We start from the raw sequence: 57,671 nt of genomic DNA on the forward strand, positions 1-57,671 counted from the left end.
ATAAGTAATGAGTGTATTGGTTGCCATTTCATTAACAACAGGCATACTTTCTGGTCTTTGGGGCTGGATTGCCATTTCGTTAGGTTTGCTGTCCTGGGCTGGTTTTCTTGGCTGTACAAGTTACTTTGCCTCTCCTAAAGACGGTATTAAAGGGCTAGGCCAAAGCTTGATTACTAACTTAACGGGTGTGTTTTGGGCTCTCGTTATCATCCATGCGTCGTCAATGCTGAGTCTAGAGATTCTCGGGTATGTGATTACTGCAATCGTTGCGTTCTTGATGTGTATTCAAGCGAAACAGAGCTGGCTTTCCTATATTCCAGGAACCTTTATTGGTTCATGCGCGACGTTTGCTGCGGATGGAAACTGGAAACTCGTGGTCCCGTCATTAGTTTTGGGCGGTATCTTTGGTTATCTAATGAAAACCAGCGGTTTATGGTTACACCAAAAGATAGATCAAAGTGATTTGATGACAAAGCCGCTCGCTTAATCTGATCAGTCTGATTAGAGTCTAATTGCTAATTGGCTTGAAGATACGATGGCATTGATTTCCGAGGTGGGCGCTCATTTTTCTAATGCGTTCCTCTCCCCACCTAGGTATTACCATTTGCCATCGTAATAACCCTTTTTAGAGTCCACCTTATAAGAACAGGAATAAAATCAACCCCTTGTTCTTCACAGTACGAAACAATGGCTAGTGCTAAATCGGGCTTCGCGTGTTTTTTTAGAACGCGTGCCACCACTTTTTTCGCTGGGATCGGATGGTCATAGGGGATTCTAATCATGTCTCTGAAGAAATGCTCAAATCCATTTGCGTACAAATAATGCTCAATATCTCGATCTGGCAATTCTGTTAACCGATGACGTTCTTGGTCTCTACCCAACTGTCCGCGGGCGGTTGCCGAATATTTTTTCCCCGCAGGATCGCCATCAGTCACTACGTGCCAGTCAATGCCAAATGCCTTGGCAACCTTGATCAGTGACTTAAGACCCGACTGCGCAAACTCAATAATCTGCACACCTTCAGCCGCAAGGTTATAGCCACATTGATTGGCCAGTTCGTTAAAAAGCCATACCTCAGTTTCCCCTTCAACGAGTAACCAGCAACGGGCAAATAGAGCACCGGAGCGGTGAAATCGTATATGGAAGCCAATACGGCGAAGCTCATCTTTAGTGAACCCTTTTTCAGGCAGTGAGGTGGCAATAGTTTTGTCTGATTGACGAACCAAGCGTCTAATCGTGTAAAGAGGGACTTGAGAAAGCAACTCACCGCTGTTGGTGGTGAGTATTTTTTGCATAGGGAGAAGTTGAAGCAAACTCCAAGCTCTGGCGAGATGAGTAGGGTGCAGTCTTCCTTCTGGGTCTTCTAAAATAAGCAGAGGACGCGCACAGCGGCGAAGGTCATTTGGCCCTTTCGCTTGAAGGTAGGCATTGAGTAGCCCCATCATCAATAAGCGTGTTTGCTTGCTCTTCGTTTCTTCGACCACTTGTGAGAGGCTTTTCTCATTGGCACGAGTGTTAAAAAACAACCCATCTCGTTGTTTTCTCGGACTCTTTCGACTGGTACTCTTAAAGGAAAAATAGTGGTCTACGAGCATATTCATCGAATTCAGACTGCTGCGCATTTCTCCCTTGTTTACGTGACCAGGGGTGGCGAGTAAACGGCGGCAAGTATTATCGATGCGTTTTTCAATCCGTGTGTTAACCCCGTTGGTTTGATCAAACGGGCGATCAAATCGTCTAGAATCTTTAAGTCGAATTACGGGATGCAATGACATCAGTTCTTGAGCTAATTTTTCAGAGTGGTGCAGATGCAGCGGATTACCTTGGCAGTCTAAAAACGCAAATTGAGTCGTTACCTCATACTGCTTAAGTGTGGCACTGATTCGGTAATAGATATGCGCGTTGCTGTCTTCATCATAGACCCAAATGGGTTTTATTTTTCGATACCGACCCGCTCTGATCTCATGTTTGTCGGTGGATTTTAATGCAATGATAATTTGCAAATGTTGGGTTTGTGGATGGGCGATGGAATAATCGACATGAAAATCTTGCATCTCAAATCGGTATGGTTGCCCATTAGCGGGTAGTGCAACGGATAGGGCATCCAATAACGAAGACTTGCCCCATGTGTTTTCCCCAATAAGTGTGGTGAGTTCGCCCAGTGGCAGTGATAAGCGTTTTATTCCTCTAAAACCAGAAATCTCTATTCGTTCTATTTGCATAGGCAGGCTCCAATGCAGTTAAGTATAAGATAACGTGACTGTGTGCGCTGTATTCTTATCTCACTTGTTTTTATATCACTTAACCATAAGCATAATAGAAAAGTATCGAATAAGCAGACTGTTAGCTCACATAATCATTTTTGTCGATCAATACATCTCTGCAGAGTGAGCTGGGAAAAGTGGAAAAATAGGGGAAAAGAGACGTTTCTTTTTCAAGAATGTTTCATAAAAGTCACGATTCTGTCATGATTTGCACGCTAGGATGAGCGGGAATAGATGATAAATGATGAACAAAAACATGAAGAATAGACCAGCTAAAATGATTCTGGCGCACATTAACGATACCCACTCTTATTTCGAACCGACGTCATTGCATTTAAACTTAGATGTGCAAGGTCAGGCGCTAACCCCGTTCGTCAGTGCGGGGGGATTTGCACGCATCGCCACTCGAGCTAAGCAACTGAAACAACATGCGACAGAAACGAAAACGCCATTTGTGTTCCTGCATGCAGGGGACTGCTTTCAAGGTACGCTGTACTTTTCTCTTTTTAAAGGTAAGGCGAATGCAGATTTATTGAATGCACTAGACATTGACGCAATGGCTTTGGGTAATCACGAGCTTGATATGGGAAACGAACCGGTTGCTCAGTTTGCTCAACGCATCAACTTTCCTTTGCTCTGTGGTAACTGGGACCTTTCCAACGAAAAGAAAGAGAAAGTGTACCGAGTGTCCGACTCAAAAAATGTATTGAGCTTTTGTCATCAAGAAAAAATTGCCCCTTGGATGATTAAGGATGCAGGGGGAGAATCAATCGCAATATTCGGTCTTTCGTTGGATAAAATGGCGGATATTGCTAACCCCGATTTTGATACCCCCTTTGTTGACGCGACAGAAACCGCAAAAAGAACGGTGGCTGCGATACACAAACAGGGAATCAACAAGATAATTTTACTTAGCCACTTAGGGTATGAAGCGGATATCGAACTCGCAAAGCAAGTCAGTGGTATCGGCGTTATTGTGGGTGGGCACAGTCACCGATTACAAGGTGATTTTAGTGCTCTAGGGCTAGAAAAAGACGATGACTACGGAATAAAGGTAAACACAACCTATGTTGTACAAGCGGGCTTCCATGCGCTAAGTATCGGCCATTGTGAAATCCAGTTTAATGAAGTAGGGGAAGTGGTTTCATTGATAGGTAAGAATGAATTGTTGCTCGGGCGTCGTTTGTTTTTAGATGCCAATATGAATCAAACGGGCTCAGATGATCACCATATTAAAGCGTGTGATTTTTTAAAGCAGCATCCAAACGTTGTGGTGTGTAAAAAAGATCAAGGCGTTCAGCGTATCCTGCTAGAAAAATACATCCCCAGAGTACGTAAGCTACAAAAGCAAATTATTGCTCACGCGAAAGATACGTTACGTCATGTTCGTATTCCTGATAGTCAAGGCGAAAGCGAATTGGCGCCATTGGTCGCTGAATCGTTCCTCATGGCAATGAACCGCCGCGGTCATCATGTCGATTTTGCCGTACATAATGCCGGTGGTGTTCGAAATTCATTGCATCCAGGGGATGTCTCTGTCGCGGATATTGCTGGAAAATTGTTGCCTTTTGCTGTGCCGATCGGCGTCTATCATATTAAAGGTAAATACCTAGCTCATGTGCTGGAAGGTGCCATTAATAACGCGACGAATAATGGCGTTGATGGGACCGGTTCTGGATCTTATCCTTACACCCATAATCTTCGCTTTCATTATTCACCTAGCGCCCCTTTAGGTGAGAGAATACAAGACCTTAGAATATATAAACAGGATTCTGGCTGGGTCACGTTGGATCCAGAAATGGTCTATACCGGTTCGTCTTCGGCGTACACAATGAAAGGAAAAGAAGGGTACGACGCGATCCTCAACATGAAAGACGAAGGGGTGGTAACTTCGCTTTCTATGGCCGATTGCTTTACAGAGCTATTAACAGAATTTCCTGACAAGCTGAATCAAATCAATGAAAACGTGCGCTGTGGTGAAGCTTAATCACGCACAAAAGATCTTGGCTTAATCTTTGCTTCTCTTTTGATGTTATTTACGCGTCTTCGTTGGAAGAAGATGCGAAGATGTGGGGGAGGTAATAATGTGGAGTCGTGATTGGTTCGATGTCATGGTGGTGGTATCTTGGGTTTTGGTTTGGGCGGCTTTAGTCTATTTCATGCCATTCTCAGGGATATAGCCCTAAAATACAGCCACTCAGGTGGCTGTAAATATCGTTTCAGTATTTACCATTCCTTTTGAAATCATTTCTTTGCTACTATCAGCCCTAAGTATCGTCACCAAGATTGGTTCAGGGCATTATGAAGTTTCTTCACACCTCTGATTGGCACTTAGGCCGTCAATTTCACAATATTTCTCTGCTCGAAGATCAAAAGGCTGTGCTCATTCAGCTCATTGATTATATTCGTCAGCACCCCGTGGATGCCGTTATTATTTCGGGTGATATTTATGACCGCTCGGTCCCCCCGACTGCCGCGATTGAACTGATGAATATGACCGTGAACACGATTTGTAGCGAATTAAATACGCCGATAATTATGATTCCGGGAAATCATGATGGCGCTATGCGTTTGGGCTTTGGCTCAGAACAAATGCGAAGTTCAGGGCTGCATATCATCAGTTCATTTGAAGACATGATGGCCCCTATTGTTTTAGAAACAGAACAAGCTGGAAAAGTGGCGTTTTACGCCATGCCCTACAATGATCCTGAACTTGTTCGCCATCATTTTAACCAGCCCGTTTCAACACATGATGAGGCTCACCAGTTTTTGACTGGTGAAATCGTGAAAGCGTTCATGCCGAACCATCGACATGTTTTGCTCAGCCATTGTTATGTTGATGGGGCAATAGAATCAGAATCGGAACGTCCATTGTCTATCGGTGGTTCGGACAGAGTAAGTCATAAGCACTTTACGCCGTTTGACTATGTGGCACTGGGTCATTTACACCAGCCACAGAAAAAAGGTGAAGACTTCATTCGCTACTCTGGCTCGCTGATGAAATACAGTTTTTCAGAGCAGCACCAGAAAAAAGGGGTGACTTTGGTTGAGCTTGATCGCAACGGTTTTCAATCGGCTCAGCACATTGATTTGGTCGCGCCGCATCAAATGAGGATCATCGAAGGGGAACTCAATGAGATCATCGCGGAGGGTCACAGTGACCCGCATTCCCATGACTATTTACTCATTCGGTTGACCGACAAACACGCCATTTTAGACCCTATGGAAAAGCTGAGAGCGGTGTATCCCAATGTCTTACATATTGAGAAGCCTGGAATGCTTATAGGCATCGAGCAGCAAATGAGTAAAGCCCGTTTGGCGAGAGGAGAAATCGACATGTTCAGAGATTTCTTTTTGGAAGCCCAGAAGAGCAGTTTGTCAGAACAACAAAACGACACCATTTTGAAAGTGATCCAAGAGCTAACCAATGAACAGAAGGGATAACCATGCAGCCAATTAATCTCACACTGCAAGCATTTGGGCCTTTTGCGAATCAACAAGTGATCGATTTTACCGCTATGGGTAACGCCCCGTTGTTTTTGATTAATGGTCCAACCGGGTCAGGAAAAAGCGCCATTTTGGATGCTATCTGCTATGCGTTATATGGTGAAACTACGGGCAGTGAACGAACCGGCGATCAAATGCGTTGCGACTACGCGGATGTCTCACTGCTCACCGAAGTTAGTTTTGAGTTTAAACTCGGTGCCGTTTCATACAAAGTGGTTCGATCGCCGGAGCAAGAAGTGCCGAAAAAAAGAGGCGATGGTACGACGGAAAGAAAACACAGCGCGACACTGTATCGTTTGAATACCGATGAAGAGCAGCTGATTGCGAACAAGCCAATCCCAGTATTAAAAGAAATTCGCGAACTTATTGGCCTTGATGTGAAGCAGTTTCGTCAAGTGATGGTGTTACCTCAGGGTAAGTTTAGAGAGTTGTTGACGGCGACTTCTAAAGAGCGTGAACAGATATTTGGTCAGCTATTTCAAACTCATATTTATACGGCCATTGAACGCGCATTGTTTGATCAGGCCGCTGGGATAAGAAAAGCGAAAGACGAGTTTGATAATCAAATAAAAGGCGTTTTAGATGTTGCTAATGTTGACAGTGAAAAGCAGTTGGAGCAAAACCTAAATGAGGTGACTGATCGCCTAAGCGAATCAAAGCAGCGCCTTGACCTATCTAAGAGCGTCTTAGATAAAGCCACGTTAGAAGAAAAAGCATCACAGGAACTCAAGCAGAAATTTAGCCATTTAGCCCAGAAGAAACAGCAGCTCAATGATCACTTGAACGAGGAAAATCACGTAAAACAATTACGCGGTCAACGAGATAATGCGTCATTTGCTCTCTCAATGGCGGTTTGTCATTCTCAATTCAAAGGCAATCATAAAGCGTTAAGCGATAATTTGGCTGAGCTAGAGCAGTCTAGCGTGGCATTGGCTCTCGCTAAAGAAACGTTATCTAAATCGGAAGCAAATTTGAAACAAGCTCAGTTAGCACAAGCTGGGCTCGCTGAGATACAAAACCAGATATTTAATTTGGATTCCGTTCGTTCTAAGTTAGTTGAGCGATCTGAGTTCGAGATAAAGTTGATTGAAGCTCAACGCAGCTGTGTATCGGCTGAAATAAAGCGCGATGAGTTGCAAACTGAGATGGCTCGATTGGAAGTGCAAATCGCCAGTAAAAGAATCGATCTCGACAACGCCAAGCACAATCAACAGCAATTGCCCATTCTTCAACAGCAACTCGATACTCTTATCGAGCAGCGCACGTTAGAGCAGAAGAAGTGGAGATTAGAACGTCAACAAAAAACGCAGTTTGAACATCAGGATAAGTTAGAGGCCAAACTAACCGCGGCAAAAGAACAAACGGAAAACGCCATCGCTTATGCAGACAATCTAGAATATCTATGGCATTCAAGCCAAGCTGCGCAATTGGCAAAACATCTCAATATTGATGAACCATGTCCAGTCTGTGGCAGTGTCGAGCACCCAAAACTTGCTGTATTTACTCATGATGAAGTAACGAAAAAAAATGTCGATATCGCACGAGGACACCAAAAAGAGGTCGCCAAAATAGAGCAAAAATGTCTGGATGATTTGGCTCAATGTGGCAAAGAGATCGCAATAACAGAACAAGCTATTTTGGGCATTAACGATCAGCTTCTGGCTCGTCCTTCTCTGACTGCAGAAGAGACAGACAAAACGATTGCACAGTTAGAGCATAAGATAGCCGAGATCAAACAAGTGAGGATCGAGTCTGTTGAATCGTCACTGCGCGAAATAGAGCAGGCGCTACTGGAGGTTAAAACCAATCTAAGTACCCAGTTAGAATATGTGAATATCGCTCAAGTATCGATGGCCCGCATACAGACAGAAGTAGACTCGAGAACTGAGAATATGCCTCAAGAATTCGGTGATTTAGTCTCGGTTGATGCTAAGTTGCGGAGTCTAAATGCTGAAATAGCTCGCGTGGTTAACCAAGAGAAAATAGCGAGGTCACATTTTGACCAGTCGCAGCAGTCGTTTGTGTCGGCACAAGCAAAAAACCAAGAATTAGAAAAACAAAAAGCCTTGTTAATTGTGGCGCGAACCCAAACTGATGAGCAATGGAATACGGCGTTAACAGATAGCCCATTTTCCACTGAAGCTCATTACATAGAAAGTGCATTGAGCAAATCAGCAATCGATGCGTTAGAGCTAAGAATTTCCCAATTTGAGCAAACTAAAACAGCGTTGACTACCGAGTTAATTGCGATAGAAGCTAGCCTGGCTGATAAAGTGTTACCGGATGTTGATCACCTCATACAGCAGAGAGAGGCGGCTGAATTGGAGCATGATGACCTATCTCAGCAACACACGCTGCTTCAGTCGACGCAGCATCGTTATCATGAAGTTCAGAAAAAGCTCAAGTTGCTCAAGCAGCAGAACGAAGAATTAAACAAGCAATATGAAGTGGTGGGTACGCTCAGTGATGTTGCCAATGGCAAGACAGGATCAAAGATCAGTCTACACCGCTTTGTCCTTGGTGTGCTTTTAGATGATGTGTTGATTCAAGCATCATTGCGCTTGCGTAAAATGAGCAAAGGTCGCTACGAACTTAAACGTAAGACTCAAAGAACAAAGGGTAACGCTGGTTCAGGGCTCGATCTTCTTGTGGAAGATGGCTACACCAGTAAAATGCGAGATGTGGCGACGCTATCGGGTGGCGAATCATTTATGGCCGCTCTAGCCCTGGCATTAGGCCTCTCTGATGTTGTGCAGTCATATAGTGGAGGGATTCGTTTGGATACACTATTTATTGATGAAGGGTTTGGCAGTCTCGATCCTGAATCACTCGATCTAGCCATTGAGACCTTGATTGATCTTCAACAAGGTGGAAGAACCATAGGGATTATTTCCCACGTGAGTGAGCTCAAAGAACAAATGACGTTGAGAATTGACGTAGAGCCAAGTCGAACTGGCAGTGTCGTACGAGTCATTCATTGATCGTCGTACGAGTCATTCATTGATCATAGCGGATACTGAGCCGAGCCGTTCGTGATCTGAACGGCTACTTTCATCTTGAGCGTACGTTTCTGCATAGGCTTTCTTAAGAAAAGTTCTTTGAGAATGAGAAATCGACGCTAGGAAAGAGGCTCTATATGCACTCGTAGGCTGTAGAAAAATCGAAGTGTTTATTAGCAGAAGCTGTATGAATACGCTACCGTAAAAGCATAGGAATAAATGAGTAGGCGCGTCGCTTGGTCGTATTGAAACCTGTATCAATAGGAATTGATCGACGGTTCAAGAGGACTAAGCTGACATTAAACACAGTGAGCAAATTTAGTGTCAATGCGCCTTTACTAGGAAGTTGGAATGACTCTTGTTAATAAGATATACAAGTATGCTGAGCCTAATCTTAATATTGTCGGCTGGATGGGTTTTGTAGGCTTTCCGTTTTATTACTATATTTGGTCGTCAGTGTTCCCTCAGCCCTATGAAAACCTACCTTTACGGATTGTTTGTTCGCTCGCGTTATTAATGCTGGCGCTAAGAGACTTTGTTCCTCGTTCATTACATAAATATTTACCGCATTACTATGTGTGGGCAATTGCTCTGTGCTTACCGTTCTTTTTTTCATTCATGTTGATGATGAACGATTGGTCCATTGTTTGGGTTATGTCTTTCATGGCATCGATCTTTCTTCATATACTCCTGGTCCATGAAACACGCATTCTTGTCATGCAATGTGTTGTGTCTATTGGCTGTGCAATACTCGCGAGTTATTTTGTTGGTGGCCAAGTGGAATGGCATGAGATTGATTGGTCTTATGTACCGATTTTTGTCTTTACCTATATGTTTGGAAACATCTTCTATTTTAGAAACCAGATGGAACATGAGTCTAAGATAGCGCTAGCCAAGTCTTTCGGTGCAGGTATCGCACATGAAATGAGAAATCCATTAAGTGCTTTAAAAGCGACGATAGATTTATTAAAAACCATGTTAGTTGACCATAGTGTGTCGGCACCCACGCCATCTGAAAAAGATCAAAAGATAGTGAGTGAGTTATTAGATGATGCGAGTGAAATTATTAAAAATGGCAATGAAGCCATCGACTTGCTGTTGACGTCTATCGATGAAAATCGGGTTTCTCGTTCGACTTTTTCGATACACACCATTGAAGAGGTTCTGTCTGATGCCATTAACAGCTATCCCTACAAATCCCTCAATGCAAAAGATTCTGTCGTGGTATCAAAAAGTGAAAACTTTGAATTCTTAGGCAGCGACACGCTTTTAAAGTATGCATTGTACAATCTGTTCAAAAATGCGTTTTATTATCAGGGTGAAGAAACGTTTCGATTGGACATTCGTGTAGAATCTACGCACGAATTTAATGTACTTTCTGTTCGAGACAATGGGGTTGGCATTGAAAAAGAGAAGATAGGGTCGATATTCAATGATTTCTACACGTTTGGAAAAAATGGCAGCTTTGGACTCGGGTTGCCCTTTTGCCGACGTGTGATGCTCTCGTTTGGTGGGGATATTGTGTGCCATTCCGAAAAAGGGGAGTGGACTGAGTTTGTCTTAATGTTCCCGAAATGTGATTCAGATGGGGTTAAAGATATTAAACTCGATCTTATCCGAAATAAATCCATTCTATCGATTAATGTTGAGCTGCCCATAACAAAAGCGTTAAACGACGGTTCTTTTTATCGCGGCTACTCTTTCCAAACCGTTTCTCTTAGTACTGCTCTGAACAGAGAAGAGTATCAATTTGAGTATGATTTAATATTCGTCGATCTCGATGAAATAGATGAACTGGCTCTCGCTTTACTAGAGGATAAACTCTCCTTTACTGAGGCCAAAATAGTTTACTTATATCAACCGGATAAACACTACCATTCAAATTTTAATCGCTTTCTATCTTGTTGTGCCGTGAGCAAAAAAGACATGACATTATCGTTACCCCAAACGCTAGAACGCTTGTTTTTTGTCCCCAGTTGCGATGATAAGAATGCGATACCCAAAAAAACGATGGCGTACACAAGCACAACGGTGTTGCTGGTCGATGATAATGATTCTCTGCGTTCTTTGACCACTCTGTTACTCACTCAGCAGGGCTTTCAAGTCGTAGAAGCCAAAGATGGCAGTGAAGTGTTTAAGCTTGTCGATAGCGAGGACGTTGATATCATCATTATGGATATAGAAATGCCTCATGTTGATGGTTATAAGGCAACGCAGATATTGAGAGCATCGGGCCATATAAAATCAAATATCCCCATTATTGGGCATACAGGAAATAATAGCCAAGAATGCATTGACCAGATGAAACACGTTGGCATGAATGACTATGTGATTAAGCCGGCAACCAAAGATGCGTTACTAGAAAAAATAGAACACTATGTTTAATAGATACCATGGCGCCTAAAAATGATCTTCTATTTTATGAGCTAATCGGACCAAAAATAGTTTATATTTACGGTTATATGAAATAAAGATCAGGCTCATTAAAAGCATGGCGAAAAATAGAGATAACGTGTTCTATCTGATCTTTCGTAATGCCAGAGTTTATCGAAAGACGAATGAGGTTTTTATTATTAGGCGTCGCAGGGGGGCAGAATACCGACCCCAATACGCCATGCTTCTCAAGATAAGTTCTGACATTTATCGTGTTAGTGGAATCACCCGTTTCAATCGCTATTATTTGAGATTGGCTGCGGATGTTAAAGCCAATTTTTTTCAATCCTTGGATCAGGGTATTTGCATTCTCAAATAACGTTTCTCTTGCCTGATCACATGTTTTGACTACTGAAAGAGTCGCTCTGATTCTTTCTAATTCACTTTCCATCATCGCTGAACTAAAAATAGACGAGTAAGCAGTATAAGGTAGACTCTCGCCGAAACGGTTGTTACACCATATTGCGCCAGCACGATAAGCAAACGTTTTTGCCAGGCTTGCGGTCATAAAGTCAACATCGGCAGAAATATTGAGATGCTTTAGAAGCCCAGCACCTTGCGGACCGTGCGTACCCAATGAGTGAGATTCATCAACAACGGTCGCGCAACCAGCGTTTTTTGCAACGGCAACGATATCGATTAATGGCGCAATAGTCCCCAGAGTACTGTAAATCGAGTCAACGATAACGATACCTGGGCCGTTTCGACCAATTAAACGCTTCAAATGACGGGTGTTATTATGCATAAAAGGGAAAATGTTGGCGCCAGCATATCGAGCGCCTTCCCATAACGACATGTGAGTAAAAAAATCGATATATACATTGGTTTGGGAATGACAAATGGTTTGCATTAAAGCGGTATTAGCAATCCAACCGGATGGCGCAATGATGCAGTGATCAAACTCGGTAAAGTTCGACATTTCACAAGCGGTTTTTCTGCTGAGTGCGTCATTATGTAAAAATACGTTCGACATAAATGAATTATTTTTACTTGATAGTAATGAAGCAACCTGGGCACCGATAACCGATGGGTGGTGACCTAAATTTAAATAGTCATTGCTTTGCAGAATAACATCTCCCGGAGAAGGGGCCTTTCCCAGCACTAAGTTCTTGCCTTTATCGGCAGGAATAATCAAACGGTTGAGATCGTGTTCTAATTTTTTAGCGCAAGCCTCAGGCAGTATTGATGATTTTTTATAATTCATAGTTCCACCTTATTTTTATTATATTGGTTGATTGGGTATTAATAAAAATATCTATGACAGCAAAACATGAACTGGTCGACAACGAAAAACTGTTTTTTTAGTTACGGTTGGAAATAAACGTTTTGAGAAGGAATTAGGAGCGTGAATCCGGACCATCACGGCGTCTAATTAAAATAATGTCTAAGAAGAAAAGAACAGACATTTAAAAAAAGTTAATAATTGACTAATAAATCATTGATAAAATTTCGTGATTAAAATTAGTAGAAAATGGTGTTCGTTTATCTAAAGTGGTTATTCTTGATGCGAAATTTGTCATTGAGGTAGAGAGGGGCGGTTAAGCCCCAAACGATGATCGTTGAAATAATAAACTAAGACTTTTGACCGAGTTGGGGCCAGTACATTTTGATGAATCCGATAGAGACCCAAATAACTAAGCCAGTAGAAATAGTCAGTTCCAATAAACCGAATTTATGAAGCCAATGCCAGTGTGGATGATACTCGTCAAAAAAGTCAGTCAATCGGTACATTGCTACAGAGCTAATCACAGAAGGAAAGGTGATTGCCGCTATTGAAGGCTTAAAATGAAGACGCAGTAATCTGAAATAGCATAAATAGATAAACAGCGTCATAGTGACAGCAATACCCGCTAATGCACCCGTTAAAATAGGGTCTGGGTTAGGAAAGTTGACCAAGTAACTGGCTAGCGATAGGTTGATAGGCGCTGCCATGATTGCCAGAGTTGGTTTAGCTCGAACCGACAATGCGCCTTCAAATACCAAGCGATAAAGAACCACAGGAAGCATAAAGAAGTAGATTGCGATACATGTGTTAACTAGAGTCGAAGAAAACACGGTGTATCCAAATTGAGTCCCTGCAAGTGAGCTACTGATTAACCCTACCGGATACAAGAACCAACTAGGCAATATATGCGACATTTTGAAGTTAGAGAGCTGAAATGTGAAGAACAACGTCATCATAGAAAGGTGAAGTAGTAGAGCTGCGAACCAAATAGGATAAGCGATAATCGGGGAAACCGCGGCCAAATAGTCACATAGCATCAGTAAAGACATACTGATGGGGGCCATTAAACTCCCACTGACAGGATGACGAAGATCACTAATGAACGTTCTAAAATGAGTGATGTATTTTAGTAAGACTGGAAGTAATAAAAGCGCGCCAATGCCTGCAAGGTAAGGTCTAATTAAATCACCATAAAAAGGTAAGTAAAGATCCCATGCTTGACCTAAACCAATCATGCCTAACGCTAAAGAAGCTTGCGATGGTGGTACGCCGCTAAATTGAATAAATCGTTTCCAGTTCAATATTTACTCCGTATTCGAATACTGCATGTGAAAAATCTTAGGGATCAAGATTTTACCCGGCGAATAGTATCAATCTAGTCGGTTGATTTGCAAACAGTATCCGTAATATTTCAATGGTTACTACTGAGCGTGAGGCTTCCATGGTTGAGTGTTCATTGACGGACTGTTTGAAAAGTAAGTGTCCAGTTCTTAATGGATAAGGAATACAAGACGAAATAATGTATGCCTATGAGCTTGAAGTGTGATAGATGTCACTAACTGTGCTTGTGTTTTTGCAGATTTGAACCATAGTTAATGGGTAAGGCAATCTGAACCACCGACTCGCAGGGAGGAACGCAAAGGGTCTTACGCACAATTTGGATGGATTCAATGTAACAAAAATTTAGCTCCTCGTAACAGTTCAAGTTGCATCTTTGATGACTTGATTCGCGAACTCACGATTGAGTAACGAGGGATAGGGCGCACTTAATTCGGTGCGCCTTTCGTCGTTTAGGCATTTTGAAACCGAGCCTTTCTCTATATAATCCCTTAATAACTTCTTATGTAAAGGTTCTTTCATGAACAATCGTGTTCCCACTAATATCATCACCGGATTCTTGGGCGTTGGTAAAACGACAGCCATACTCAACTTACTAAAGAACAAACCAGAAGAAGAAAATTGGGCGGTGCTGGTCAATGAATTTGGCGAAATAGGCATAGATGGTGCGATTTTGGCGGAAAATGGGGCGATGATTAAAGAAGTGCCCGGTGGCTGTATGTGTTGTACCGCAGGTGTTCCAATGTCGGTTGGGATCAATGCATTGTTAAGACGAAATCCTGATCGTTTGATCATCGAACCAACAGGGCTTGGACATCCTAAAAAAGTGGTGGCAACGCTCATTTCACCTCAGTACCAAAACTATGTTGATCTGAAAGCGACGATTGCACTCGTTGACCCGCGAAATTTGAGTATCGACAAATACATTGAAAATCAGAATTTCAATGATCAACTCGCGACAGCAGACGTTGTCATCGCCAATAAGATGGATCAATGTGATAGCAACGACTTAGACGTGTTCGAACGTTGGGTTGCACAGCAGAATCCAACTAAGGTCTTGAGTCAAACCGTCGTTCAGGGGCAGATCCCTTTGGAAACGCTCGATATCACGAGACGTGAAACTGGTGCGTCTGCTCAGATTGAAGAGCATCACCATCATCATGCAGAGATGGAGCCTCAGTTTCAACTGCCACCAGGGCAAGCTTTTGTCAGAAAAGAAAACGCTGGTCAAGGCTATCACAGTTGTGGATGGCTTTTTGGCGCAGAGCACTCATTTGATTTTGACGAACTGTTTTCCATGTTTAGTGCATTGACAGCAGAACGCGTTAAAGCGGTGGTGAATACAAATCAAGGTTGCTTTGCTTTTAACATTGCTAATGGCGTGGTTTCTGTCAATGAGATATCGCTAGAGGGTTTCGAATCTAGAATTGAAGTCATTGATACCGAGCTAATGCCATGGGATCAACTCGAAACGGTTCTACTTAAAATTGCCGGCATGTAACGGTGTGGTACTCAGTGTTTGTATGTAAGGGGTTTTGTGTCTTTGTACCTATGAATCGTTAACTGTCAGAACAGTTCTGAGCGATTACAAGTTAAGCTGTTACTTGAATAATGATTGAAGAAAAGCGCTCATCGGATAATGTCTATCGTTTGAGCGCACAGTACCAGTGTACATTGCTAGGATGCAAAGCTAGCCTCTATTGACCGGCATTCGCTGACCAAAGAGCTAACGCTTATTTCGAAGGTAGCGCTTTCGTCGCTCTTCTTTTTTCTTAATTTGTTGCTCTATTTTTTTCGCTGTTTCAATTTCGACTTCAACCAGCTCTTTGGTGATCATCTCTGGAAGCTCTAGAGTAATTTGCCCCAGTGTTCCATTGCGAAGTTCATGAAGAAGAATCTCAGAGGCTTTATGGAGGTCAACACGACCACCAGAGCGTAAAGCCCCTCGTTTGCGTCCAATCTCTTCCATCAGCTCAACATCCGACTCAGGCAATTCATCGATCATGTAGCGCTGCTTGAGCTTTTCTGGGTATTGTTTTGCAAGATATTCAACGGTGTAGAAAGCCACTTCGTCGTATTCCATTGCGGTGTCTTTTACCGCACCGGTCGCAGCTAAGCGGAAACCACTGTGTGGGTTTTCTACTTTTGGCCATAAAACGCCAGGGGTGTCTGAAAGCACCACACCGTTTTGCAGGTTGATACGTTGCTGACGACGAGTAACTGCAGGCTGGTTGCCCGTGACCGCGATAGTTCGACCAGCGAGTGAATTGATGATGGTGGATTTACCGACATTTGGAATCCCCATGATCATGGTGCGAATATTCTTTCCGATTTCTTCTCGATGGGGAGCCAGTTTACGGCAGAGATCCATGACTTTATTTACTTCATGAGCCTGGGAAGTAGTAATAGCGATGGCTTTTACTCCTTGTTCTTTTTCAAGGTGATCTATCCATAATTGGGTAAGCTCCGGATCCGCTAAATCTCTTTTATTCAGTACTTTTATTACCGGCGTTTCGCCACGTAGCTTGGAAATGACCGGGTTCTCACTACTAAATGGTATACGAGCATCAAGTACTTCGATAATGACATCGACCTGAGGAATCGCTTCTTCAATCTCTTTAAGGGCTTTATGCATGTGCCCTGGAAACCATTGGATTGTGTTATTAACCATTTGAAAATAATGCCTTAAATAGTGTTGTTTTGACCGAGTGATTACCGACGTTCGGTCAACATTCATTAACTTAATCTTGCGCCATTGTACTTTTGCGCGCCTGTACTTTTGCGCAATTGTACTAAAGATTCACGCGGTTGTATTCAATGGATCCATTCATCGTAGACCTATGCGTTATTGTTTAGGCTAGTGTGAAGCTGTGTTTATGAGCTTGTGTTGATAAGTTTGCCCAAGAGGTTTTTGAATCATGTTCTAGAAGTGATACTGACAATAGCGTAGTGTGGTAGGAGTAATCGAAGCGAAATCATAAGAAATACAAAGGGTAATCATGTTTAAGGAAAAACAGTTGAAGAAGGGTATAGTGAAAATGGAACTGGGTATCTATGTGGTGGATGCATTTACCGACGTTCAATTTAAAGGAAATTCGGCGGCAGTGGTTCCATTAGAGCATTGGATAGATTCAGCGCAGATGCAAAGTATCGCGATTGAAAATAATCTCTCTGAAACTGCTTTTATCAAACAAACCTCAGATAACCATTATCAAATCCGTTGGTTCTCGCCAATAACCGAAATAGACTTTTGTGGCCATGCAACGCTGGCTGCTTCATTTGTACTGTTTAACTACCTCGGTTGTGAGGGCGAAATCACCTATGAAACATTGAGTGTTGGTGAGTTAATGGTGGTTCAGCGGTTGGACGGTGGTATTGAAATGAACTTCCCTAAGCAGCCTCTTCAGTCAGTTTCAGATATCCCAGAGCATTTACTAAAAGGATTATCAATAACGCCTCAGCAAGTATTAAAGAACAATCAAGCTTATGTCGCGGTATTGGCTTCTGAACAAGAAGTCAAAGAAGTCAGTTATGACAGCGAGCAGCTCAAGCGGTTGGCGCCTTTTGATGTCGCCGTCACAGCATTGTCGAATGAATACGATTTTGTCTCTCGTTACTTTTGGCCAGCTTCAGGAGGTGACGAAGATCCCGTCACCGGTTCTATGCATACGGGTCTTGCCCCGTATTGGTCGGGTATTTTGAATAAGAACAAACTGGTCGCGTACCAATCCTCTGGTCGAGGGGGCGTCGTGTATTGCGATGTGCAAAGTGAACGAGTGACGATCGCAGGTTATGGCGTCTTGTATCTAAAAGGCACGATTTTTATCTAAGCTCAGGCTTTGATTAAGGGGTTAGTATGAAGTACACAGTTTCGGGATTTGAGGTGCAGATCCCCATCAATTCTGATTTGTTTCATTTTCAACAAGCCGTGAAGGAAAAGTTGTATGACTTCAATTATTCACGTCCCTCAGAGGAACGTTTACGCCAGAACATCATGAAGGAAGTACTGGGGAGCAGCAATGGCGTCCATATCGTCCCTCCCTTTCACTGTGATATGGGAAAAAACATTCACTTTAAAGAGGGCGGTTTTCTCAATTACGATGTTAAAATTCTGGATCTTGCAGAAGTGACCATTGGGCAATATGTACAAATAGGCCCAAATGTTGTCATCAGCACCGCAAGCCACCCGTTGAGTTTGTCTGAGAGAGTATTACCGGTTGCGACTGCAAACCCAATTACGATTGGCGATAATGTATGGATTGGCGCAGGGGCGGTAATTCTTGATGGTGTGAGCATCGGAGATCGTTGTGTTATCGGTGCGGGCAGTGTCGTGACCAAGAGCATACCCGCTGACAGTGTCGCTGTTGGGTCACCTTGCCGAGTGATGAAAACCATTACTCAAGGTGAAATGCCAACAGATCAAGAAATAGAAGAAATGTGGCAAGAAATGAATGAGTTAGAGTGATGGATTAGGGCTCGAAAGAGAGGTTAAATTTTGTATCAACCCAATCACAAAACTTTAAATCTATCGCTATTCGCGCGAATTTCGCTATTTCGTTAATTAATTTCTATACTTATTGTCATGCCTAGATAGGAACAATTAAACATTATGCGTGATCGATTCAACATTGTTTTTTTACTGTTAGTCAGTGTACTTGCTTCATTTTCAGCACTGGCAAAGTATGATATGCACTTTTTCCTGCCAGATTTCCCCCCTTATACCACGGTCGATAATCAGGGTATTCCTACAGGCTTGGGCGTAGATAAAGTGACCACGATACTCGATTCCCTAGACGTGAATTACAACATAGAAGTGGGTTCTAATCATGGTAGAGCGTTGACAGAATTGAGGCTTGGACGTTCAGATGGATTTTTTATGGCATCAAAAAATAGCGAGCGAGATCGATACGCTGTTTTTTCTGAAACGGTTATGGTCAATCGGTGGGTTTGGGTCGTATTGAAGAAGAATATGGATCAGTTTGATCCAAGAAAAGATGTCTTTAAAAAAGAGGCTAGGGTAATGAGTTTACTCAATACCAACACTAACTATTGGTTGTTAAATAATGAATACAATACCTTACCGCATGCCGTGGATATACAAGGTCTTGTTGAAGCATTGGACTCAGGGCAAACGGATGCCGTTTTCGTAGCGGAAGTAGTGTTCCAGCATTATGTAGAAAACAGTGACAAATATCATATTATATTGGAAAAAGAAAAAGAGTTTGGTGTTTATATCTCCAACAATTTTTTGGAAAAATACCCAAGGTTCATGTTTGAATTAAACATAGCGATAAGAGCGCTGCGCTAAAGGCCCAAGCTAAAAGTCGACCCATACGGATGTTACAGAGACATACCGTTTTACCATAAATAATAGTAGGGTTGATAATGGTTATATTAAGCATGAATTATGCGTATAATCGGGGCGTCATCATTATCTCGTCAATAGGGCAAACATGTCACAAGAGCTACAAGAACAGCAAAACAACCCTCTACACGGTCTTAAATTAGAACAGTTACTTACCGAGCTGGTTGATTACTATGGTTGGGATATTCTCGATGCGGCTATGCGTATTAATTGTTTCCACACGAAGCCGACGATAGAAAGCAGTTTAAAATATTTACGCAAAACGGAATGGGCGAGAGAAAAGCTAGAGAACTTTTATCTATCACGTTTCAAGCGAATGCCTAAAGCGAGTGAAGAACAATTTAAGCTGCCTCCACGACAAAGAACCTACCCGTCAGGAATAGAACCACGCGACCCAATGCCACTCACAGTGGAATCGATTTTGTCATCACAAGCGAAGGCTGCTTCTTCCCACAAAGCGCGAGCTTCTGCTGGCGGCCGCTATAATCGCCGTTCGTAATAGCAGCGAATAATCAACCCTTGTATCGACTGTTGCAGAACTGCAGCAGTCTGAATTCTATCTTTTCTACTTTCAATATTATCTTCACCTCATCTGCAAGCATAAGTCTTGGTCGTTACGCCTCTTTTTGGTGTAGTCTTAGAGTTCATATTACTTAAACACACAATGAATCAAGGACTTTGGTTTTTGATAATCATATTAGAACAATAGGTATCGTCGGTGTCTATGTGCATAAAGGCCCATCTAAGGGTGATCACAATATTGCTTGCTGTAGCCTTATGGGGATGCAGTTCAACAAGTCATATGACTTCGGACGCGCCTAAGTCCGTCAGTTCTCACTATGGGTATCAACAGGGCTCTAAGCTTGATTTGGTGTTCCAGCAAACCGAGTATGATACCCGTATTTACACGGGATTTTTACCGTTGAGCCGTGGTCACGATGCATTACTGGCGCGTTTAGCGTTGATAGAGTCTGCGCAAAAAAGCATAGACGTTCAGTATTACATTTATCGGAACGATGAAACCAGTCAACTACTTACATGGCGTCTCTATGAAGCGGCAAAAAGAGGGGTTCGAGTTAGGATACTACTAGATGACATGCAAAAGCGCAGTGATCGAGATATGGCGTCATTGGCGACCCACCCTAATATTGAAATCCGCCTTTTTAATCCTCATCAGTACAGGCAAGCCCGAAGTCTTGCCTTGGTGTCAGATTTTGACCGTTTAAATCGCCGCATGCACAATAAATCGATGACTGCCGATTCTGTTCTGAGCATTGTCGGCGGGCGAAATATTGGTAATGAGTACTTTTCGTTTGAATCGAGTGTTGAGTTTGGCGACTTTGATCTCTTACTTTATGGGAACACAGTCGAGCAGTCTGCAGATCAGTTTGATATCTATTGGAACAGCGATTATACAGTGCCGATGAAGTGGATTTATCCCAATGCTTCTGTTTTCTCTGAAGAAGAGGTGGCCAAAACGGTTGAAGAGTTACAGTTAGAAAGTATGTTTTCTTCTGGAGACTACGACTTTACTCAACTTCCTTTTTACCAAAAGATCGCGAACCGTGAATTGTCGTTGTATTGGGGTAAGGGAAAGCTCTGGTATGATTTGCCTGATAAAGTGTCAGGTGAAAGCAGCCAGTTGGTGGATAACTTAACGACATTGCTAGGCACAGTAGAAAACTCTTTAGTGTTAATCTCTCCTTATTTCGTTCCCACTAAAGAGGGCAGTGCCAGTCTAGTGGATGCCGTCGAATCGGGAAAAAAAATCACCATAATCACTAATACGCTCGCTTCAAACGACGTTTTTGCTGTTCACGGTTGGTACGCGAAGTACCGGCAAGAACTGGTCGAAGGCGGAATTGAACTTTGGGAAATCAAAGCGAGTGCTCATCTTGACAATAAGTGGAGCTTTACTGGTAGTAGCCGGTCAAGTTTACACGCAAAAGCCATGCTATTGGACGGGAATAAAATATTTGTTGGTTCAATGAATTGGGACCCGCGTTCAGCGAATTTGAATACGGAAATGGCTGTCGTCATCGAGCAACCTGAATATGTTCAAAAGTCATTGGAAGCCGTTCAATTAGGGCTTAAGTTGAATGCCTACCAGGTTGTGATAGAAAACGACAACATCGCTTGGTATGACCCAACGACCGATACGACCCTAACCTCTGAACCAGAAGCTACACTCTGGCAAAGGATGGGAGCGTGGCTAGCGGGCTTGTTGCCTATAGAAGACCAGTTGTGATTGATATTATTGCAATACGCTAATGCATCAGTATCTAGCCTCGCAGTCAGAAACGGAACAGAGTGGCAAGCATCGTCACCCTCCATTATTTAGCGTCATTATTTAAACCATTATTAAAAGCCATAAGTTAAGGTAAACCATGAGAGTTGGAATCATTGGATTAGGCGATATCGCATTAAAAGCTTACTTGCCCGTATTAGCGCAATGTAAGGGCATTGAGTTAGTTGTCTGTACGCGAAATCCTGATGTGTTGCATGAAGTGGCTGAGCAATATCGAATTAAAGAGTATTGTACCGATTATCATTCTCTGCCAATGATGAAGGTCGACGCAGTGATGATTCACGCTGCAACGTCAGCGCATTTTAATATAGCGAGCTATTTCTTAAAGCAAGGCATCGCAACATTCGTTGATAAGCCGCTCTCAGATACGTTTCATCAAGTTGAGCAGTTGTATAGCTTATCTCATCAACATTCAGCTCCGTTGTATGTAGGGTTTAATCGCCGCCACATCCCCTTATTCAATCAGCATATTCCTGAATTGCAGCAAAGCGCGGTCGGAAACCTGACTTCCCTTCGATGGGAGAAACATCGTCACAATCTTGCTGGGGAGCTTAAAACATTTATTTTTGATGATTTTATACACCCACTAGATAGCATTAACCTCAATGGTCAGCGTACGTTAGATGACTTGACTATTACTCATCAAATGAACGGGCAATTGTTGACTCGTCTTGATGTGCAGTGGCAAGCGCAAGGCGCTCTTTTGCATGCGTCTATGAATCGCAATTTTGGCGTTACTTGTGAACGAGTACAGGCAGTGTATAACAATAAAGCGATAGAGTTTGATTCCTTTGTCGAAGGAAAAGTATGGCAGGGTAACAATCAATCCCACATAAGCCTTAAGGACTGGACACCAATGCTAACAAGCAAAGGATTTGAAGCGATGATTCTAGATTGGTTTAACGTAATACAAAAAGGGGCAATCAATCAAACCATCATTGATCGAAATATTGCGTCTCACGAACTCGCTGAAGCCATTTATCAGAAAATTACAAAGCAGATCAGTAAGTAGTTTCTGAACGAACTGAAGTGAGGGTAATGACTCACTGAGATTGTGCTAAAAACGGCTTAAGTGCTCATTAAAAAGGCAATCAATGGAATGTTGATTGCCTTTTTTGATAGACGAAACGATTTCTATGATCCTAATTGGAGCGTAACTTTTCGGTTATTTCTCGGCTTGTTCTACCATAGATAACGCAACGGCCTCTGCAGCTTTAATACCATCTATGCCTGCCGATAAGATTCCTCCAGCGTAACCTGCGCCTTCGCCCGCAGGGAAGAAACCTTTTAAATTGATACTTTGGTAATCCTTGCCGCGTTTAATACACACCGGTGAAGAGGTACGGGTTTCAACACCAGTAAGAAGACCATCTTCAATCGCAAACCCTTTGATCTTTTTATCAAAGGCCGGGATCGCTTCACGAATTGCTTCGACAGCGAAGTCGGGCAATGCTTTCGATAGATCTGTTAGTTTAATTCCAGGCGTAAATGATGGCTCAACATTGCCGAGCTCGCTTGGATCGCGTCCTTTAAGGAAATCACCGATCTTTTGTGCTGGTGCATCGTAGTTTTCGCCGCCTAGCTTGTAGGCTCTGGCTTCTAACTCACGTTGTAGACGAATGCCCGCCAATGGGTCACCTGGGTAATCTTGCTCGGGTGAAATACCGACCACAATGGCACTGTTTGCATTTCTTTCCGCGCGTGAATATTGGCTCATGCCATTAGTCACCACAGCCCCTTCTTCTGAGGTAGCAGCAACCACGGTTCCACCAGGGCACATACAAAAGCTGTATACCGTTCGCCCGTTACTGCAGTGATGAACCAGTTTGTAATCCGCCGCCCCTAAAATTGGGTTCCCCGCATTTTTACCAAAACGGGCATCGTCAATCATAGATTGTTTGTGCTCAATTCGGAAACCCACAGAGAATGGCTTTGCTTCCATATAGACTCCACGGTCGTGCAGCATTTCAAAGGTATCACGTGCACTGTGTCCAATAGCGAGAACGACATGGCGTGTGTGAATTTCTTCACCATTGGAAAGTGTTAACCCTGTAATTTGACCGTCGTCCATGTGGATGTCATCAACACGGGTGCTGAAACGAATTTCACCACCAAGTTCGATGATTTTGGCGCGCATCTTTTCGACCATTGTAACCAGTTTGAACGTTCCGATATGAGGTTTGCTGACATACATGATTTCTGCTGGTGCGCCCGATTCAACGAATTCAGTGATGACTTTACGACCATAATGTTTTGGGTCTTTAACTTGGCTGTAGAGTTTGCCATCAGAGAATGTGCCCGCACCGCCTTCACCAAACTGTACGTTTGATTCAGTATTCAGAGTTCGTTTGCGCCAGAAACCAAATGTATCTTTGGTACGCTCACGGACCTCTTTGCCACGTTCTACGATAATTGGGTTGAAGCCCATTTGAGCGAGTACGAGACCGGCAAATAAACCGCAAGGGCCAAACCCAATCACGACAGGGCGCTCGGTTTGAACCGCTGGCGCTTTAGCGACATACTTGTACTCCATATCTGGGGTAACTTTTACGTGTGGGTCGCTGATGAACGCTTCCAGCAGTTCTGCTTCATTGTCGACTTCAACATCAAGAGTATAAATCAGTAAGATCTTCGATTTTTTACGCGCGTCATAGCCGCGTTTAAATAGATTAAATGAAAGCAGTTGTTCTGGCTTGATGCCTAATTTGGTGATGATTGCTGCAGAGATCGCTTCCTCTTCATGATCTAGAGGGAGCTTTATTTCAGTTAAACGTATCATGGGGTTCTCGATGTTGATAATAGGTGTCTTAGCACAGTCATCCAAACCTCTGATGACAAGATGACTACGCTCACAATGGCGCGCATTTTACGTGAAGTAGGGCGAAGTGTCATATACTTTAACGGAAATTAATCGGGGGAATGAGCATACCAATCTAACCATTTTCATTTTAAGGTGATTGTATTTTTATCAAGGATCAGTATCATCCCCCATCCTGAATTTGACTAATTAAGAGCGAGTAACCATGGCGTTCGTCGTAACCGATAACTGCATCAAATGTAAATATACTGACTGCGTGGCCGTATGCCCAGCAGATGCATTTTATGAAGGTCCAAACTTCTTAGCGATTAGTCCAATTGATTGCATTGACTGTGGGTTATGTGTGCCTGAATGTAACGCTCAAGCTATTTTCCAAGAAGATGAGCTGGCTGATGATCAACAAGTATTCATCAAGTTGAATGAAGAACTCGCTGAAATATGGCCCAATATCACCGAAGTTAAGCCTGCTATGGAAGAAGCGGAAGAGTGGAACGGGGTGGAAAATAAACTAGGGATGCTAGAGAAGTAACCCGCGCACAACTCAGCGTTGATTTGATTTCTGCTATTGTGTTTTTGTCGTTCTGTGTTTTTACATTCTTTTGTTTTAGTGGCAAAAAAGCGTTAAGTGGCCCCTTAACGCTTTTTTTGTACGTGCACTTTTTTTGTACGTGCACTTTTTTTGTACACGTACTTTTTTATACACGAAATAGTTACAAGGGCTATCTGTGCTGACGACGCCAGTTATCCAAGATGATGCCACTCGCCATCGCCACATTCAGTGATTCTGCTTCGCCAAAAGACGGAATGGTAATTTTGTCTGTCACCAGAGGCGCTGCTTCGCTTCGTATACCATGCGATTCACTGCCCATAAGTAAGATGCCTTCGGGTTTAAATACAGTCTCATGGACGCTTTCCCCTTCAAGGAATGCCCCATAAACCGGTAAGTTAGCGCCTTCCAAATAAGCGGGTAAGTCGACAAGAGTGACTTGAACGCGAGCAAAACTTCCCATGGTTGCACTGATGGTTTTTGGGTTATATGGGTCAGCACAGTCAATACTTGCGACAATGTGCTTAATGCCATACCAATCGGCAACTCTGATAATGGTTCCCAAGTTTCCTGGGTCTGAAACGCCATCTAGGGCGATCATCATTCCTTTCGCTAATGGGATTTCAGCTTTGGGCGTTTCAACAACGGCAATCGCTGCATTGTTGCTTTTTAGCGTGCTGGCTTTGGTTAATTCATCGAGTGATGCTTCAACACAATCAAAGCCTTCTAATTGATGGGTATGCGCAGCTAGGAACTCAGCGGTGGCAAAGATATGTTGTGTGGTTAGAGAACTATTGATCAGTTCTAGGACATTCTTTTCACCTTGAACCAAGAACAGGCCGAGCGCCTTTCTTTGTTTCTTTTGGCTTAGAGCACGAACAAGCTTTAATTGGTTTTTGGATATCATTTTTTTATCTCGAATAAAATCGCGTTCATTATAAGGAAAACAAAAGGGGACACAAACTGAAGATTTGGTGGCTGTAACGTTATCTGTTAAATAACGACACAGAAGTGGGTATTGAAGTAGGACGTGATTGTAATCAATGAGTCTCACCAGTAAAATTGTTCACGCTGAGCGTCGTTACTCAGTGAAGGAACACGAAGTCAAAAAACGCCGACTGACCATTTCACAGCACCATAAACCTAATAGGCATATCATGTTTCATGCACACGTTTACTTCCCGTTAAAAAATATCGCCCAAGCAGAAGAACTAAAAAATCGTATTAATGCTGAAAGGCGAGATGTACTAACGGTTTTTCCATTGAATATGGGCTTAGTTGGGCCGCATAAAATGCCCATGTTTGAAGTTCACTTTGCCAATGATGACAAAGGTTTCACGCAATGGCTGAATCAAGCGCGTGGTGACTTTCCTGTGCTGATTCACCCTATCGGTGATAATGATCTGATAGATCATACAGAACATGCCGTATGGTTAGGCCGAGAGTTAGGCGTATTTGAGGATAAGCTTTCTTAACGAACCTTGTTAAACAATGAGGTTTGAAAATAAAGTAAGGTTTGAAAATAAGAGCTAAAAAAAGGCCAATAACACGTTTACTGAGTTTTAGTAAACGAAGCTAAAGGCCTTTGGGTGTGAGTTCGATGATTTTAGGCAGATGCCATAAGTAACGTTGGCTCAGTAATATTGGTTCAGTAATATTGATTAAATAGTATTGTTATCCAGTTTGGGGCTCAGGCTCTTCTATAAGATTATTAATCCATTTTTTGGATTGTATGCGTTGAGCGGTAAGGCAAATCTTGATGATCTCTTCTAGTAAGATGATCATCATAACCATGTGCAATGGCCAACCAAGGACAATCCCCGTAAAGTACGCAAGCGGTATACCGACAGCCCATTGCCCAAAGAGGTCAATGAATATACTGTATTTTATATCCCCCCCACTTTTTAAAACGCCACCAATCCCGACCATATTAAAAACCTTTAACACCATACCAAAAGCCATGACTAAACAAACATTCACCGCCATTTCTGGGTCACTGAGTGGGCTATTCATCAAGGCCGCGCTAATCAGTGGTGAGGCCAATAAACAAATAAACGCCAGCAATAAGGCCAATACACAGCTTGTAATGACGTACCACCACGATGTATCTGAGACTCGTTGATAATTTTTAGCGCCAATTTCATTACCCAATATGATGGAAGCTGCCACAGCAAAACCGAGAAAAGCAGAAATCAGCACGCTTTCAATGGGGGCCAGTAGTGAAATAATGGCAAGTTCACTAACACCAAGTTGTCCGACAATATAGCTGTAAACCAGAAGTCCGCCTGCCCACGCGGTATCGTGAATGATCATTGGTGTCGCAACTTTTATGAAACGCTTACGATTTTCTAGGCGGCGACCCTCTTGCCAACTTTTTCGATTTGGAAGTAAATGCGCGTAATGTTTTTTCACCATGTAGAACAGCATCAAGGTATGACATAAGCGAGAAACCGTGGTACCGATAGCCGCACCTAACACCCCCAGTTCCGGAAGCCCAAACAGACCAAAAATCAGTAATGCATTTAAAAAGGCATTAATAAAAATGGCGATAATACTGACATTGGTCGGCATTTTTGCTTCGCCTACCGATCGAAGCGCCGCTTCCATAGGCACGACAAGGGCAGTGAGCAACAAGCTAAAGCCAGTCACCCATAAATAATCTGTCGCCAGAGTAATATACTCAGGATCCGAAGCGATAATAGACACTACGGTTGCAGGGGCAAAAGTATAGATCAGCACAAAAGGCAGCGTGACCAACAATGCTACCATCCATGTTTGTGCCAGTGTCCTTGTGACACCCGCTAGGTTGTTGGCACCAAAGTATTGTGAGGCTAGCACACTCACCGCACCACTGGTTCCCACAATAACGATCAAGTTAAAGAAAAAGATACGGTTGCCGACACCTACCGCGGCTGTCGCTGATTCTCCCAATTGACTCACCATGAAGATATCAACCACACCAAGCAGCGAAAACAGAAGACCTTGCATTGAAACAGGCAGTCCTATGTCTATTAGCTTACGCCAAAATTGTTTATCGAGCGTTTGGTAAGTGGACAACATCGCAAAATTCCTCATAAGTGTTAATGAGAAGTTTAATTCCTGCCCAAAGAAAAGTATTGTCTCAATATATCAATAAGTTTTGCAAAACTATCATATTTCAGTGGGGCATATAGTGTGAATGACAAACAAGAACGCCTACTAATATCCGAAAAGACTCATCATGAGTTTATTGACCATACCCATGTAATGATGCTTGAGGAATATGGGATCATTCAATGCGGAATCGCGACGTGCAGAGATGTCTTTTCAATTTATAGGAAAAATCAACAGAAACACATGTTGCTTTACACTGTAAAAGGTAGGGGTTGGCTAGAAACAAATGGACGTCGTCATATCCTCGAACCCAGCTCTGTTATTTCAGCTCCGGCTTCAATAGAAATCGGTTTTGGTATTGAAGAAGAAGATTGGCAGATAGCGTGGGTGTTTTTAGATATGAACAAAGAGTGGCCGGAAATTGTAGGTGATGAAGTTCAATACTCTTTAACGCCGATAGCTGAAGTCATCTATGCCTCTATCTTGGCGATGCTACGATCGATTTCTCTGCCCATTGATCTCGGTGGCGCTGTGGGGAGAAGGGCAGTTGAGCAAATTGAGTTGCTGATCAATGCTCCGATTAATCTTGAGCAATCGAGAACTAAAATACGGATGACGCGCGTATTTGATATGGTGCAAAGGCAGCTTCATAAAGATTGGACTGTCGCGCAGCTGTCTTCGAATTTGCCTTGTTCGGAACCTCACTTTCACCGTTTGTGTCAGCAGTATTATGGGCATAGCCCTAAAGTACACGTCATGAGAATGCGAATGGAGTATGCCGCAAGATTACTCGTTTCAACAGAATGGTCAGTTCAACATATCGGTGAAATAGTCGGTTATCCGAATGCTGCAAACTTCAGTACACGATTTAAAGCTTGGAGTAAGATGACGCCAAGAGTCTTTAGGAACACAGTGAGAGGCAGTTAGTCTATGCCGATGAATAGCCCTTTACATACTGTGGTTATAAGGGGTGAGCTTTAATTTATGAGCTTTAAAGTAAGAGTAAAAGCGAATATTTTGACCTCAATCCTCTGTCTTTGTCTGTTTATGCCCGTTTGAGTCACGTCTGAAATCCCATTTTGTGCTAAAACTTAGAGAGTTAATCCGTCAATATTACTTAGAGGTGTTATGCAACTTTTCGCTGACAAGGAAGATCCAATTATCGAAAATGCAGAATTGTCACCGGTTGAGCACAGCCAAAAACCCTGGCGTGTGCTCATTGTCGATGATGATGAGCAAATGCATCAAATTACTCGATTGGCGTTGGCAAATTTTAAGTTTCAGAGCCGTCCATTAGAACTACTATCAGCATTATCTGCAAGTGAAGCGAAACACCTGTTATCAAATGAAGACGACATCGCACTCGCTTTGATCGATGTCGTGATGGAAACGGAACATGCGGGGTTGGATCTGGTCAGGTACATTAGGGAGCAGCAACAGAACTCATTAATTAGGCTGGTGTTAAGAACGGGTCAAGCAGGCCAAGCACCTGAAGACACCGTTATCCAAGAATATGATATTGACGACTATAAAGAAAAAACAGAGTTAACCACTCAAAAACTAAAAACATTGCTTTATTCCATGCTCCGTTCTTTTCGAGATCTTTGCTTAATAGAAGAACAAAAAACGGGTTTACGCCGAGTAATAAAAGCATCCGCTCGGGTCCAAAACACCAGTAGCCTTCAAGAATTTGCATCATCGGTACTCAGCCAGTTAACGTCCCTTTTAAAATTAGACACCTCGGCACTGTACTGTGTGGTTCAACCTGGCCCCGATGCTGAAGCATCGAGAGCGTTTACCTTAGCTGCAACAGGCAGTTACGTCGATTTGTATTATGATTGTGTATTAGACAAACTTCCTGAGTTAGTTTCAGAGCGTTGTCGAGACGTTCTGAGAACGAAAAAAACGGCTAAATACCCTGATGCGTATGTCCTGTGTACCAATACTGATGAAGGTATCGATAGTCTCCTATACGTCAATGTGAATCGCCCTTTGAACCTCCTTGATGAGCAGCTTCTTCAAATCTACATGCGAAATATTAGCCTAACGTTCGAAAACTTAAACTTGATGGTTGATCTTCGTGAAACCTCGAAAGAGTTGGTGAACAACCTAGCAAACGCGGTTGAAGCAAGAAGCCGAGAAACGGGCGCACATGTTCAACGTGTATCACTTATCAGTGGGAAATTGGCTGAGTTATATGGGTTACCGAATGATATTGTCGAGTTAATTAAAGATGCCGCTCCGCTTCATGATATTGGTAAGGTCGCTATCCCCGATAGTATTTTGCATAAACCAGGTAAACTTGACGCTGATGAATGGGAAATCATGAAAAAGCACGTGGAGTTTGGTGTCGATATTCTCAGTTCATCAAAACGAAAGCTTATCATTACAGGCAAAGAAATTGCGGGAAGCCACCATGAAAAATGGGATGGTTCTGGCTATCCATCAAGTTTGTCGGGTTATGATATTCCTGTTAGTGGAAGAATTGTCGCGCTTGCCGATGTTTTTGATGCGCTTGGGTCGGTACGCTCTTACAAGCAACCTTGGTCAGATGAAAAGATAAAGGAATTGTTGGTTGCTCAAAAGGGAAAACACTTCGAACCTGAGCTGGTCGATCTTATGATTGATCACTGGAAAGATTTTATTCAGATCCGAAGTGACTTGCCTGACTAAAACGTTTTTCCTAGCAGTCTAATAACTAGCAGTCTAATAACCGAATTATTTGACTGTTAGGTTTATTGATTTTAAGTGATCGCGTTAACAGTGTAAGCATGGCTTATTCAGTGGGCGTATTTTCAATAGACAGTGGCAGATCTTTAGGAATGATGAGAGTGAATTTGACTCCTTGGCCCGGTTCCGATTCAAATTGAAGATCGCCACTCAGTTTTTGTTTAAGCAAATTAAAGACCAAATTCAGTCCTAGCCCACTGCCTCCTTTTCCGCGTTTACTGGTAAAAAATGGTTCAAATATTTTTTGATGTAATGCGTTTTCAACCCCACTTCCATTGTCGGTGTATTCGAGCACGATATCTGAATCACTTTGATGGAACCTGATTGAAATCATGGGATTATCGAGGTTATCAAACGCGTGATTAATGCTGTTCATGACAAGATTAGTGACGATTTGAGTCAGAACACCGGGTAGGCTATTCATGACAATAGCGACGTTGCCTGAAACAACGGGTACGACAGGGACTCGTCTGGTTTCTGAATGAAGACTGCTCATCAGTGAATCAAGCACTTCTTTAACATTGAAAAGAGTACGAACTTCAGACACTTGATCGACCGCCGTTTGCTTGAAGTCCTTGATTAGCTTGGCGGCTCTGTTAAGGTTTTGCTCAAGCATACTGTTGCCTTCGTTGAGTTGTTCCATCAGTTGACTGAATTGGGTGCTTGTTAGTGTCTGGTTTGAAAATGCCGTTGTTAATTCAGCGCTAACATCGCGAATCACTGAAGCTGCGGTCACTGAAATCCCGAGCGGTGTATTCACTTCATGGGCGACCCCAGCAACAAGACCACCAAGTGCGGCCAACTTCTCTGACTCTATTAGTTGCTCTTGCGTCGCCTGAAGTTGCTCCATACTCTGCTTTAAGTCTGCTGTCCTATCCGCTACGGTATGCTCTAAATTGGCATTGAGAGTCTCGAGTTGAAGCTGCGCCACTTTTAAGTCTGATATGTTAATGCTGGTACCACGAAATCCAATAAATTTGCCATTAGAAAACCTTGCGAGCGCCTGGAAGAGCATATGATAAGTTTTCTCACCAATCTTGATCGTTTCTTCACATCGAGAAAAATCGGTGGATAATTTTACGCACCTTTTCAAATTCGACAGGTCGTTTAACTCGGGTACATCAAACAGGTACGGTTTATTAAAAGGATCAATGCTGAGAGACTTTGCCATGGATTCCGAGCAGTAGGTTAACTTTCCCAGTTCGTCGGTTTCCCACAACCAGTCAGATGAAACATGAGTAAAGTCACTGAGTCGCTCTTGTTCAAACTTAATATTGTTGTAGAGCGTGGTGACATCGGCGGTGATTTTATTGGTTTCATATGCCAACCAATTTAGCTCATCGTCCTCTTCCATAATCCATTTTTTATAAAATAGGTTAAGTGGTTTTGACGGATGCCGTGGGTTGTATTTTCTTAAATACTTTGCGATTAAGAATATTCGACGATTGATGCTTTCATGAAAGACCATCAGGATAAGAATGCACACAAAGGTGGTTTTTATTGAGTTAAAAATCAGGGTAATAATAAACTGCATCAGCAGTGCGTCGTAAATGGTCTTGGCGTTGGATTCTATGTAAATAGTACCGAGAAGCTCCGAATCTTCGCCGTCACGGCTTAAGTATTCTAAAGGGAAACTGACTGAAACGCGCTCATCTAGTACCTTGCTACCCGCATGGAAGGAGTAGTCGCCAGAGTCCACTTGCAGATAGTCAATCTTAGGTAAATTGACTAAACCGTCGAGACGTTCTTGTAAAACAACAAGGTCAAAATTCCACAACGAAGAGGCCAATAATGGCGCATGCACACTTTCTATCTCGTAGTGTCGCTGATCAACAGCGTTAAATTCACGATTATAGTCCCAGTACAGCTGAATAAGCGTCATGATCAGAGTGATGGCCCCACTCAGTATCACCGTGATGAGAATAATTCGACGACCAATCCGACTATGCAAAGGGTTACTGATGCTCTGCTCAAACTGCATTTTGTTTTTCATGTACTACCCGTTATGTTCGCCAGTCATATAAGTATAGAAGCTAGTCGGCATTTGGTACTATGCGCTGCAGCACATAAGCAAAAGCACATAAGAAAAAATCGTTTCTGCTAGCGCTATGATCTTTGCCAGAAAAGGTGGGATAACAAATGTGTTTTAACGTGACTCTTGTTAGTTTTACCTGGTTATTGCCCGTGAAAGCTTCAATTAGAGCCTCACTTCGTGGTATGTTCCAAAGCAAAATGAAACCGATAATATGGAAGTTAACGATATGGATTTAAACACATTTATTTCACAGCTTAAGCGAGAGCCTGAACTTATTGAATTTGAACAAACCATGAGTGTGATTGACGAAAATTTTAGTTTTACTCCAACCACGTTTACTAACGGTAAAACACTCAATCAGGCAGGGCAGAATAATGGCTCTTGCAAAATATTCGCGTTGGGTGCATTACAGCAGCTTTCTATTGAAGAAACGCTGGCTTGCTTTGGCCGATTCTATCGCGAAGACGTATTAAAGCACCCAGAGGGTGACGACCATCAAAACATTCGAAACTTTATGGTAACGGGTTGGGAGGGTGTTGAATTTGAAGCTGTTGCATTGGTGAAAAAAGTCTAGCGTTCTATTTATTTACGGACTAGGTGATTTACGGACTAAGTTATTTACGAACTAAGTGATTTACGAACCAAGCGTCTATATTTCACAAACCTAGCGTCTGCTTTACTTATCTAGCATTGAGCTTATATCTCACAACTGACCTTAAAGGATAGGCAGTGCACTTAAGCATTTACGGCACAGGCAAACGCCACTGTCGGTAACACCTGCACTGTCTCGCCTTTCAATATCAAAGCACCAACAGGTACTTTTTCCACTCTCAATATCGCATTGAGTTTTTGCACTGCATAAAGGGCATTCGTGGCTGCTTTTTTCACCACGTAGCTCTGCCATTATGCTCGCTCTTTGATCATCGCTGTAGTTTGGCCATTGGGCGATTTCTTTCTTGGTTCTGTGGCATCCAATGCACATATCGCCAGACGTTTTACATAAACCGATGCAGGGTGTTTTACAGGGAGCGTTCATTTCTACCATTGCCTTTGAAAACAGGCCTAAAGTATACCAGAGAACGTAGGTCATGCTTATTGATTCTAGAAAAGCATAAAGCCTTGGTGTAGGATTGTCGGCCATTTTCTATTGGTGAGATCACTATGTTCATTGGATTTGATTACGGTACCGCGAATTGCTCAGTGGCGACCATGCAAGATGGGCAGCCAATACTACTTCCGCTCGAAGGTGATAGTTTTTATATTCCTTCAACGTTATGTGCACCGACGCGAGAATCTGTTTCTGAGCACCTTTTTCGTCACAGAAGCATTTCTCCTTCTGATGCCGTTGGGGAGCAAGTATTGAGGCGTTCGATAGCGTTCAACCGAGAAGAAAGCATTGACCTTCAATCGGAAGATGTTGCATTTGGTCAATCTGCCCTAGATCTTTATTTAGATGATCCGAGAGATGTTTACTACGTTAAATCACCGAAATCATTTTTAGGAGCGTCAGGTTTACATGACGTTCAACTGAGTTTTTTTGAAGATCTCGTTTGCGCCATGATGGCCAATATAAAATCGCAGGCTGAATTACATACACAAAAAATGATTGCTGATGCAGTTATTGGTCGACCGATTAATTTTCATGGACGCGGTGGCGAGGCGGCAAATAAGCAAGCCGAGAAAATTCTAGAAAAAGCGGCAAAGCGAGCGGGTTTTGAGCAAGTTGTTTTTCAATTTGAGCCTGTTGCAGCCGGGTTAGAATATGAAGCAACACTCAATGACAACATCACGGTTCTGGTTGTGGATATAGGCGGTGGTACGACCGATTGCTCGATGATAGCAATGGGGCCAACTTGGCGAGGAAAATCAGACCGTACGCAATCTCTTCTCGCTCATAGTGGGCAACGGGTAGGGGGGAATGACTTAGATATACATCTAGCGTTCAGACAACTCATGGCACCTTTTGGGTTTGGTAGTCAAACCAAGAGTGGTATTGAAATGCCCATTACACAGTATTGGAATCCAATTGCCATTAACAATGTAGAGGCTCAGAAAGAGTTTTACTCGCGATCCAATTTATCGGCGCTTAAAATGTTGGTGAAAGAAGCGAGTGAACCTGAAAAGTTAAATAGGCTTCTTCAAGTGTACAACGAAACATTGGGCTACAATATCGTCCGTCGAGCTGAAGAAGCGAAGATTGCCCTTTCTTCTGATCGTCATTATCAAGCACACATCGATCTTCTTTCAGAAACGATCCAGGTTGAGATCACCCAACAACAAATGATTGACGCGATAGAGCAACCGAAATCGAAAATGGCCGAGCTTGTTAAAGAAGCGGTAAAATTAAGCAGCGCTCAGCCAGATGTCATTTTCATGACGGGAGGCTCGGCACGCTCTCCATTCTTGCGCAAAGCGGTAGAAGAACTGCTACCGAATATTCCCGTAGTGAGCGGCAATTATTTTGGGTCAGTCACCGCAGGGCTGGCGAGATGGGCAGACATCTGCTTCAAGTAACATTCGTTAACCGTTAATCGCCAAGCACTAATAGTTAATAGGCACATGAACCATCACCAATCTGTGATGGTTCGTTTCTTTGGCGGTTCATTGTTTTGAAGCGATCAAATTACAATGCCGATTTTGAATGCTACCTGTGTGTAACGTTATTTTGAGTGCTGAGGTGGCTGATAAGAAAGAGAGGCGTCTTGTCGTATGAAAACGTTGCTCGCAATAATGCTACCCACACATATGCAAACTAAACCTAAGCAAGATAATAGCTGAGGTGTTTCATTAAATATCACCATCGCAAGTAGCGTAGCAACAACAGGGGTAAGAGACCCGAACGCTGCGGTTCGCTCTGCTCCAAGGATTGAAATGGCATGCAGAAAAGTAAACGAAGCAAACAAACCAATTCCAAAACCTTGTATGAGCAAATGTCCCAGTAATTCTCTGAAAGGCCAATCTCTTGCAACCTCTATCAATGAATGGTGTTTAAGAGGTGAGAGAAGAGAGCTTTCGATAACACCGGTGGCGATGAGCAAAGCCAACAAGACGAAAGAGACAAAGGAAATTAATCCGGCACAAACCAGTGCAGGTAAATGACTAACCCGCGCACAAATCGTGAATGTTGCCCACATTAAACTCCCCACCAAAAATAACAGATGGCCTTTCAAGAGCGCAGGATGGTTTTCAGATGCGCCTGACCATAAAAATAGGCCAATCCCAACAATGATAAGTCCCAGCCCAACTTTTCGATGTTCACTTAACGGTTGAGAGAAAAGGATCACCGCAATAGCAGAAACAAATAAGGGTAATGTCCCGGGTACTAAAGCACTACCATCAGACACGGTGGCATTCTGCATTGCCCAGCCTGCGATGAGCAAGTACGGGAGCCCACCACCAACAATCATGCCAAGCAGATATCGAATAGGGATAGATAGGATCTGTTTTCTGGCTCGGAAAGTGACTGGGAAAAGAACTAAAGCCGGCACCAAAAAACGCGTAATCGCGATATCAGCAGGAGTAAATGAAGATATCGCCCCACCTTTTAGTGAAAGAAAGAAGCCAGACCAAAGCAGTACTGTTGCAAAAATTGAGAGGTAGCCCTTAAACATAGTGTTTACCTTTTGTGAATAAGCACTATTATCCTTCTAAATATGCGCTTATATCAGGCGTAATGTTAACTAAATTCATCAAATATTGGCTGTAATTGTCGCCTAACAATTGATGATTAGCTGAATCAATCGTGTAGGTATTCATTGAAATGGACAGAATTGATAGACGTATACTGGAATTAATTCAGCAGCAGGGAAGGTTGTCCACCGCTGACCTGGCAGACAAAGTCGGTTTGTCTGCTTCACCTTGCGCTCGACGTTTAAAAAAGCTTGAAGATGAGGGTGTTATCGATAGCTATAACGCGAGCTTGAACAAGGGGAAATTGGGCATTGGAATGACGGTATTCGTTGAAGTGAGTTTAAACAACCATCAAGCGGGTTCGATAGATGGATTCGAACAGGCGATGTGTGAAAGCAAAGAAGTGATTAATTGCCATGTGGTATCCGGTGCTTATGATTATTTATTAGAGGTCGTCACCAAAGATCTCGAAGGGTATGAACAGTTCACGCGTCAATTACAAAGAATTCAGACGGTGAAAGACATTCATACACACTTAGCAATAAGACAAGTAAAACAAGGTAAGTCGCTGCCTATTTTAATATAGGCAGCTTGTTTAATTTGCCGCTTCTTTTATAAGCAGTTTCATTGACAAGCAGAAGGGAAAAATAGGCTTCACCTATTTACAGCTCGTCAATTGGCTGAGACTCGCTTAGAGAATAGCTAAGGTCTACTAAACGAGAGTCAACGGCTAACCAAGAGCCGGTAGAAAGCCCGCACTGATGGCCAGCTGTGCCGAAACAATAAAGACCCCAACCATACCGGTCATGATAAGGGCTGGCTTACCACCAAACACTTGGTACTCAGACTGGTAGTGCTCAGATTGTCTAACTTTATACACCATTGCAACAGGTAGGAAGATAGCCAGTACAGCAAGGGCAATAGCGGCGTAACCTAACGCCATAATAAAGCCTTGTGGGTAGAAAAGAGCAAAACCAAGTGGCGGTACAAAGGTAATGATGGCTGAAAAAAATCGATTTCCTTCTTTTGCTTTCCCCTTCACGGAGTCAGCCAGGAACTCAAATAAGCCAAGGCTTACACCCAAAAAAGACGTCAGTAGCGCTAAATCTGCGAATATCCCAACTATTTGACTAATATTGGATTGCTGTACCGTTACGGCAAGCTCGCTAATAAGGGCAGATAATCCCGTGTTTTCTATCAGAGTATCTTGGCTTATCACCCCTAATGTAACGATTTGCCAGAAGATATAGACAACTAAAGGGATCGACGAGCCAATGAGAATCGCTTTACGTAACGAGCGAGTGTCACCATCCAAGTAATTGACCACCGCAGGGATACTGCCGTGAAAACCAAACGAGGTAAAAATAACCGGTATTGCCGCAACAATGAAACCCTGTTGAATGGGCATACTGAGCAGGTATCCTTGAGTCACATTTGGCGCAAGAAATCCAAGAACGACGACCATAGCAACCAGCTTTGTGATAAACAAAACGCGATTCACTTTATCTACCGTGCTTGTTCCAAACGTAACAATCGTTGCCACAATGAGCGTAAAGAGTACCGTCGCGAACGGAGCGTTAATGTCAGTTCCAGACCAAGAGGCTAATCGCTCACCAAACTGAGCGCCACCACCTGCGATATAGGCTGAGCACAAAGAATAGAAAAGAAACAACATAGCAAAGCTTGTCAACCATTGGCCTTTTTTCCCCAATATTTTTTTGGCCAAACTATGCAGCGTAGCATTGCTATCGGCGTGTTGATGAAGTTCAAGCATCAATAGTGCAGTGAAAGCCATTAAAAGCCAAAGGCTCAGCATTATGATGAGTGAAGTTGAGAATCCAATGCCTGCGGATGCGATAGGGAGCGCAAGCATGCCTGCGCCAATCGTGGTACCGGCAATAATCAAAGTACTACCAAATATCTTTGAATCTGTCATGTGTACACTTAAATTTACGTTATTTAACATCTAGCGAAGAATACTGCGATTCGAACAAATAACAGATTCTGCGTTCATAAGTTGAAGATTTTGTGGCTTTTAAGTCTGCAAATCAAGTGTTTTGTAAGGTTTTAAATCCACAAATGTAAATTAAAATGTACATTCGGGATGTTTGAGTAATTATTGCGTCATCTTCGTCGGTTCGGAGTAACGCTATAAAGTAAAGTAACATTATAAAGTTAAGTGGCATGTCGAAAGGCAACCGCTAAGGACAACAACTCTGTACAGCGAGACCGTAAACATAATTACCTGCTTTCATTATTACCTGCTTTCATTTAGGCATTCTGTTAAAATCCGCGCCAGTTTAACAATAGGTAAAAAACATGACGCTATCTTTCCAAAATCTTGGGCTTTCTCATAAAATCGTTGATGTGGTCAATCAGCTAGGAATTAGCCAGCCGACAGAGATTCAGGCTCAGGCTATCCCTCATGTGTTAGCAAAAAAAAATGTGCTAGCCGGTGCGCAGACAGGCACAGGAAAGACAGCCGCTTTTTCGCTACCCATTATTCAGCAGTTCTTAGATCGACCGCTGACAAGAGAAATAAACAGCCGAGTCATTAGAGCGCTCGTTTTGGTACCCACTAGAGAATTGGCCCAGCAGGTTTTTGACAATGTCACTCATTATGCTGACCAAACTGGTTTAAAAATCGTGACTGCCTATGGTGGAACGAGCATGAATGTACAAACCACGAACTTGAAGGGAGGCGCTGATATTTTGGTCGCTACGCCGGGGCGACTTATCGATCACCTATTTTGTAAAAATATCGTGCTGAGTCAAACCGAAGTACTTGTTTTAGATGAAGCGGATAGGATGTTAGATATGGGTTTTATGCCTGATGTCCAGCGTATTTTGAAGCGTATGAATGAAGCACGCCAAACTCTGTTCTTTTCGGCAACATTGGATCAGAAAATCAAAGCCATTGCCAACAAAATGATGTCTGATTCCGTAGAAATCCAAGTAGCACCAGCTAACAGTACCGCCGAGACAGTCAAGCAAATGGTGTATCCAGTGGATAAGAAGCGCAAAAGTGAACTGCTTGCGTACCTGATTGGTTCAAAAAACTGGCAGCAAGTGTTGGTCTTTACCAAAACTAAGCAAGCGACAGATGCGTTAGTGAAAGAACTTAAACTCGATGGCATAAAAGCGACATCGATTCACGGTGATAAGAGCCAAGGCGCAAGGCAAAAAGCACTAGATGATTTTAAATCAGGTAAAGTTCGCGCTCTTATTGCTACGGACGTAGCAGCAAGAGGGCTTGATATCCATCAGCTCCCTCAAGTTGTTAACTACGATTTACCGTATAAAGCCGAAGATTATGTGCATCGTATTGGTCGTACGGGGCGAGCAGGAGCGACAGGCTTAGCCGTCTCGTTAATGAGTCGAGATGAAGAGTATTTGCTTAAAGCAATAGAAGATCTACTCGATACCCATTTACCGCAGGAATGGTTAAACGGGTTTGAGCCTAGCCTCAACGATCCAATAGATAATGCGCATGCGCCATCCAAACGAGGCCGTTCGTCTGAAAAGCAAAAGATGAAAGCAAAGTTAAAAATACATGCGGGAAGAGGAAAACGTAGATAAAACGTTTAAAATATTCAAAAACCCCAGCCAACTTAACCTATATATAAGTTGGCTGGAATATATCTACCTTTCTCATTTTACCCGTTCCCTCCTCATTTACCCATAAGTCTCAATCTATATTTTTATTAGTAATAGGTGTTTGATTCGATATCGATGATTAATAATAAAAATAACATTATCTAAAGACCGATAAACTTTGAACCGATAATATCCAATTACCGATAGATTTAATTATAAATATAATTATTCTTATCGGAACCTGTATTCGATGTTTCTTAAGGACATTGCGACTAATAAAAATGTAAATAATGAATGGAGAATTAACCCATTGTTTTATTGATGGTAAATCTACGTTTCCTACTGCGATAAACGACTTGATACTTATATGCAAATCGAAAATAACATTAAATTGTTAACAGTATGTTTCTATTTACATCTGGTTGCATTTCCATTGTAAAATTTATAAGTCCCTTGTTATCAATGACTTAATTGCATTTTGGTTTGTCTGTAGAGTACGTAATATATTATGAAATCATGCACTTATAGATGTTAACGATAAATTAACATTACATTTGTGGTGAGATCTTGTTCAAAATTATGCCTATTAAATGAAAAAATATTTGTATTGTAATATAAGGAGTCTAGTTTAAATAAGTAGAAAGATTCTTCAATTAAGAAAGAATTATAGTATTTGTTACGTTAGTTGGTGCTTATTTGAAAGTGCCATTTTATATACGCTTTAATATTGCTGTTAAGAATGGAGTCCCTCAATGAAAAAGCTCGCTTTGATCACCGGATCAAAAGGCGGAATAGGTTCCGCGATCTCCTCTAAACTGGTTAGCGATGGTTACCGTGTAATAGCAACATATTATACTGGCAATCATCAGTGTGCATTGGACTGGTTTGTAGAAAAAGAATTCAATGACGATCAGGTCCGGTTATTTGAACTCGATGTGACGAATGCCGCGGAGTGCGCCGAGCGCCTCAGTAATCTTTTACAAGAGGAAGGCACCATCGATGTTTTGGTCAATAACGCGGGTATAACGAAAGACAGTGTATTCAAAAAAATGACGTTGGATGCATGGCGTGACGTCATTGAAACCAACCTCAATAGTTTGTTTAACGTTACCCAACCGCTGTTCGCGCCAATGTGCGAAAAAGGCTCAGGTCGAGTCATCAATATTTCTTCTGTTAATGGGCTTAAAGGCCAATTTGGTCAAACCAATTACTCAGCCGCTAAAGCGGGAATGATTGGATTTTCAAAAGCACTTGCGGCTGAGGGGGCTCGCAGTGGCGTGACCGTTAATGTAGTCGCTCCAGGGTACACAGCAACCCCCATGGTTCAGCAAATGAAACCAGAAGTTCTTGAGTCAATTAAGTCACAAATTCCGATGAAACGTTTAGCGACACCGGAAGAGATTGCGGAGTCGGTGAGTTTTCTCGCAAGCGATGCAGGGGCATACATTACTGGTGAAACATTGTCAGTCAATGGCGGATTGTACATGAGTTAGGTTGGGCATTATGAAAAGAGTATTTGTTGTAGCAGCGAAACGAACACCAATTGGATCGTTTGGTGGAAGTTTAAAAGAGATATCTGCAGGTAAGCTTGCATCTATCGCTATCAGAAGTGCGTTAGAAGCTGGAAATGTTCAACCACAAAACGTGGATGAAGTGATTGTTGGTAATGTCATTGGCGCCGGACAAGGCATGAGTGTTGGGCGTCAAGCGGCCATATTTGCGGGTCTTCCCACAAGTGTCCCTGCATATAGTCTAAACATGGTTTGCGGTAGTGGTATGAAATCAGTCATGGATGCGGTGTCTCATATTCGCTCTGACGATGCTGAGATCGTCGTTGCAGCGGGTGTTGAAGTGATGTCACAAATTCCTTTTACCGTCCCTTCGTCAGTTCGTGATGGTCACAAAATGGGGCATCTGAACATGACCGATCTACTGATATCAGATGGTCTGACGGATGTGTTTAATCAATACCACATGGGGGTGACGGCGGAAAATGTTGCCAAAGAATGCGGCATTAGCCGCCAGCAACAAGACGAGTTTGCGCTGAACAGCCAGCAAAAAGCCATCGCAGCCATAGAAGCAGGCGTATTCAAAGATGAAATAACCCCTGTAGATGTAAAAAAGCGTCGGGAAACCGTTACCTTCGATACGGATGAATATCCAAAGGCCACGGCAACATTGAGCGGATTGGAAAAACTCCGCCCTGCTTTTGACCGAGAAGGCAGTGTCACTGCAGGAAATGCGTCTGGAATCAATGATGGGGCGAGTGCATTGATTCTGGCCTCTGAAGACGCGGTTAACACCTACGATCTAAAACCAATCGCTGAAATTACCAGTTATGCGCAATCTGGGCTGGACCCGAAAATCATGGGATTAGGTCCTGTTGAGGCGGTGTCTCAGGCGTTAAGTAAAGCAGCTCTTCAACTCAAGGACATCGATCTGTTTGAGCTCAATGAAGCGTTCGCCGCGCAAGCTTTAGGTGTGGTGCATTCATTAGCGAAAGAGCATCAAGTGTCGGTATCTTCGATCTTGGATAACGCAAACGTTAACGGCGGAGCCATTGCACTTGGGCATCCATTAGGAGCATCGGGCAATCGTATTCTCGTTACTCTTATCCATGAACTCAACCGAAGAAGTGGCCAGTACGGTGCTGCTTCCTTATGTGTTGGGGGCGGTATGGGGACAGCAGTCATCGTTAAGTCAGCATCGCTAAATCAACAAAGTTAAGTTAAATCAGCATAGTTTAGTTAAATCAGCATAGTTAAATCCATTTAGTGATTAAACCGAATATTTTATTTATCTAGGAGAACGACCATGTATACAGATTTCTTTAAAACATTCACAGACCAAACTGAGCAATCACTTCAGCCTTATCTAAAGTTCAATAAGCTAATGACAAAAAATGTTGAAGTGCTTACTGAGCTACAACTTAATGCGATTCGTACCTACAGTGAGATGGGTATGACTCAAATGAAGGCCGCAACGGAAGTGCGTGATGTGACATCATTGACTGCATTTAACGGCCAGCAACTTGCTGTGTTAACCAAGTTATCTCAACAACTCACCGAAGACAGCAGCAAGCTACAGGCGATTGCGAAAGAGTTCAAAGACGATGTTGAACAGATGACCTCGGAAAATCTAAAAACAGTGACTCCTGCATAACACAGTCCATTTTGCCGCCTTTGATTAAGGCGGCTTTTTTCCGAAGATAGGAGTAGAAACCATGTTCCAACACTTCTTTTCGGACTACCTTGTAAAACTCCAAGAAACCAATCAGCAATGGTGGCAAGATCTTGAATTAAGCAAGGAAGCCGTGAACACCCCCCTCAACAAAGCCATGCAAGAAGTCAATTTTGAAGACTCTGCTAAGTTCTTTGAACAAGCGGTCAATCAACCTACTGCTCTACTGCAAATGCAAACTCAGTGGTGGGAACAACAACTCAAAATCTGGCAAAACGTCGCGTTGGCCGGCAATACACAAAGCTTGGTCAATGAAGAAAAAGGCGACAAACGTTTTTCAGATGAGGGGTGGAAAAACGATGCATTTTATAGCTTCATAAAACAGTCGTATTTACTTTTTAGCCAGACTTATTTTGATACCATTAACAGCATTGAAGGTGTTGATGAGAAAACCAAAGAACGCATTATTTTCTTTTCTCGCCAAGCCATTAATGCACTCTCGCCAAGTAATTTTATCGCGACCAATCCAGAACTGCTCAAGCTCACTATTGAACAGAATGGTGAAAACTTATTAGCTGGCTTAGATCAACTGCGCGAAGATGTAGAGTCTAGTGCGGACATTTTGAAGATCCGCATGACTAATAACAACGCGTTCCGTATTGGCGATGACGTTGCTAATACACCGGGTGATGTCGTTTTTAAGAATGAGTTATTCGAGCTTATTCAATACAAACCACTCACAGAAAAAGTGAACGCAACGCCACTGTTGATTGTTCCTCCATTCATCAACAAATATTATATTTTGGATTTGCGCGAAAAAAATTCAATGATGCGATGGCTTGTTGAGCAGGGGCACACGGTATTCATGATGTCGTGGCGAAACCCAGGTAAAGAACAATCTAATGTGGAATTCGGCGATTACGTAACGGAAGGCGTTGTCAAAGCGGTGTCTGCAATTGAGGATATCACGGGCCAAGAACAGATTAATGCGGCTGGATATTGCATCGGCGGAACCGTACTAGCCTCAACGGTTGCGTATTATGCGGCCAAAAGAATGAAGAAGCGGATCAAATCAGCGTCGTTTTTCACTACATTACTCGACTTCTCTCAACCGGGTGAAGTGGGTGCGTATATTAACGATACGATCGTCAGTGCGTTAGAAATACAAAATAACGCGAAGGGCTATATGGATGGAAGATCACTCAGCGTGACCTTCAGCTTGCTTCGAGAAAATAGTTTGTATTGGAACTATTACGTTGAGAACTATTTAAAAGGTAAAAGCCCAGTCGATTTTGATCTGCTTTATTGGAACAGCGATAGCACAAACGTTTCAGCACCGTGTCATAACTTCCTCATTCGACAACTTTATTTGGAAAATAAATTGGTTCAAGATAAAGGGGTTAAGATTGGTGGAGTTTGGATTGATCTTAATAAGATCAAAGTGCCTAGCTATTTCATTTCTGCGAAGGAAGACCATATAGCCTTATGGCAAGGGACGTATCGTGGTGCTCTAAAATCTGGCGGTAATAAGACCTTTGTGCTTGGCGAATCTGGGCATATAGCGGGCATCGTTAACCATCCTAGTAAAAACAAGTATGGGTACTGGTTAAATGACAATCTTGATGATTCTGCTGATGAATGGTTATCGAACGCCACTCGTTCGGAAGGGTCTTGGTGGCCACATTGGCATAAATGGCTAATGACCTTTAATCCAGAAGAGCAAGTAGAACCGTTTGGGCAAGGTTCAGCGAACAACCCTGTGATTAGTGTTGCGCCAGGGAAATATGTCAGACAGGTCCTTCCCGTTGAATCGGTTAGTGATGGTAAGAGTAAAACAGAGAAAGAACAGGCAGAGACAGCTTAGATGCCTACTGCGATGAAAGGGTATTTGAACATCGCGGCTGCGGCGTTCAAATACCTTATCGAGTTTAATGACTTATATTAGCTATTTAGTCATTAGCACTTAGCGAATGCGTAAGTACGGAAGCCACCAATCAAATTTCGTGCTTTGTAGCCATTATTAACCAGTTGACGATACGCAACGTTACCGCGTAACCCGACTTGGCAATAAATGACGACTTCTTTGTCTTTCGGTAATTCGCTCATGCGGTGGCGAAGTTGATCAACAGGAATATTGATAGCGCCTTCGATATATCCGCCATTTTGTAGCTCGCCAGGGTTACGTACATCCAACAATACTTGTGTGTCATCGAGGTGATCAATCTCATCAAAGTGAATGGGCGTTGAATCGCCTTTGATGATGTTATTAGCAACAAAAGCGGCTTGGTTAATGACATCTTTGGCGCTGCCGTAAGGGGGAGCATAGGTCAATTCAAGGTGCTGAAGTTGTTCAACAGTCATTCCTGCTCTCTGCGCCACGGCCATGATATCAATGCGTTTGTCGACACCGTCTTTCCCAGCGGCCTGAGCACCCAAAATCTTGCCATTTTTTGGATCAAACAGCATTTTAAATGACACGATTTCTGCGCCAGGGTAGTAGCTAGCATGGCTTGCCGTATGAACGAACACTTTCTCGTAGTCAATACCATCGCGTTTAAGCTGCTTCTCGTTTTTACCAGTAGATGCAATTGCAAGGTCAAAGATCTTACAAATCGCTGTACCTTGTGTTCCTTGATAACTCTCTTGGCGGCCTAGCATGTTGTCAGCCGCCATTCTACCTTGACGATTCGCAGGGCCAGCCAATGGAACCATAGTTTGAGAACCCGTTACGAAATCTTGCTCCTCTATCGCATCACCGACGGCATAGATCGACGGATCGCTGGTTTGCATAGTGGGTGTGGTCCAAATGCCACCTAGATCGCCAATTTTTAGCCCAGCTTGAGACGCTAGTGTTGTCTCCGGACGAACACCTATCGCCATAATTAGAATGCCAGTTTCTAATTGCTCGCCATTGTTTAGGCTCAATACCAGGCTTTGGCTCGTCGATTGGTAATCAACGGCTTCAAGCGCAACGCCTAACCTAAGGTCTATGCCTTTGCTTTTTATTTCCGCATGAGCAAAGCCAGCCATTTCACGGTCAACAGGGGTCATAACCTGATCCGCCATTTCAATGAGGGTTGTTTCAATGCCTAGCTGGTGGAAAGCTTCCATCATTTCCAAGCCAATGAAGCCACCGCCGACGACTGTGGCGTGTTGAGGTTTATTGTCAGCTAATGTGTTTAGGATCTTATCCATATCAGGAATGTTGCGCAGCGAGTGCGTCAACGGGTTCTGGATACCCGAAATAGGCGGTACAATCGGAGCTGCACCTGGGCTCAGCAGTAAAAAGTCGTAAGTTTCAATGTATTCAGTGCCATCTAGAAGATTCTTAATGGTAACCGATTTACTCGATCGGTCGATGCTAACCACTTCATTCATGGTACGCACGTCGACGTTAAAGCGAGCTAGGAAACTCTCAGGGGTTTGAAGCAGCAGTTTATTACGCTCCTTGATATCACCGCCAATATGGTAAGGCAAGCCGCAGTTAGCAAAAGAGACAAACTCACCGCGTTCAAACATGATAATTTCAGCATCTTCACTTAATCGTCTTGCGCGAGCCGCAGCAGAAGCACCACCAGCAACGCCACCAATAATTAGAATCTTTGTCATTATTTTCTCCGAGGTACGCTTAGCGTAGTCCTAGTTTTTTTAAAAAATATACGGCAGGACAAATACCAGTGAATGCACTCTGAATCAGATTTATCCCAACAAATACGGTTAGCCAAACAAAATTACTATGAACAGTGACTGTTAATAGCACAGATAGAAGAATCATACAGCCAGCCAGTACGCGTACACCATTATCAATTGTCATAATCTTGTTCCTTCCATTCGTTGTGTAATGTCTTTCCATTTGTCTATTAGCTCATACTAATGTTAAATTATCTAAATTGCAATGGACTAAATTAGTATTGACTAATTTAAATTTATTAGTAGAATCTAAACAAAGCCCAATGAGAGTTAGTATTGCTATGAAAAATCAGGTTCTCGATCTCAAAGAGATGCAAAGCCAAGCAGAGGAAGCCGCTAATTTACTAAGAGTGATGGCGCACCCTGAGCGTTTAATGGTTCTCTGTTACTTAACGGAAGGGGAAGTGGGCGTTGCCGAACTGATGCAGCATTCAAATTTGAGCCAGTCTGCTTTTTCTCAACACCTATCTGTACTGAGAAAATGTGGTTTGATTACTTCTCGCAAGGAATCTCAGCAGGTGTTTTACTCGTTGGCGGACCCAAGAGCGCACGCATTGATTAATAGCCTTCACAGCGTTTTTTGCAGAGCTGTCAGTTAATTAAAAAATACATTTTGATTGGCTGTTTTGCTGAGCAGGTAATCAAAATTTGTTTTCAATTGTATAGAGGTTTATATGGCGTTTGCTGTTCCATGGGAGTCACTGTTTGGTGGCATGTTACTCGGGCTATCGGCCGTAATATTGATGCTATTTAGTGGGAAAGTCGCCGGAATTAGTGGCGTTGTTGGAGGGCTTTTAAATCCAAAAAAACACGATTCAAGCTGGCGTGCTGCTTTTGTTGTTGGGCTAATATTAAGTGCGGTTATTCTTGCACCACTTGGCTTTGATCTTCCAGATGTGTCAAACAACAACATCGTGCTGGTCGCTGTCGCTGGTGTATTAGTTGGGTTTGGTACCCGTCTGGCAAATGGCTGTACGAGTGGGCATGGAATCGTAGGCATGGGCCGATTTTCTGTGAGATCCATTGTGGCGACATGCACATTCATGATCACAGCGATCATCGTTGTTTGGGTAAAGCGTCAAGTAGGGTGGGCATAATGTCAGTGAATAGAATAGTAGGAATGATCGTTGGCTTGATCTCTGGGCTGCTTTTCGGTGCAGGCATGGTTATCTCTGGAATGGCGGATCCGGAAGTCGTCACTGCGTTTTTGGACCTGACAGGTGATTGGGACCCAAGCCTCGCATTTGTGATGGGTGGTGCGCTTTTCGTGTTTACACCTTGTTATCATCTGATCATTAAAAAGCGCACAAGCGCGATCAATGGCAGCCAATTTTCGTTGCCACAGAAAAAGAACCTCGACGGTAATTTAATCGTAGGCGCTAGCATTTTTGGTTTGGGTTGGGGGCTTTCTGGGATTTGTCCAGGCCCAGCAATGAGCAGTATAGCGGGGGGCTCAAATATAATTTTAGCGTTTGTATTGAGCATGTTGGTGGGTTTCGTATTAGGTAGTCAGCACCTAGCAGGACGACTGTGGATTAGCAATAAAAACGAAGCAAGCGATGATCAAAGCCAACAAATCGATCCTTCTCCAGTCACCGATACGATTAACTGATCAACAGAGCAGTGAGATGCAGTTTGCATCTCACTAGAAGGCCAATCTAAGGGAGTTAGATTATGGATAAAGAACACTCACATTCGCTCGTCTATCGAGTAATGAACAGCTTTTTCCCTCCTATTTTATTGGTCATCGCACTCGCTTTTGGGGCCGCTGCTTTCTGGTTGACCCCAAAAGAAGAAGATCCACAGATCGTCGTGCCTATGATTGATGTGTTAATCGATGCACCAGGCTTAAGCGCCCGTCAGGTCGAAAATCAAATTACGGAACCGATTGAAAAAATCTTGAGTCAAATTGACGGTGTTGAATATGTCTATTCGTCATCAATGGAAGGAGCTGCTCAAGTTATCGTGCGTTTTTATGTTGGGGAAAACCGCGAAGAAGCCTTAGTTAAGCTCTATAACAAGCTTTATTCTAATCAAGATCATATTCCTTCTACTGTCGAACGTTGGTTAGTTAAACCTATCGAAATCGACGATGTAGCGATTGTCGTTGCTGCCGTTTACTCGAAAAACGCGGAACAGCTTGATCATGATGATTTGCGCCGAGTTTCTGAACAAGCGACTCTAGCGTTGAAAGCGGTTCCCAATACCAATATCGTATCAGTGATTGGTGGTCAACCTAGAACCATCGAATTGGCGCTCAATGCTACGGCTATGGCCAACTACAAAGTCACGGTTTCAGATCTTGCTCAAGCATTTCAACTCACTCATGTCAAATCTTCAGCAGGGGACATTCAAACTTCGGGTCAGCGATATTCTCTTGAAAGTGGTCAACTGTTTCAATCTTCGGAAGAGCTTGGAGACTTTGTGGTCTCCGTGATTAACGGACGTCCTGTTTATTTGCGTGATGTTGCTGATATCTATGACGGCCCATCTGAAGCCAAAAGTGATACCTGGTATCGGTCAGTGGCGTTGAATGACGCTGAAGAGGTTCCTGCGGTCTTTATCAGTGTAGCTAAGCAAAAAGGTGCGAATGCCGTTACCGTTGCCAACGACGTCATAGCCACGTTACGAGAATTAGAAAGCACTCAGTTTCCTGAAGAGATCGGTGTCGATATTATTCGAAACTACGGACAAACCGCCGATGAAAAAGTCACCAACTTAATCTCTAGCTTAGGTATTTCTATACTGACTGTGGTTGTCTTTGTCGGGTTATTTCTTAATTGGCGCAGTGCCCTTGTTGTCGGTATTGCCATTCCTATCAGTTATGGCGCGACATTGGGCGTGGATTTACTGTTCGGCTACTCGATAAATCGAGTGACCTTATTCGCGTTGATTTTGGCGTTAGGCCTTATCGTTGATGATCCTATCGCGAGTATCGATAATATCGAACGGTATTTGAAGAGAAAAGAACTCAAACGAACGGATGCCATTGTGCTGGCAATGGCTGAAATTCGCAGCGCATTGCTCATGTCCACCGTGGCGATTGTGATTGTGTTTACCCCTATGTTCTTTATCACTGGAATGATGGGGCCGTATATGGCGCCGTTGGCTTTCAACGTCCCGATAAGCGTTGTGTTTAGTACAGTAATCGCGTTTTTCATAACACCTTGGCTTGCCAAAAAAATACTGAAAGGCTCTGAAGAACGTGGTCATTATCAGATCAAAAATACACTCTTATTTAAGACATACCAACGGTTGTTACTGCCACTATTGCAAAGTCGTAAAAAAAGCCACGGATTTCTGGCGTTAGTCGGTTTACTCTTTTTAATTGCAGCGTCACTGCCTTTGTTTCGCTCGGTACCCTTAAAGTTACTGCCTTACGACAATAAGAATGAGTTCCAACTGATTGTGAATATGCCCGAAAATACCGATTTCGTATCGACATCGAACGTATTGCGAGAGTTTTCGGACTTTTTAATCACTGTCCCTGAAGTCCAATCGGTATCTGGTTTCTCTGCAATAGCGTCCCCGATGGATTTTAACAGCATGGTCAGGCACTATTTTTTACGTAATCAGCCCTATCAAGGTGAACTACGGATAGTTCTGGTCGATAAAAAACACCGGAATATGCAATCACACGAAATAGTAACTAGGCTACGGTCAGACATCGAAGCCATTGCATTTAAGCATAATGCGGCTATTCAAATCGTCGAAGTGCCACCTGGCCCACCGGTTATTTCCACCATCACTGCGGAAGTGTACGGGAATGGGTTCCAAAGCTATTCACAATTGCAGGAGCAAGCAAAACAGGTAGCAAATCGGTTATCAAGAGAAGCGTTTGTGTCAGAAGTCGATACCAGCGTTCAAGGTGAATCCAAAACGTTACAGTTCATTATTGATCAAGAAAAAGCGGCGTTATCTGGTATTTCAGTAGCGGATATCAATCAGACACTTCAGTCCGCCAATCAAGGCTACACCTTAGCCTACTTAGCAAAACAGAACGAAGTGAACCCGCTCGCGATTTCAATTCGATTGCCAAGAGGTGATAGAGATCAGTTATCCGCGTTATTGCAACTTTACGTAAGAGGTAGTACAGCGTCGATCAAAAATAGCCAAGATGGTGGGTTAGTCGATGCCGCTAAACCTCTGGTTCAATTAAGTGAACTCGGAGAATTTGTGAATCGAGAGACGGATCAACCTATCTTTCATAAAAACCTAAAACCCGTTGTTTATGTGTACGCCGAAGTCACTGGAAGAGTCCCTGGGGAGATCATTGCCGATGTAATGGCCGATCAAGATACGCCAGTGCAAACGTATTCAGTGCCCGTCAATGAGCGCTCATATTTAAACAATGGGGCTGGCGATAGCTGGAGCGTAGCTAAAGGCACCGACATTGTCTGGAGTGGTGAAGGGGAGTGGAAAATCACCGTCGATGTGTTTAGAGATCTCGGTATTGCCTACGCAGCGGCACTGTTTGGTGTGTTTCTCGTGATGCTGATTCAAACCGGACTGCCTGCCGTATCGGGTATTATCATGTTGGCGATTCCTTTGACGGTTATTGGCATCATGCCCGGGTTTTGGCTGTTGAACGTATTGAGTTCAGACATTAACGGATACCCAAACCCTTCGCTTTTCACCGCGACAGCAATGATAGGGATGATTGCATTAGCGGGGATAGTGGTACGAAATTCACTTGTGTTGATTGAATTTGTACAGCAGTCCTTAGCGAAGGGGCAACCTCTACAAGATGCACTGATCGAATCAGGCGCGGTCCGTATGCGGCCTATCTTATTGACAGCGGGAACTACCTTATTGGGTAACATTGTCATTACCTTAGATCCTATTTTCAACGGACTCGCGTGGTCGATCATTTTTGGTATTACCGCATCCACTATTTTCACTCTTCTGGTTATCCCCGTCGTTTATAACCTGGCGTATCAAGAGAGTCACAAAAGCAGCGCAGTCAGTCGTGAAAGAGTGACGCTAATGGAGGACGAATAATGAAAAGCAAAAATAAATGGCTTGGGGTGATTTTGTTTACCTTATTAACCATGCTATTCCTTTTTATGGCGGGCATGTTTAATGAAAAAGTATCAGACAATAAACGTCACACAACCAAACCTGAAATCGCTCCGGAAGTCATCGTATTAGCCCCTATTAATGAGCCTGTTTGGCGAGAGTTTTCTGGTGTCGTTGTTGCAAAACAGAGAGCTGATATTTCTGCGCGAATCACAGCTAAAGTATCGGAAATATATATTGAAGTGGGCGAAGCTGTCGAAAAAGGTGACATTTTGATGCGTCTAGAGAACGAAGATCTAGAAGCACGAGTTACGCAAAATGAACAGGCCTTATCGGGAGCGCAAGCGAAACTCAGCTCTGCGATTAAAGAATACGACAGAGCGAAAGAGCTGTTAACCAGAAAGCTCGTTTCTCAATCCAGTTTTGATAACGCCGAAAGCGAGTTGGAACTGGCCAAAGCCACATTTAACCAAACTCAGGCTGCACTGATAGAGTCACAAACGACACGCGAGTTCAGTATCATTACTGCGCCATTTGCAGGGCTGATCACCAATAAACCGATTAATGTTGGGGACACAGCTGCCCCCGGCAATGTATTGGTTTCTCTCTATCAGCCGGCGCGCTTACAAATTCAGGCCGACATCGCTGAATCGGTATTGCCACATATTCAATTGGGGCAAGAGATCAATGTCGACCTTCCCACCGTTTCCCTTAATATTCCATCGAATGTGAGTGAAATGACCCCGTCAGCAGACGTAAATTCAAGAAGTTATCAGATTAAGCTCGATGTTAATGTCGAGGGTGGTGTCTACCCAGGCATGTACGCCAAACTTAAAGTTCCAGTCGGTGAACATGACGTTCTTCGTTTACCTGAAAGTGCCGTGATACACGTGGGGCAGCTAGAATATGTCCAAGTATGGGATGGTGAAAACATCACTCGACGGTTAATTCAACTGGGTGACGATGGCAGAGTGAGAAAAGGTTTAGTAGCAGGGCAGCAGGTGCTTCGTTTCCCGCAAAACTGATCGAGATGTGATTGACCGTTATGCCATTAACCGTTATGTCATTAACCGTATACAGTCGTAACGAATGGAGTCTTTTTGAACTTGAGCCGTTCAACACGGTAAGCTCTGAATGAGATAAGCCAAAGACAACAAGGGAAGATTAGTGAATGGCCATTACGATCGGGCAATGGTCGCTAAGATTATAATTTAAAACATCTTGAGCACGATACGTAGTTTGCTTAGGTGCAGAAAAAGCCAACCGCTTAGTCAGAACAATATGATCGATAACCGAGCGATACTGGTGTGTTAAGCCTGCCTCTCTTTTGGCACGTACTTTACAGTCCGGTGTCGTGTTTTTACTGGCAAGTACCGCACCGGTTTGATGAGCCAGCTCAGTCCAAAGCCAATCGTTCGGTGCGCTGAGGTTATGATTAAAGTCTCCTAAAATGACATACGCATCATTGTCTAGTTCACGATCTTGAATCCATGCTCGTAATTTTTTCGTTTGTTCTTTCAAACGTCGACAGTCTTTCTTCTCTTTATAGTGCTCAATACACCCTGCTTTTAAATGAACCGACAGCAGATGAATGGGCATTTCTCCTTCTGGATTGATCACAACATAAGTGGCAAACCTAAGTTTGCTGCGCGAATGAGTTTCTAATTGGATGGAGGGCATCGCCGTTACGGAGAGAGAAGAGTGAATCGCAAAACCTGTGTACTGGTTGATATCACCAAATTGATGATTTTTTTTCGAGGCTAATGAACGGTCTGACATCCATAGGGTGTAATCAGGGCCGACAACACGCTGAATCGCTGCAACATCGTTAATCTCTTGGAAACTTAACACGTCTAGATCCATGTTATCGAAGTAGCGCTGGAGTTGATTAAAGTCTTCGGGCGACCGATGGGAATTTGGCATGGACCTATTGGCATCTGAAGTGAGCCATTCAATGTTCCAACTGGCGACACGAAGTTGACTTTCTGCTTGGAGTGAAAGCGGCAAAAAAAGTAACGCTGTGACAAATATTCTAGCCAGATGTGCAATGGTCATACGATAATTACTGTGAATTTCATGGAAGCCGTTATTCTATCAGTGTTGCGAATAAATCAAGTACCATTTTCGCTAAACATCCAATTTTCATTGTTTCTTTTCTAAGTGAGAAGTACAGAGAAAAGATCGAACTGAAGTTCATCAGGGAACCGCTTTTCTTGATCCAAATCAATACTTGTCATTTGTGCTTTTTGTTAAATACACCACAACATATAGTGTCAGTGTATTTAATAGTCGCCCTATATAGTGTGTTTGTGGATAACTCTGTGAGTATGCTTAGGGTAAGGAGAAATGGTGAAACCAATCGTAATCAAACGTGACGGCTCAAGAGCTCCGTTTAGTAGGGATCGTATTCAGGCAGCGGTGGAAAGTGCCGCAGATAATGCCGATAAAGAAATCGCTATTTACGCGCTGAATGTCGCGTTAGCTGTTGAGTTAAAACTAGCGGATTACGATGAAGTTCATATCTCTGAAATTCAAACGCTGGTTGAAAATGAATTAATGCAAGGGCCATTTAAGTCACTTGCTCGTGGTTATATTGAATACCGACATGATCGCGACATCGCCCGTGAAAAGCAAAGTACGTTAACGCGAGAGATCGAAGGATTAATCGAAGAGAGTAACGTCGATTTAATTAACGAAAATGCGAACAAAGACGGAAAAGTCATCCCGACTCAACGGGATTTATTAGCGGGTATCGTGGCAAAGCACTATGCAAAGACCCACATTTTACCACGTGATATTGTTCAGGCTCACGAAGAAGGCGATATTCATTATCACGACCTAGATTACGCCCCGTTTTTCCCGATGTTTAACTGCATGTTGATTGATCTACAAGGCATGCTGACGCGAGGTTTTAAAATGGGTAATGCTGAAATCGACACACCAAAATCGATTTCAACGGCAACGGCGGTTACTGCACAAATCATCGCGCAAGTCGCGAGCCATATTTATGGTGGAACTACGATTAACCGAATCGATGAAGTGTTAGAGCCATACGTAACCACCAGCTATGACAAACATTTAGACATCGCCAAAGAGTGGGACATTCCGAACCCAGAAGCATTCGCCAAGGCGCGGACTGAAAAAGAGTGTTATGACGCGTTCCAATCGCTTGAGTACGAAGTCAATACGTTACATACCGCGAACGGACAAACGCCGTTTGTGACGTTTGGTTTTGGTCTGGGCACCAGTTGGGCCTCTCGTTTGATCCAGAAGTCGATTTTGAAGAACCGCATTGCAGGTCTGGGTAAAAACGCGAAAACGGCAGTATTCCCTAAATTGGTGTTCGCGATCAAAGATGGCCTCAACCATACCTCTGACGATCCAAACTATGACATTAAACAGCTCGCATTAGAATGTGCGTCTAAGCGCATGTATCCGGATATCTTAAATTACGACAAAGTGGTTGAAGTGACCGGATCATTTAAAACCCCGATGGGTTGTCGTAGTTTCCTTGGTACATACGAGGAAAACGGTGAACTTGTCCATGAAGGCCGTAATAACCTAGGGGTAGTCAGTCTTAACCTGCCGCGTATCGCGTTGAAAGCGCAAGGCAACGTAGACAAGTTTTATACGTTATTGGATGAGAAATTGCAGCTTGCGCGCCGCGCTTTAGAAACGCGTATTAGCCGTTTAGAGAATGTTAAAGCGAGAGTCGCTCCGATTCTGTATATGGAAGGTGCGTGTGGTGTGCGTTTGAAAGCAGACCAGCCGATTGCAGAGATCTTTAAAAACGGTCGAGCATCCATTTCTCTGGGATACATTGGTATTCACGAGATGATCACCGCATTGCATGGCGTGGACCAACACGTTTACGACGATGCAGAACTTCGACAGCAAGGACTGAATATCGTTAAGTATTTAAAAAACGAAGTGGATAAATGGACCGAAGAAACGGGGTACGCGTTTAGCCTATACGCTACGCCAAGTGAAAACTTATGCAGCCGTTTTTGTCGTGTTGATACTAAAGAATTCGGTGTCATTGAGGGCGTAACGGATCGCGGATACTACACCAACAGTTTCCACCTTGATGTGCAAAAGAAAGTGAATCCTTACGACAAGATTGACTTTGAAATGCCATACCCACCAATTTCTTCCGGTGGCTTCATTTGCTACGGGGAATTCCCGAATATGCAAAACAATATTGAAGCGTTAGAAAACGTCTGGGATTACAGTTACTCACGTGTGCCATATTACGGAACAAACACTCCCATTGATGAATGTTATGAGTGTGGCTTTAATGGCGAGTTTGAGTGTACCAGTAAAGGATTTACCTGCCCGAAATGTGGTAACCACGACTCGACCAAAGTATCAGTTACTCGTCGTGTTTGCGGATACCTAGGTTCTCCTGATGCAAGACCCTTTAACTTCGGTAAACAAGAAGAAGTTAAACGACGCGTTAAGCACTTGTAATTTTAAGATAAAAATAGGCGACGGCGCTTGTCATGAATTATCACCAGTATCATCCGATTGATGTTATTAACGGCCCGGGAACCCGTTGTACGCTTTTTGTTTCCGGTTGCGTTCACCAATGCAAGGGGTGTTACAACCAATCGACTCTGCGTCTCGATTCTGGTCACTTATTTACGCAAGAGCTGTCGGATAAGATCATTGCTGATCTTAACGACACGCGCATAAAACGTAGAGGATTATCGTTATCAGGCGGTGATCCTATGCATCCAGCGAATGTGTCAGAGGTATTAAAACTGGTACAGAGAGTGAAAAGTGAGTGTGTTGGTAAAGATATTTGGTTATGGACCGGTTATCAGTTGCATGAACTCGATGAACACCAACAACGTTTATTGCCTTATGTCGATACTTTAATTGACGGAAAATTTGAGCAGAGTAAGGCGGATCCGAGCCTTAAATGGCGGGGCAGTGCCAATCAAATTATTCATACCTTCACGGCTTGTTAAAAAGTAAATATCTCGATCTTAATTTTGATTAAGTACTAAACACCGATTTAACAATTTATGTAAGTAACAATCCATTCTATTAAAGTAACAATCCATTAAAATTTCGCTTCGATTTTGATGAATCTAATGTTACCGTGATGGCATTACTTGAATTTCAAAGGGTTGTGACTTTCATGTTTTCACACTTATCCGAACCAACACTGGATCCTATCCTCTCTTTATCTATTGCCTACCGTCAAGACGAGCGTCCTGACAAGGTTGATCTTGGCATCGGTGTATACCGAAATAGTCAAGGTGAAACGCCAATTATGGCGGCGATAAAGCAGGCGCAAGACATCGTAACACAAACACAAAAAACCAAAGCTTATGTAGGCTTAGCGGGTTGTGAAGAGTTTAATCAGTCTATGACCGATTTGCTGTTATCCGGCACGTCAGCAATGGGAAGAGTGGCGACCATTCAAACGCCAGGTGCGAGCGGTGCACTTAGAATGCTGGGGGACTTAATGAAGCTTGCCCAGCCAGATACGACAATTTGGATTTCAAATCCGAGTTATGTTAACCACAAGCCTGTGATGGAAGCTGCTGGGCTTAAAGTGAAATATTACAGCTATTTCAGTGCCGATACCAAGCAGGTGGATAGCGAAAAAATGCTGAAAGAACTTTCTTTCGCGGGACCAAATGATGTTGTGTTGCTTCATGGCTGTTGCCACAACCCAACGGGTGCTGATATTGATTTTTCAGCTTGGCAGGCAATCACAGAGCTCTCGCAGAAGAATGGTTTTATTCCTTTTGTCGATATCGCTTACCAAGGCTTCGGTGATGGCTTAGAAGAAGACGCAAAAGGTCTTCGCTATATGGCTGACAATGTTGAAGAGATGATGATCACCACTTCATGCTCTAAAAACTTTGGTCTTTACCGT

The 57,671-nt window shown here is 43.1% G+C and carries 46 protein-coding genes (1 of these 46 only partly in view); 32 read left to right on the forward strand and 14 right to left on the reverse strand.

The window, feature by feature from the left end:
* Positions 1-7: 7 nt before the first annotated feature.
* A complete protein-coding gene (locus A1QO_RS16945) occupies positions 8-487 on the forward strand; it encodes a DUF1097 domain-containing protein (protein WP_017041404.1) in 480 nt (159 codons plus the stop codon).
* A 103-nt stretch (positions 488-590) separates the two neighbouring features.
* Here the strand turns inward: A1QO_RS16945 and A1QO_RS16950 are convergent, their stop codons facing one another.
* A complete protein-coding gene (locus A1QO_RS16950) occupies positions 591-2,222 on the reverse strand; it encodes an ATP-dependent endonuclease (protein ID WP_017038164.1) in 1,632 nt (543 codons plus the stop codon).
* 283 nt (positions 2,223-2,505) lie between these two features.
* On the opposite strand from A1QO_RS16950, the gene A1QO_RS16955 reads away from it, so the two are divergent.
* The 4 genes from A1QO_RS16955 to A1QO_RS16970 all read left to right on the forward strand — a co-directional run bounded on the left by A1QO_RS16955 (position 2,506) and on the right by A1QO_RS16970 (position 11,155).
* Positions 2,506-4,251, forward strand: coding sequence for a bifunctional metallophosphatase/5'-nucleotidase (locus A1QO_RS16955; RefSeq protein ID WP_017041405.1), 1,746 nt, complete (start codon positions 2,506-2,508; stop codon positions 4,249-4,251).
* 314 nt (positions 4,252-4,565) lie between these two features.
* Positions 4,566-5,708: an exonuclease SbcCD subunit D gene (locus A1QO_RS16960; RefSeq protein WP_017038162.1), complete on the forward strand. Its 1,143-nt coding sequence runs from the start codon at positions 4,566-4,568 to the stop codon at positions 5,706-5,708.
* Between the two features lie 2 nt (positions 5,709-5,710).
* Positions 5,711-8,752 (forward strand): AAA family ATPase, encoded by a 3,042-nt coding sequence (locus A1QO_RS16965; protein WP_017041406.1) that lies wholly within the window; start codon positions 5,711-5,713, stop codon positions 8,750-8,752.
* Positions 8,753-9,121: 369 nt separating this feature from the next.
* Positions 9,122-11,155 (forward strand): hybrid sensor histidine kinase/response regulator, encoded by a 2,034-nt coding sequence (locus tag A1QO_RS16970; RefSeq protein ID WP_017041407.1) that lies wholly within the window; start codon positions 9,122-9,124, stop codon positions 11,153-11,155.
* 73 nt (positions 11,156-11,228) lie between these two features.
* Here A1QO_RS16970 and cqsA read toward each other — a convergent pair whose 3' ends face one another.
* Positions 11,229-12,407: an alpha-hydroxyketone-type quorum-sensing autoinducer synthase gene (cqsA, locus tag A1QO_RS16975; protein ID WP_017033654.1), complete on the reverse strand. Its 1,179-nt coding sequence runs from the start codon at positions 12,405-12,407 to the stop codon at positions 11,229-11,231.
* Positions 12,408-12,775: 368 nt separating this feature from the next.
* Entirely contained in the window at positions 12,776-13,729 is a 954-nt protein-coding gene (locus tag A1QO_RS16980) for a TDT family transporter (protein WP_017041408.1), read from the reverse strand.
* A 557-nt stretch (positions 13,730-14,286) separates the two neighbouring features.
* Between A1QO_RS16980 and A1QO_RS16985 the strand changes: the two genes are divergently transcribed.
* Positions 14,287-15,267, forward strand: a complete 981-nt coding sequence (locus A1QO_RS16985) for a CobW family GTP-binding protein (RefSeq protein ID WP_017041409.1) — start codon at positions 14,287-14,289, stop codon at positions 15,265-15,267.
* A 225-nt stretch (positions 15,268-15,492) separates the two neighbouring features.
* Here the strand turns inward: A1QO_RS16985 and ylqF are convergent, their stop codons facing one another.
* Complete coding sequence (gene ylqF / locus A1QO_RS16990) at positions 15,493-16,437, reverse strand: ribosome biogenesis GTPase YlqF (protein WP_017038156.1); 945 nt, start codon at positions 16,435-16,437, stop codon at positions 15,493-15,495.
* A gap of 367 nt (positions 16,438-16,804) precedes the next feature.
* Here ylqF and A1QO_RS16995 point away from each other — a divergent pair, with 367 nt between their 5' ends.
* The 6 genes from A1QO_RS16995 to A1QO_RS17020 all read left to right on the forward strand — a co-directional run bounded on the left by A1QO_RS16995 (position 16,805) and on the right by A1QO_RS17020 (position 22,451).
* Positions 16,805-17,596 carry a PhzF family phenazine biosynthesis protein gene (locus A1QO_RS16995; RefSeq protein ID WP_017033650.1) on the forward strand — a complete coding sequence of 264 codons (792 nt, stop codon included), beginning with the start codon at positions 16,805-16,807 and terminating at the stop codon, positions 17,594-17,596.
* A 26-nt stretch (positions 17,597-17,622) separates the two neighbouring features.
* Positions 17,623-18,231 (forward strand): sugar O-acetyltransferase, encoded by a 609-nt coding sequence (locus A1QO_RS17000; RefSeq protein WP_017041410.1) that lies wholly within the window; start codon positions 17,623-17,625, stop codon positions 18,229-18,231.
* Between the two features lie 144 nt (positions 18,232-18,375).
* Positions 18,376-19,074 (forward strand): substrate-binding periplasmic protein, encoded by a 699-nt coding sequence (locus A1QO_RS17005; protein ID WP_017038154.1) that lies wholly within the window; start codon positions 18,376-18,378, stop codon positions 19,072-19,074.
* A 145-nt stretch (positions 19,075-19,219) separates the two neighbouring features.
* On the forward strand, positions 19,220-19,630 hold the full coding sequence (locus tag A1QO_RS17010) for a VF530 family DNA-binding protein (RefSeq protein ID WP_017038153.1): 411 nt from the start codon (positions 19,220-19,222) through the stop codon (positions 19,628-19,630).
* 225 nt (positions 19,631-19,855) lie between these two features.
* Positions 19,856-21,379, forward strand: a complete 1,524-nt coding sequence (locus A1QO_RS17015; protein ID WP_158006776.1) for a phospholipase D family protein — start codon at positions 19,856-19,858, stop codon at positions 21,377-21,379.
* A gap of 139 nt (positions 21,380-21,518) precedes the next feature.
* On the forward strand, positions 21,519-22,451 hold the full coding sequence (locus tag A1QO_RS17020; RefSeq protein WP_017041412.1) for a Gfo/Idh/MocA family protein: 933 nt from the start codon (positions 21,519-21,521) through the stop codon (positions 22,449-22,451).
* Positions 22,452-22,604: 153 nt separating this feature from the next.
* Here A1QO_RS17020 and A1QO_RS17025 read toward each other — a convergent pair whose 3' ends face one another.
* Positions 22,605-24,218 carry an NAD(P)/FAD-dependent oxidoreductase gene (locus tag A1QO_RS17025; protein ID WP_017041413.1) on the reverse strand — a complete coding sequence of 538 codons (1,614 nt, stop codon included), beginning with the start codon at positions 24,216-24,218 and terminating at the stop codon, positions 22,605-22,607.
* A 244-nt stretch (positions 24,219-24,462) separates the two neighbouring features.
* Between A1QO_RS17025 and fdxA the strand changes: the two genes are divergently transcribed.
* Positions 24,463-24,786 carry a ferredoxin FdxA gene (gene fdxA, locus A1QO_RS17030; protein WP_017033643.1) on the forward strand — a complete coding sequence of 108 codons (324 nt, stop codon included), beginning with the start codon at positions 24,463-24,465 and terminating at the stop codon, positions 24,784-24,786.
* Between the two features lie 190 nt (positions 24,787-24,976).
* Here the strand turns inward: fdxA and A1QO_RS17035 are convergent, their stop codons facing one another.
* The gene (locus A1QO_RS17035) at positions 24,977-25,711 is read right to left on the reverse strand and encodes an RNA methyltransferase (RefSeq protein ID WP_017033642.1); all 735 of its coding nucleotides are present in this window, start codon (positions 25,709-25,711) and stop codon (positions 24,977-24,979) included.
* Positions 25,712-25,961: 250 nt separating this feature from the next.
* Between A1QO_RS17035 and A1QO_RS17040 the strand changes: the two genes are divergently transcribed.
* Positions 25,962-26,279 (forward strand): DOPA 4,5-dioxygenase, encoded by a 318-nt coding sequence (locus A1QO_RS17040; protein ID WP_026026642.1) that lies wholly within the window; start codon positions 25,962-25,964, stop codon positions 26,277-26,279.
* A 199-nt stretch (positions 26,280-26,478) separates the two neighbouring features.
* On the opposite strand, the gene A1QO_RS17045 is transcribed toward A1QO_RS17040, so the two are convergent.
* Positions 26,479-27,864 carry an MATE family efflux transporter gene (locus A1QO_RS17045; RefSeq protein WP_017033640.1) on the reverse strand — a complete coding sequence of 462 codons (1,386 nt, stop codon included), beginning with the start codon at positions 27,862-27,864 and terminating at the stop codon, positions 26,479-26,481.
* Between the two features lie 114 nt (positions 27,865-27,978).
* Between A1QO_RS17045 and A1QO_RS17050 the strand changes: the two genes are divergently transcribed.
* A complete protein-coding gene (locus A1QO_RS17050; RefSeq protein ID WP_017033639.1) occupies positions 27,979-28,824 on the forward strand; it encodes a helix-turn-helix transcriptional regulator in 846 nt (281 codons plus the stop codon).
* A gap of 201 nt (positions 28,825-29,025) precedes the next feature.
* Positions 29,026-30,570, forward strand: a complete 1,545-nt coding sequence (locus A1QO_RS17055; protein WP_017041414.1) for a DUF3369 domain-containing protein — start codon at positions 29,026-29,028, stop codon at positions 30,568-30,570.
* A 103-nt stretch (positions 30,571-30,673) separates the two neighbouring features.
* On the opposite strand, the gene A1QO_RS17060 is transcribed toward A1QO_RS17055, so the two are convergent.
* Positions 30,674-32,620: a PAS domain-containing sensor histidine kinase gene (locus A1QO_RS17060; protein ID WP_017041415.1), complete on the reverse strand. Its 1,947-nt coding sequence runs from the start codon at positions 32,618-32,620 to the stop codon at positions 30,674-30,676.
* Between the two features lie 268 nt (positions 32,621-32,888).
* Here A1QO_RS17060 and A1QO_RS17065 point away from each other — a divergent pair, with 268 nt between their 5' ends.
* Positions 32,889-33,236, forward strand: coding sequence for a HopJ type III effector protein (locus A1QO_RS17065; RefSeq protein WP_026026641.1), 348 nt, complete (start codon positions 32,889-32,891; stop codon positions 33,234-33,236).
* Positions 33,237-33,377: 141 nt separating this feature from the next.
* On the opposite strand, the gene A1QO_RS20145 is transcribed toward A1QO_RS17065, so the two are convergent.
* Complete coding sequence (locus tag A1QO_RS20145) at positions 33,378-33,698, reverse strand: cysteine-rich CWC family protein (protein ID WP_038131777.1); 321 nt, start codon at positions 33,696-33,698, stop codon at positions 33,378-33,380.
* Between the two features lie 125 nt (positions 33,699-33,823).
* Here A1QO_RS20145 and yegD point away from each other — a divergent pair, with 125 nt between their 5' ends.
* Positions 33,824-35,176 (forward strand): molecular chaperone, encoded by a 1,353-nt coding sequence (yegD, locus tag A1QO_RS17070; RefSeq protein ID WP_017041416.1) that lies wholly within the window; start codon positions 33,824-33,826, stop codon positions 35,174-35,176.
* 146 nt (positions 35,177-35,322) lie between these two features.
* Here yegD and A1QO_RS17075 read toward each other — a convergent pair whose 3' ends face one another.
* The gene (locus A1QO_RS17075; protein ID WP_017041417.1) at positions 35,323-36,273 is read right to left on the reverse strand and encodes a DMT family transporter; all 951 of its coding nucleotides are present in this window, start codon (positions 36,271-36,273) and stop codon (positions 35,323-35,325) included.
* A gap of 149 nt (positions 36,274-36,422) precedes the next feature.
* On the opposite strand from A1QO_RS17075, the gene A1QO_RS17080 reads away from it, so the two are divergent.
* Positions 36,423-36,878 (forward strand): Lrp/AsnC family transcriptional regulator, encoded by a 456-nt coding sequence (locus A1QO_RS17080; RefSeq protein WP_017038146.1) that lies wholly within the window; start codon positions 36,423-36,425, stop codon positions 36,876-36,878.
* Positions 36,879-37,022: 144 nt separating this feature from the next.
* On the opposite strand, the gene A1QO_RS17085 is transcribed toward A1QO_RS17080, so the two are convergent.
* The gene (locus A1QO_RS17085) at positions 37,023-38,228 is read right to left on the reverse strand and encodes an aromatic amino acid transport family protein (protein ID WP_017038145.1); all 1,206 of its coding nucleotides are present in this window, start codon (positions 38,226-38,228) and stop codon (positions 37,023-37,025) included.
* Positions 38,229-38,611: 383 nt separating this feature from the next.
* Between A1QO_RS17085 and A1QO_RS17090 the strand changes: the two genes are divergently transcribed.
* From A1QO_RS17090 to phaC, 5 genes are all read left to right on the forward strand, one after another.
* Positions 38,612-39,871, forward strand: a complete 1,260-nt coding sequence (locus A1QO_RS17090) for a DEAD/DEAH box helicase (RefSeq protein ID WP_017033630.1) — start codon at positions 38,612-38,614, stop codon at positions 39,869-39,871.
* Between the two features lie 770 nt (positions 39,872-40,641).
* Complete coding sequence (locus A1QO_RS17095; protein ID WP_017033629.1) at positions 40,642-41,382, forward strand: SDR family oxidoreductase; 741 nt, start codon at positions 40,642-40,644, stop codon at positions 41,380-41,382.
* A gap of 10 nt (positions 41,383-41,392) precedes the next feature.
* Complete coding sequence (locus A1QO_RS17100; protein ID WP_017033628.1) at positions 41,393-42,616, forward strand: acetyl-CoA C-acetyltransferase; 1,224 nt, start codon at positions 41,393-41,395, stop codon at positions 42,614-42,616.
* A gap of 87 nt (positions 42,617-42,703) precedes the next feature.
* Positions 42,704-43,051 (forward strand): phasin family protein, encoded by a 348-nt coding sequence (locus A1QO_RS17105; RefSeq protein ID WP_017033627.1) that lies wholly within the window; start codon positions 42,704-42,706, stop codon positions 43,049-43,051.
* Between the two features lie 61 nt (positions 43,052-43,112).
* Entirely contained in the window at positions 43,113-44,933 is a 1,821-nt protein-coding gene (gene phaC, locus A1QO_RS17110; protein WP_017033626.1) for a class I poly(R)-hydroxyalkanoic acid synthase, read from the forward strand.
* 92 nt (positions 44,934-45,025) lie between these two features.
* Here the strand turns inward: phaC and A1QO_RS17115 are convergent, their stop codons facing one another.
* Both A1QO_RS17115 and A1QO_RS17120 read right to left on the reverse strand, forming a co-directional pair.
* Positions 45,026-46,678, reverse strand: a complete 1,653-nt coding sequence (locus A1QO_RS17115; RefSeq protein ID WP_017039609.1) for an FAD-dependent oxidoreductase — start codon at positions 46,676-46,678, stop codon at positions 45,026-45,028.
* Positions 46,679-46,697: 19 nt separating this feature from the next.
* Positions 46,698-46,883, reverse strand: a complete 186-nt coding sequence (locus tag A1QO_RS17120) for a YgaP family membrane protein (RefSeq protein ID WP_017033624.1) — start codon at positions 46,881-46,883, stop codon at positions 46,698-46,700.
* 157 nt (positions 46,884-47,040) lie between these two features.
* Between A1QO_RS17120 and A1QO_RS17125 the strand changes: the two genes are divergently transcribed.
* The 5 genes from A1QO_RS17125 (at position 47,041) to A1QO_RS17145 (ending at position 52,803) form a co-directional block, all read left to right on the forward strand.
* Complete coding sequence (locus A1QO_RS17125; RefSeq protein ID WP_017039608.1) at positions 47,041-47,358, forward strand: ArsR/SmtB family transcription factor; 318 nt, start codon at positions 47,041-47,043, stop codon at positions 47,356-47,358.
* A gap of 75 nt (positions 47,359-47,433) precedes the next feature.
* The gene (locus tag A1QO_RS17130) at positions 47,434-47,856 is read left to right on the forward strand and encodes a YeeE/YedE family protein (protein ID WP_017033622.1); all 423 of its coding nucleotides are present in this window, start codon (positions 47,434-47,436) and stop codon (positions 47,854-47,856) included.
* Between the two features lie 23 nt (positions 47,857-47,879).
* A complete protein-coding gene (locus A1QO_RS17135) occupies positions 47,880-48,371 on the forward strand; it encodes a YeeE/YedE family protein (protein WP_017033621.1) in 492 nt (163 codons plus the stop codon).
* 62 nt (positions 48,372-48,433) lie between these two features.
* Positions 48,434-51,760, forward strand: a complete 3,327-nt coding sequence (locus A1QO_RS17140) for an efflux RND transporter permease subunit (protein WP_017039607.1) — start codon at positions 48,434-48,436, stop codon at positions 51,758-51,760.
* Positions 51,760-52,803 carry an efflux RND transporter periplasmic adaptor subunit gene (locus A1QO_RS17145; protein ID WP_017039606.1) on the forward strand — a complete coding sequence of 348 codons (1,044 nt, stop codon included), beginning with the start codon at positions 51,760-51,762 and terminating at the stop codon, positions 52,801-52,803. The genes A1QO_RS17140 and A1QO_RS17145 overlap by 1 nt, the downstream gene beginning before the upstream one ends.
* A 139-nt stretch (positions 52,804-52,942) precedes the next feature.
* Here the strand turns inward: A1QO_RS17145 and A1QO_RS17150 are convergent, their stop codons facing one another.
* Positions 52,943-53,833: an endonuclease/exonuclease/phosphatase family protein gene (locus tag A1QO_RS17150; protein ID WP_017039605.1), complete on the reverse strand. Its 891-nt coding sequence runs from the start codon at positions 53,831-53,833 to the stop codon at positions 52,943-52,945.
* A 294-nt stretch (positions 53,834-54,127) separates the two neighbouring features.
* On the opposite strand from A1QO_RS17150, the gene nrdD reads away from it, so the two are divergent.
* The 3 genes from nrdD to A1QO_RS17165 form a co-directional block, all read left to right on the forward strand.
* Positions 54,128-56,248, forward strand: coding sequence for an anaerobic ribonucleoside-triphosphate reductase (nrdD, locus tag A1QO_RS17155; RefSeq protein WP_026026638.1), 2,121 nt, complete (start codon positions 54,128-54,130; stop codon positions 56,246-56,248).
* A 32-nt stretch (positions 56,249-56,280) separates the two neighbouring features.
* On the forward strand, positions 56,281-56,751 hold the full coding sequence (gene nrdG, locus A1QO_RS17160) for an anaerobic ribonucleoside-triphosphate reductase-activating protein (RefSeq protein WP_017039880.1): 471 nt from the start codon (positions 56,281-56,283) through the stop codon (positions 56,749-56,751).
* A gap of 173 nt (positions 56,752-56,924) precedes the next feature.
* On the forward strand, positions 56,925-57,671 hold the 5' portion of the coding sequence (locus tag A1QO_RS17165) for an aromatic amino acid transaminase (RefSeq protein WP_198926675.1). 438 nt of this gene lie beyond the right edge of the window; 747 of the gene's 1,185 nt are visible here — the first part of the coding sequence; the start codon lies at positions 56,925-56,927; its stop codon lies off the right edge, out of view.

The sequence above is a fragment of the Vibrio genomosp. F10 str. ZF-129 genome, assembly GCF_000287055.2.
Lineage (GTDB): Bacteria > Pseudomonadota > Gammaproteobacteria > Enterobacterales > Vibrionaceae > Vibrio.

What these genes read in the sequence shown, in the direction of transcription:
- A1QO_RS16945 (WP_017041404.1), top strand. Translation starts at nt 8, where the DNA reads ATGAGTGTATTGGTTGCCATTTCATTAACAACAGGCATACTTTCTGGT.
- A1QO_RS16950 (WP_017038164.1), bottom strand. Translation starts at nt 2,222, where the DNA reads ATGCAAATAGAACGAATAGAGATTTCTGGTTTTAGAGGAATAAAACGC.
- A1QO_RS16955 (WP_017041405.1), top strand. Translation starts at nt 2,506, where the DNA reads ATGATGAACAAAAACATGAAGAATAGACCAGCTAAAATGATTCTGGCG.
- A1QO_RS16960 (WP_017038162.1), top strand. Translation starts at nt 4,566, where the DNA reads ATGAAGTTTCTTCACACCTCTGATTGGCACTTAGGCCGTCAATTTCAC.
- A1QO_RS16965 (WP_017041406.1), top strand. Translation starts at nt 5,711, where the DNA reads ATGCAGCCAATTAATCTCACACTGCAAGCATTTGGGCCTTTTGCGAAT.
- A1QO_RS16970 (WP_017041407.1), top strand. Translation starts at nt 9,122, where the DNA reads ATGACTCTTGTTAATAAGATATACAAGTATGCTGAGCCTAATCTTAAT.
- cqsA (WP_017033654.1), bottom strand. Translation starts at nt 12,407, where the DNA reads ATGAATTATAAAAAATCATCAATACTGCCTGAGGCTTGCGCTAAAAAA.
- A1QO_RS16985 (WP_017041409.1), top strand. Translation starts at nt 14,287, where the DNA reads ATGAACAATCGTGTTCCCACTAATATCATCACCGGATTCTTGGGCGTT.
- ylqF (WP_017038156.1), bottom strand. Translation starts at nt 16,437, where the DNA reads ATGGTTAATAACACAATCCAATGGTTTCCAGGGCACATGCATAAAGCC.
- A1QO_RS16995 (WP_017033650.1), top strand. Translation starts at nt 16,805, where the DNA reads ATGGAACTGGGTATCTATGTGGTGGATGCATTTACCGACGTTCAATTT.
- A1QO_RS17000 (WP_017041410.1), top strand. Translation starts at nt 17,623, where the DNA reads ATGAAGTACACAGTTTCGGGATTTGAGGTGCAGATCCCCATCAATTCT.
- A1QO_RS17005 (WP_017038154.1), top strand. Translation starts at nt 18,376, where the DNA reads ATGCGTGATCGATTCAACATTGTTTTTTTACTGTTAGTCAGTGTACTT.
- A1QO_RS17010 (WP_017038153.1), top strand. Translation starts at nt 19,220, where the DNA reads ATGTCACAAGAGCTACAAGAACAGCAAAACAACCCTCTACACGGTCTT.
- A1QO_RS17015 (WP_158006776.1), top strand. Translation starts at nt 19,856, where the DNA reads ATGTGCATAAAGGCCCATCTAAGGGTGATCACAATATTGCTTGCTGTA.
- A1QO_RS17020 (WP_017041412.1), top strand. Translation starts at nt 21,519, where the DNA reads ATGAGAGTTGGAATCATTGGATTAGGCGATATCGCATTAAAAGCTTAC.
- A1QO_RS17025 (WP_017041413.1), bottom strand. Translation starts at nt 24,218, where the DNA reads ATGATACGTTTAACTGAAATAAAGCTCCCTCTAGATCATGAAGAGGAA.
- fdxA (WP_017033643.1), top strand. Translation starts at nt 24,463, where the DNA reads ATGGCGTTCGTCGTAACCGATAACTGCATCAAATGTAAATATACTGAC.
- A1QO_RS17035 (WP_017033642.1), bottom strand. Translation starts at nt 25,711, where the DNA reads ATGATATCCAAAAACCAATTAAAGCTTGTTCGTGCTCTAAGCCAAAAG.
- A1QO_RS17040 (WP_026026642.1), top strand. Translation starts at nt 25,962, where the DNA reads ATGTTTCATGCACACGTTTACTTCCCGTTAAAAAATATCGCCCAAGCA.
- A1QO_RS17045 (WP_017033640.1), bottom strand. Translation starts at nt 27,864, where the DNA reads ATGTTGTCCACTTACCAAACGCTCGATAAACAATTTTGGCGTAAGCTA.
- A1QO_RS17055 (WP_017041414.1), top strand. Translation starts at nt 29,026, where the DNA reads ATGCAACTTTTCGCTGACAAGGAAGATCCAATTATCGAAAATGCAGAA.
- A1QO_RS17060 (WP_017041415.1), bottom strand. Translation starts at nt 32,620, where the DNA reads ATGAAAAACAAAATGCAGTTTGAGCAGAGCATCAGTAACCCTTTGCAT.
- A1QO_RS17065 (WP_026026641.1), top strand. Translation starts at nt 32,889, where the DNA reads ATGGATTTAAACACATTTATTTCACAGCTTAAGCGAGAGCCTGAACTT.
- A1QO_RS20145 (WP_038131777.1), bottom strand. Translation starts at nt 33,698, where the DNA reads ATGAACGCTCCCTGTAAAACACCCTGCATCGGTTTATGTAAAACGTCT.
- yegD (WP_017041416.1), top strand. Translation starts at nt 33,824, where the DNA reads ATGTTCATTGGATTTGATTACGGTACCGCGAATTGCTCAGTGGCGACC.
- A1QO_RS17075 (WP_017041417.1), bottom strand. Translation starts at nt 36,273, where the DNA reads ATGTTTAAGGGCTACCTCTCAATTTTTGCAACAGTACTGCTTTGGTCT.
- A1QO_RS17080 (WP_017038146.1), top strand. Translation starts at nt 36,423, where the DNA reads ATGGACAGAATTGATAGACGTATACTGGAATTAATTCAGCAGCAGGGA.
- A1QO_RS17085 (WP_017038145.1), bottom strand. Translation starts at nt 38,228, where the DNA reads ATGACAGATTCAAAGATATTTGGTAGTACTTTGATTATTGCCGGTACC.
- A1QO_RS17090 (WP_017033630.1), top strand. Translation starts at nt 38,612, where the DNA reads ATGACGCTATCTTTCCAAAATCTTGGGCTTTCTCATAAAATCGTTGAT.
- A1QO_RS17095 (WP_017033629.1), top strand. Translation starts at nt 40,642, where the DNA reads ATGAAAAAGCTCGCTTTGATCACCGGATCAAAAGGCGGAATAGGTTCC.
- A1QO_RS17100 (WP_017033628.1), top strand. Translation starts at nt 41,393, where the DNA reads ATGAAAAGAGTATTTGTTGTAGCAGCGAAACGAACACCAATTGGATCG.
- A1QO_RS17105 (WP_017033627.1), top strand. Translation starts at nt 42,704, where the DNA reads ATGTATACAGATTTCTTTAAAACATTCACAGACCAAACTGAGCAATCA.
- phaC (WP_017033626.1), top strand. Translation starts at nt 43,113, where the DNA reads ATGTTCCAACACTTCTTTTCGGACTACCTTGTAAAACTCCAAGAAACC.
- A1QO_RS17115 (WP_017039609.1), bottom strand. Translation starts at nt 46,678, where the DNA reads ATGACAAAGATTCTAATTATTGGTGGCGTTGCTGGTGGTGCTTCTGCT.
- A1QO_RS17120 (WP_017033624.1), bottom strand. Translation starts at nt 46,883, where the DNA reads ATGACAATTGATAATGGTGTACGCGTACTGGCTGGCTGTATGATTCTT.
- A1QO_RS17125 (WP_017039608.1), top strand. Translation starts at nt 47,041, where the DNA reads ATGAAAAATCAGGTTCTCGATCTCAAAGAGATGCAAAGCCAAGCAGAG.
- A1QO_RS17130 (WP_017033622.1), top strand. Translation starts at nt 47,434, where the DNA reads ATGGCGTTTGCTGTTCCATGGGAGTCACTGTTTGGTGGCATGTTACTC.
- A1QO_RS17135 (WP_017033621.1), top strand. Translation starts at nt 47,880, where the DNA reads ATGATCGTTGGCTTGATCTCTGGGCTGCTTTTCGGTGCAGGCATGGTT.
- A1QO_RS17140 (WP_017039607.1), top strand. Translation starts at nt 48,434, where the DNA reads ATGGATAAAGAACACTCACATTCGCTCGTCTATCGAGTAATGAACAGC.
- A1QO_RS17145 (WP_017039606.1), top strand. Translation starts at nt 51,760, where the DNA reads ATGAAAAGCAAAAATAAATGGCTTGGGGTGATTTTGTTTACCTTATTA.
- A1QO_RS17150 (WP_017039605.1), bottom strand. Translation starts at nt 53,833, where the DNA reads ATGACCATTGCACATCTGGCTAGAATATTTGTCACAGCGTTACTTTTT.
- nrdG (WP_017039880.1), top strand. Translation starts at nt 56,281, where the DNA reads ATGAATTATCACCAGTATCATCCGATTGATGTTATTAACGGCCCGGGA.